The 43,251-nt window shown below is 70.2% G+C and carries 32 protein-coding genes and 3 pseudogenes (1 of these 35 cut by a window edge); 10 read left to right on the forward strand and 25 right to left on the reverse strand.

Going from position 1 to position 43,251, the window contains the following annotated elements:
- Window positions 1–272 carry the 3' portion of an SsgA family sporulation/cell division regulator gene (locus tag ACTWQR_RS17420; protein WP_443227992.1) on the forward strand. Its footprint begins 133 nt before the window's first position, so only the last 272 of its 405 coding nucleotides appear in the window; its start codon lies off the left edge, out of view; the stop codon is at window positions 270–272.
- Window positions 273–316: 44 nt separating this feature from the next.
- Window positions 317–619 (forward strand): WhiB family transcriptional regulator, encoded by a 303-nt coding sequence (locus ACTWQR_RS17425; protein ID WP_443227993.1) that lies wholly within the window; start codon window positions 317–319, stop codon window positions 617–619.
- A gap of 393 nt (window positions 620–1,012) precedes the next feature.
- On the opposite strand, the gene ACTWQR_RS17430 is transcribed toward ACTWQR_RS17425, so the two are convergent.
- From ACTWQR_RS17430 to ACTWQR_RS17440, 3 genes and pseudogenes are all read right to left on the reverse strand, one after another.
- Entirely contained in the window at window positions 1,013–2,410 is a 1,398-nt protein-coding gene (locus ACTWQR_RS17430; RefSeq protein WP_443227994.1) for a CHASE3 domain-containing protein, read from the reverse strand.
- Window positions 2,411–2,862: 452 nt separating this feature from the next.
- Window positions 2,863–2,982, reverse strand: a pseudogene (locus ACTWQR_RS17435) (IS21-like element helper ATPase IstB); the annotation flags it as partial.
- Between the two features lie 298 nt (window positions 2,983–3,280).
- Entirely contained in the window at window positions 3,281–3,997 is a 717-nt protein-coding gene (locus ACTWQR_RS17440) for a methyltransferase domain-containing protein (RefSeq protein ID WP_443227995.1), read from the reverse strand.
- A gap of 1,234 nt (window positions 3,998–5,231) precedes the next feature.
- Between ACTWQR_RS17440 and ACTWQR_RS17445 the strand changes: the two genes are divergently transcribed.
- Complete coding sequence (locus ACTWQR_RS17445) at window positions 5,232–5,918, forward strand: phosphatase PAP2 family protein (protein ID WP_443227996.1); 687 nt, start codon at window positions 5,232–5,234, stop codon at window positions 5,916–5,918.
- Window positions 5,919–5,945: 27 nt separating this feature from the next.
- On the opposite strand, the gene ACTWQR_RS17450 is transcribed toward ACTWQR_RS17445, so the two are convergent.
- The 22 genes from ACTWQR_RS17450 to ACTWQR_RS17555 all read right to left on the reverse strand — a co-directional run bounded on the left by ACTWQR_RS17450 (window position 5,946) and on the right by ACTWQR_RS17555 (window position 35,865).
- Complete coding sequence (locus ACTWQR_RS17450) at window positions 5,946–7,289, reverse strand: glutamate-1-semialdehyde 2,1-aminomutase (RefSeq protein WP_443227997.1); 1,344 nt, start codon at window positions 7,287–7,289, stop codon at window positions 5,946–5,948.
- 7 nt (window positions 7,290–7,296) lie between these two features.
- Entirely contained in the window at window positions 7,297–7,848 is a 552-nt protein-coding gene (gene rfbC, locus ACTWQR_RS17455) for a dTDP-4-dehydrorhamnose 3,5-epimerase (protein WP_443228025.1), read from the reverse strand.
- 11 nt (window positions 7,849–7,859) lie between these two features.
- Window positions 7,860–9,107 (reverse strand): polysaccharide pyruvyl transferase family protein, encoded by a 1,248-nt coding sequence (locus ACTWQR_RS17460; RefSeq protein WP_443227998.1) that lies wholly within the window; start codon window positions 9,105–9,107, stop codon window positions 7,860–7,862.
- Complete coding sequence (locus ACTWQR_RS17465; RefSeq protein WP_443227999.1) at window positions 9,104–10,060, reverse strand: glycosyltransferase family 2 protein; 957 nt, start codon at window positions 10,058–10,060, stop codon at window positions 9,104–9,106. The genes ACTWQR_RS17460 and ACTWQR_RS17465 overlap by 4 nt, the downstream gene beginning before the upstream one ends.
- On the reverse strand, window positions 10,057–11,367 hold the full coding sequence (locus ACTWQR_RS17470; protein WP_443228000.1) for a hypothetical protein: 1,311 nt from the start codon (window positions 11,365–11,367) through the stop codon (window positions 10,057–10,059). The genes ACTWQR_RS17465 and ACTWQR_RS17470 overlap by 4 nt, the downstream gene beginning before the upstream one ends.
- A gap of 5 nt (window positions 11,368–11,372) precedes the next feature.
- On the reverse strand, window positions 11,373–12,647 hold the full coding sequence (locus ACTWQR_RS17475) for a DUF4910 domain-containing protein (RefSeq protein ID WP_443228026.1): 1,275 nt from the start codon (window positions 12,645–12,647) through the stop codon (window positions 11,373–11,375).
- A 20-nt stretch (window positions 12,648–12,667) separates the two neighbouring features.
- A complete protein-coding gene (locus ACTWQR_RS17480) occupies window positions 12,668–13,693 on the reverse strand; it encodes an NAD-dependent epimerase/dehydratase family protein (RefSeq protein WP_443228001.1) in 1,026 nt (341 codons plus the stop codon).
- A 3-nt stretch (window positions 13,694–13,696) separates the two neighbouring features.
- Window positions 13,697–14,344, reverse strand: a complete 648-nt coding sequence (locus ACTWQR_RS17485; protein ID WP_443228002.1) for a PIG-L deacetylase family protein — start codon at window positions 14,342–14,344, stop codon at window positions 13,697–13,699.
- The gene (locus ACTWQR_RS17490) at window positions 14,341–15,174 is read right to left on the reverse strand and encodes a glucose-1-phosphate cytidylyltransferase (protein WP_443228003.1); all 834 of its coding nucleotides are present in this window, start codon (window positions 15,172–15,174) and stop codon (window positions 14,341–14,343) included. Before ACTWQR_RS17490 ends, ACTWQR_RS17485 begins: the two co-directional genes overlap by 4 nt.
- Complete coding sequence (locus ACTWQR_RS17495; protein WP_443228004.1) at window positions 15,171–16,421, reverse strand: methyltransferase domain-containing protein; 1,251 nt, start codon at window positions 16,419–16,421, stop codon at window positions 15,171–15,173. The genes ACTWQR_RS17490 and ACTWQR_RS17495 overlap by 4 nt, the downstream gene beginning before the upstream one ends.
- The gene (locus tag ACTWQR_RS17500; RefSeq protein ID WP_443228005.1) at window positions 16,422–17,699 is read right to left on the reverse strand and encodes a glycosyltransferase; all 1,278 of its coding nucleotides are present in this window, start codon (window positions 17,697–17,699) and stop codon (window positions 16,422–16,424) included.
- A 2-nt stretch (window positions 17,700–17,701) separates the two neighbouring features.
- A complete protein-coding gene (locus tag ACTWQR_RS17505) occupies window positions 17,702–19,006 on the reverse strand; it encodes an O-antigen ligase domain-containing protein (protein WP_443228027.1) in 1,305 nt (434 codons plus the stop codon).
- A 1-nt stretch (window position 19,007) separates the two neighbouring features.
- Window positions 19,008–20,528, reverse strand: coding sequence for a right-handed parallel beta-helix repeat-containing protein (locus tag ACTWQR_RS17510; protein ID WP_443228006.1), 1,521 nt, complete (start codon window positions 20,526–20,528; stop codon window positions 19,008–19,010).
- Window positions 20,529–20,536: 8 nt separating this feature from the next.
- Window positions 20,537–22,504 (reverse strand): alginate lyase family protein, encoded by a 1,968-nt coding sequence (locus tag ACTWQR_RS17515; RefSeq protein ID WP_443228007.1) that lies wholly within the window; start codon window positions 22,502–22,504, stop codon window positions 20,537–20,539.
- The gene (locus ACTWQR_RS17520) at window positions 22,501–24,696 is read right to left on the reverse strand and encodes a bi-domain-containing oxidoreductase (RefSeq protein WP_443228008.1); all 2,196 of its coding nucleotides are present in this window, start codon (window positions 24,694–24,696) and stop codon (window positions 22,501–22,503) included. The genes ACTWQR_RS17515 and ACTWQR_RS17520 overlap by 4 nt, the downstream gene beginning before the upstream one ends.
- A gap of 17 nt (window positions 24,697–24,713) precedes the next feature.
- Entirely contained in the window at window positions 24,714–26,648 is a 1,935-nt protein-coding gene (gene asnB, locus ACTWQR_RS17525) for an asparagine synthase (glutamine-hydrolyzing) (protein ID WP_443228009.1), read from the reverse strand.
- Window positions 26,649–26,651: 3 nt separating this feature from the next.
- On the reverse strand, window positions 26,652–28,172 hold the full coding sequence (locus ACTWQR_RS17530) for a Wzz/FepE/Etk N-terminal domain-containing protein (protein ID WP_443228010.1): 1,521 nt from the start codon (window positions 28,170–28,172) through the stop codon (window positions 26,652–26,654).
- Complete coding sequence (locus ACTWQR_RS17535; protein ID WP_443228011.1) at window positions 28,169–29,536, reverse strand: Wzz/FepE/Etk N-terminal domain-containing protein; 1,368 nt, start codon at window positions 29,534–29,536, stop codon at window positions 28,169–28,171. Before ACTWQR_RS17535 ends, ACTWQR_RS17530 begins: the two co-directional genes overlap by 4 nt.
- Entirely contained in the window at window positions 29,533–30,813 is a 1,281-nt protein-coding gene (locus tag ACTWQR_RS17540; protein ID WP_443228012.1) for a glycosyltransferase family 4 protein, read from the reverse strand. The genes ACTWQR_RS17535 and ACTWQR_RS17540 overlap by 4 nt, the downstream gene beginning before the upstream one ends.
- Window positions 30,803–32,119, reverse strand: coding sequence for a nucleotide sugar dehydrogenase (locus tag ACTWQR_RS17545; protein WP_443228013.1), 1,317 nt, complete (start codon window positions 32,117–32,119; stop codon window positions 30,803–30,805). The genes ACTWQR_RS17540 and ACTWQR_RS17545 overlap by 11 nt, the downstream gene beginning before the upstream one ends.
- An 82-nt stretch (window positions 32,120–32,201) precedes the next feature.
- Complete coding sequence (locus ACTWQR_RS17550) at window positions 32,202–33,680, reverse strand: sugar transferase (protein ID WP_443228014.1); 1,479 nt, start codon at window positions 33,678–33,680, stop codon at window positions 32,202–32,204.
- A gap of 1,147 nt (window positions 33,681–34,827) precedes the next feature.
- Window positions 34,828–35,865 (reverse strand): LacI family DNA-binding transcriptional regulator, encoded by a 1,038-nt coding sequence (locus ACTWQR_RS17555; protein ID WP_443228015.1) that lies wholly within the window; start codon window positions 35,863–35,865, stop codon window positions 34,828–34,830.
- Between the two features lie 370 nt (window positions 35,866–36,235).
- Between ACTWQR_RS17555 and ACTWQR_RS17560 the strand changes: the two genes are divergently transcribed.
- From ACTWQR_RS17560 to ACTWQR_RS17590, 7 genes and pseudogenes are all read left to right on the forward strand, one after another.
- Complete coding sequence (locus ACTWQR_RS17560) at window positions 36,236–37,183, forward strand: carbohydrate ABC transporter permease (RefSeq protein WP_443228016.1); 948 nt, start codon at window positions 36,236–36,238, stop codon at window positions 37,181–37,183.
- Complete coding sequence (locus tag ACTWQR_RS17565) at window positions 37,180–38,001, forward strand: carbohydrate ABC transporter permease (protein ID WP_443228017.1); 822 nt, start codon at window positions 37,180–37,182, stop codon at window positions 37,999–38,001. The genes ACTWQR_RS17560 and ACTWQR_RS17565 overlap by 4 nt, the downstream gene beginning before the upstream one ends.
- Window positions 38,002–38,056: 55 nt before the next feature.
- Window positions 38,057–39,325, forward strand: coding sequence for an ABC transporter substrate-binding protein (locus ACTWQR_RS17570; RefSeq protein ID WP_443228018.1), 1,269 nt, complete (start codon window positions 38,057–38,059; stop codon window positions 39,323–39,325).
- A 49-nt stretch (window positions 39,326–39,374) separates the two neighbouring features.
- Window positions 39,375–39,905 (forward strand): annotated as a pseudogene (locus ACTWQR_RS17575) (glycoside hydrolase family 78 protein); the annotation flags it as partial.
- Window positions 39,906–40,023: 118 nt separating this feature from the next.
- Window positions 40,024–40,983, forward strand: a pseudogene (locus tag ACTWQR_RS17580) (alpha-L-rhamnosidase-related protein); the annotation flags it as partial.
- 388 nt (window positions 40,984–41,371) lie between these two features.
- Entirely contained in the window at window positions 41,372–42,799 is a 1,428-nt protein-coding gene (locus tag ACTWQR_RS17585) for an ammonium transporter (RefSeq protein ID WP_443228019.1), read from the forward strand.
- A 268-nt stretch (window positions 42,800–43,067) separates the two neighbouring features.
- On the forward strand, window positions 43,068–43,251 hold a 184-nt coding region (locus tag ACTWQR_RS17590; protein ID WP_443228020.1), incomplete at its 3' end, for a glutamine synthetase beta-grasp domain-containing protein.

The following is a 43,251-nucleotide window of genomic DNA, read 5'->3' on the forward strand; positions in this document are numbered from 1 at the left end:
AGCGGCCGGTGCGCTGGATCTTCGCCCGAGAGCTGCTGGCCGAGGGCATGGCCGCCCGTGCGGGCGAGGGCGACGTGGTGCTCTGGCCGGGGCACGACCAAGACGGAGAGCCGTCCTCCTTCTACGTACGCGTGGGGGGCACCCGCACGGCACTGTTCGAGATCCCGGCCGAGCCGGTCGCGAAGTGGCTGGCCAGGACCTATGACTTGGTTTCGCAGGGGACCGAGCTGAACGGAGTGGACTGGGACGAGCTGGTCCAGCTGGCGGAGTGACATCACTGGGTTCGGCCGTCGTAGGTTTCAGAGGAAGGAAGACCATGCAAAACGCACTGCGCCCCCTACTGAGCGACTGGCAGTGGCAGCAACGCGCCGCCTGCCGTGGAATGAGCAGCTCCACCTTTTTCTCGCCGCCGGGGGAGCGGGGCCGGGCGCGCCGCGACCGCGAGGAGCGGGCGCGCTCCATCTGCGGCCGATGCGAGGTCCTCGACATCTGCGGGGCCACGGCCCTGAATCACGGGGAGAGCTACGGCGTCTGGGGCGGGCTGTCCGACGACGAGCGCCGGCGGCTCGGCACGGGGATTGCCGGCAAGCCCGAGACGCACGACCCGGCCTCGCGGTGACGGGCTGGCGTGGCAACTGGCGCAGACCGCGCCCTCCCGGACCTGACGCCGCCCGCCCTTCCTGATCCGCCGTCACCATCGCGCTGACGGCGGATCAGCCGCGTGGCGCGGGAGCCGCCGCGGTTGCTGCCGGCAAGGAGAGCAACCCCATGCACGGCGACGGCACCACGTCCATCGACTACACGGCCTTCACCGCGCGGTTGGACGTCGCCAATGGTTAGGGCGCCCACTCCCAGGGCCCCAGAGTCAGGGCACGTTGCGCTGACCGTGAGTCACACACCTGGCACGGGCGCCGCGGTACGGCGGTCGTCCCGCTCTGGCCATGCGACCGCGCCATGGCGCCGCTGCCAGGCTCCGCGTTCCCCTGCGTGTGTCAGCCGCTGCCGGGTCGGTTCAGGCCGGCACCGGGATCCGGATCAGGATGGTCGTGCCGCCGCCGGGCGGGGAATCGATGGTCAGCTTGCCGTCGAACGCCGCCACCCGGTCCGTCAGCCCGGTCATGCCGCTGCCGGCGGTGCTCTTGCCCACGCCGCCGATACCGTCGTCGGTGACCTTGATCCGCAGTACGTCCCCGAATTCGATGGAGACGTCGATCCGGGATGCCTGAGCGTGCTTGACCGCGTTCGTCACAGCCTCGGCCACGACGAAGTACGCGTTCGACTCGACGGTGGAGGAGATCCTCCGCTCGTCCTTGCTCTCGACAACGGTGGGTACCGGGCACCGGGACGCCAGGTCCTTCACCGCCGCCACCAGTCCCTTCACCGTCAGTACGAGCGGGTAGATCCCCGACGCCAGTTCCCGCAGTTCGTTGATCGCCGTCTGCGCGTTGTCGATGGACTGGTCCAGCAGGTCGGTTGCCGATGTCTTCGTCTCGGGGACCATCTCCCGTGCGAGCCGCAGCCCGATCATCAGGCTGACCAGACGTTGCTGCGCCCCGTCGTGCAGGTCCCGGGCCGTACGCCGGTGCACGGCCTCGGTGTTCTCCATGATGCGGCGGCGGCTGTCCTGGAGTGAGGCCGCCATGGTGTTGAAGGAGGTGCCCAGCGCTCCGATCTCCGCCACCCTGCTGGGCGGGATCCGCATGGTCAGGTTGCCGCCCGCCAACTCCTCCGCCGCGGCCGCTGCCCCGCGCACCGGCCGTACCACCGCACGGTGCTGGAGCACCGTGAAGACGGCAACGAGCGCGGTCGACGCCGCGAGCCCCACGGCCGCCGCGAGCACCGCCTGGCGGCTGTTGGTCCCGGCGGCGTCCGTGCGCGCCGCGAGCTGCTCGCGTTCGTCCGCCGTGTACCGGTCGAACTGGGCCCGCATGGTGTCGACGCGCTGTTTGCCCTCCATGGTCTGCTGCAGGCTGGACGCGGCGGGATTGTCCCGCCGGACCATCTCGACCAGCGGAACCGAGTAGTCGTTCAGGAAGGATTCGACGCCGCGCGTGATCTGTTCAGCGGTGCGCCGTTGTTCCGCTGATGTCGCGCTCTCGGTGAACCGCCGCGCCTCCGCGGGGAGATCGGCGCGCGCCTTGTGCCACGGCTGGAGAAACGTTTCCCGGTTCGTTATCACGAAGCCGCGCTGTCCTGTTTCGAGATCGAGCAGCAGCTGTTCCATGGCGCCGGCCTCGACGAGAGCTGTACGGGAGGCTCGTCTGGCCGAGGTGGAGCTGTTCGCGTCGGAGATCGCCCACAGCAGGACGGCGAACGCGACACCGATCAACAAGGCCAGCAGGCCGCTCGCCGCGACCGTGAGGCTTGTCAGCCCCAGTCGCCGACCTCTGTACTTCTGCGACGCGCTCATACTCCGCCTACCGATGGAAAGGATCGAGACACCTAGAGTGTGCAATGTATCTGCATGCTGACAGAAGACGTCCCCACAAAAACCCGCCTGGCGCACACCCGCCGTGCATGTGCTGTCTCCCGTGTCGCCAGCCGATGTCCCACCCGGACCGGCCGTCCTGCGATGTACGGCGCCCTGTCCTGCGGGAGCCCCGCGAGCACAGCGTTCTTCCCGCGCTGACTGGCCCGCCGCCGTGCGCGCGAGCACACGTAGACCGCGACAGCCGGCCCCGCCGCGAGACCCGCCCGGCGGACGCCATCCGTGCCGACCCGCGCATCGAAGGTCGGGTCGTCATCAGTCTCTCCCACACCTTCTCGAGGATACGTGTGTGGCGACGAGCGCACACTCGAGCTGGCTCTCTTCCCTTGAAACGGGAGCGCCGCCGGATGCGTTCCACTGCTCAGTGCGGGGGCCGTGGCCAGCACGTAGTGGGCGTGGAAGCCGTCCAGTGCCGGCCTGGTGCCGAGCGTGATCAGCAGGTGGGACTTGCCGGTTCCGGAGTCACCGATCAGGCATAGCGCCTCACCTGAGCGAGTCCTTGTCGTAGGCGTCGTAGGCGTCGTAGGCGAATTTGGCGCGATCTGCCGGTCGCGTCGGGGCTCTCGGTGACCCGGGCCACCGAGGACCCCGACGACTACGCCAGCAGGACCACCGACGACCTGAACCCCGCAGCCGCAGAGCCGCAGCGGGGCTCGGTGGTGGGCTCGCCGGTGCCGGACCGGACCGACGGCATGGCGGCGCCAGTCCCCGCGCCGATCACCCGATCAGGAACCCTGTTCGACCGGACCAACCCCGTGATCGACACGCGGATACGCGGATGGTGTCCAAGGGTCAAGCCCTCTTTCCAAAGACGAGCACCTCAGTGGAGGCGACGCCCATGGGGGCCAGAAAGCTTGCCTCCAGGCCGCAGCCGAGGGTCGCGAAGAGGTCCACGCATGTCCGGCGCGGCATGGCGGCAGGGTAGGAGCCGTGGCCCGCGCCGCCCTGCGTCGCCCAGGCACGCACCGTGGCCGGGTCCAGGCAGGTCTCTGTCATTACGTCAAAGACGATCCGACCACCGGGTCGCGTGACACGTGCCATCTCGAAGAAGTACCGGGAGGCGCCGAGGAAGGTCACGGTGTTGAAGACCTTATGGGCCTGAACGAGGTCGATGCTGCCGTCCGGTGTCGAGGCGAGACTGTATCCCGCGGTCGGTTGGGCGACCACGCTGAATGTCTCCACCAGGTAGTTGGACCAGGGTGCTGCCGTCTCGTAGATCTCGTAGCGGCCTGGTGAACACTCCTTGAGCGTCTTCTCCAGGTACCGTCCGGACCCGGGGCCGATCTCCAGCACCGTGTCCGGGTTGGCGGTGAAGACGCCGAGATCGCGTAGTTCATCGATGGTGTGCTGGGTGGCGCCAGGTGTCCCGTTCATGACTTCGTCGATGTAGTCACCGACCGACAGACCGGCCGCCCGTGCGGCCCGCATCGTTGGTTCGAACGGGATGAAGTCGTCCACTCCACCCCGGTTGTTGTTGGTGCGCACGATGTCGAATCCCGCACGTCCCAAGAGCCGCTTGACCCCCGACTTCAATGCTGACGTTCCCCCACCTGCTGGGCTCACCAGGCATGCCCCCCCGCTAGTCCCCACCCTCGGTACCCGAAAGCATAGGACCGCGGACGCGGGCGCGCAGTGGGACGACGAACTTCGCTACGCGGCAGGGGAGGGCCGGTCCGCGGCGCCGGGATCTCACGCCCGATATTCGCCTTCCCAGTAAGGCTGATTGTCGATCCTTGGTGGTCGCCACGGGAATCTCGGCCTGGCACCTCGGCCTCCGTGCGCCGCCGCGCGGCCTCCTCGCGGACCTTCTTCTCCCGCGCCTCCACGTGCGTTCTCCGGTCGCGTCTGGGGGCCGTGACGCCGTGTGGCGACGGCCTCGGCAGGGCCGAGCGGTGCCAACAAGGTGCCCCGGGCCCAAGTCGAGGCTCGCAGGAGGGCTGTCCACGACGCGTCACGATCGCGGTTTCGTTGACACTCCGTGGCTCCGGCATGGAGAGGCGATCCAGCACCAGGATTCGCGGAGTGTTGACCCGCGGACTTTCCGACGGCGGTGTGCCGCGACCGCCTTGTTGGTTAGGGTGGCGAGCAGAGACTGATTCCGATGCCCGTGACCAGGGTGATGGACAGGCTGGCGAGTTCGGGGCCGCACAGGCTGATGGCTCCCGCGCGGGCCAGGTCAGACACGACGGGGGGGGGCTCGTTGGTGGGGAGTTGGCGTCGGCGGAGGCCGAAGGCCACGTCGATCAGCGTCAGTGGCGTTGGATCGCTTGGCCGGAGCGGGCCTGGAAGTCGGCCCAGTTCAGTTCGCACTTGACGTGTTTGCGATCTTGCTCGGCCCAGCCGTGCGCGGCCCGTATATCGGTCCAGCCGTGCGCGGCCCGTGTATCTGACGGTCCCGGCCATGTCGGCGGGCGGCCGCGGGCGGTTCTCGGGGCGCGGCATCGCGGTGGCGGCGAGTGACATGGCGTAGGCCTCGACGGGAGGGGGAGGTGCATCACATCTGTCGGACGGTCTGCGACGGTGTGCGGGATTTTCGGCGTCTCGGTCATGAGCGGGGTGGTCGGCTCGACCGCCATCAAATAGGGGGTCGCGGCGCGGTCGAGTTCGGCGATGAAGTGCGGGCTTCCGCTGGGGTTGTAGCGGCAGCCGCCGACCGGAGCCCGAAACGTGATGCGCGCGGCACATGCCCGGACCACCGGGTGGGCGGCCGATCGGCCGCAGGTCGACCGGACGCGGTGGGCGTGTGACCGGCCGGTCGGCGCCCACGGTGCTGCCCCCCTCGCTGCGCACGTGGCTCGGGCTGATCGCGGCCCTCGCCGCGCTGGTGGTCGTCGTGCTCGGAGCCCTGTACGCCGGCCACAGTGAGCCCGGCAGGGTGGACAGGTGGATCATCCAGCCGACGGCGGACAGTGTGCGGCCGCCGTGGCGGAACGTCGCTCTGGCCACGGACTTCCTGGGGGAGCCCGCCGGAGCGGCGATGCTGGTCGTGGCCACCGTGACAGGCTGCCTGCTGCTTCGGTGGCCTCGCGCGGCGGTGTTCATCGTTGCCGGTGCCGGCCTGACCGTGGCGACGACGACGCTGCTCAAGCCCCTGGTGGGACGCACCATCCACGGCGACGGCAACCTGTCCTACCCGAGCGGGCACACCGCATTCGTCACCGCGCTCGCCCTCATCGTGGCGCTGCTCGCGGCAGGCCGGCTCGGCCTCGGCAGGACGGCGGGCACGTTGCTCGTGCTCGCCGCTGCGGTGGTTGCCGGCACCGCGATGGGGTGGGCGCAGGTCGCTCTGGGCGCGCACTACCCGACCGACGTCCTCGGCGGCTGGTGCACCGCGCTGGCGGTGATACCGGCGACCGCGTGGCTGGTCGACCGGATGGCTGACCGGCTGGCCGACCGGATGGCCGACGTCGGTCGGCGGGAGCGCCGCTGACGTTACGTCACGTCATCTCGTGTCCCGTCACGCCAAGCGGCGGAACACAGGCTTCACCGGTCGCCCGCCCAGCCAGGGGGTGGGGTCAGCGGCGTCCAGTGCCTTCCGGTACACCGCACATGCCTGAGCCACCACGTCGACGGTGCGGTCGATGTCGGCGTCGCTGAGCGCGCTGCTCACCACGAACGACGGGGCCAGCACCCCGCCCGCGAGGAGCCGACGCAGGAACAGGGTGCGGTACTCCTGCGACGGCTGCCGGTTCTCGTCGAGGGTGGCGAAGACCAGGTTGCTGGCCCGGCCCCGGACGACGACGTGATCGCCGACGCCCATGCCGGCCGCGGCGTCGCGGACACCGGCGGCCAACCTCTCGCCGAGGGCGTGCAGCCGCGCGGTGACGCCCTCCTCGACGTAGGTGGTCTGCACTGCCATCGCGGCTGCCAGGGAGTGTGTTTCCGCGCCGTGCGTGGTGGACAGCAGGAACACCCGCTCGCCGGAGTGACGCAGCCCGCCCCGCTCCATCAGCTCGCGGCGCCCGGCCAGCGCGGACACGGCGAACCCGTTGCCCAGCGCCTTGCCGAACGTGGAGAGGTCCGGGACGACGCCGTACAGGCCCTGGGCGCCCGACTCGGACCAGCGGAAGCCGGTGATCATCTCGTCGAAGACCAGCACGCAGCCGTGCCGGTCGGCCAGCTCGCGCAGTCCGGCGAGGTACCCGGGCGGCGGCTCGGTGTGGCCGGCGGGTTCGAGGATCAGGCAGGCGACCTCGTCCTGGTACCGGGTGAGCAACTCCTCCGTGGCGGCCAGGTCGCCGTAAGGGAAGGACACGGTGAGTTCGGTGGTCGCGGCCGGAATACCGGCGGACATCGGCGTGGTGCCGATGAACCAGTCGTCGACGGAGAAGAACGGATGGTCGCCGCAGATGGCCACCCGCGGGCGCCCGGTGACGGCGCGGGCGAGGCGCACCGCGGCGGTGGTGGCGTCGGAGCCGTTCTTCGCGAACTTCACCATCTCGGCGGTCGGCACGGTGGCCAGGAAGCGTTCCGCGGCTTCGACCTCCACGATGGACGGCCGGACGAAGTTGCTGCCGCGGTCGAGTTCCCGCCGCACCGCCTCGATCACGCGTGGGTGGGCGTGGCCGAGGCTGACCGACCGCAGGCCGGAGCCGTACTCGATGTAGCGGTTGCCGTCGACGTCCCACACATGGGCACCGCGGCCGTGGCTGATGACCGGGGCCAGGTTCTCGGGGTACTGGTCGTCGCCCTTGGCGTAGGTGTGCGCACCCCCGGGGATCACGGCGTGCAGCCGCTCGTTCGCCGTCCGCGACCGGGGCAGTTGGAACTCTTCGGTGTCTACCGTGTCTTCGGTGGCCACGCCGACCTCAACTCTCTATCTGCTTCAGGACCTCGGCGAGGCTCGGCGCCTCCCGGTCCCGCTGGGACATCGATGTGACCGGCAGCGGCCAGGGAATGGCGAGCTCCGGGTCGTCGAAGGCGATCGTCACGTCCTCGGCCGGATCGTGCGGGCGGTCGATCCGGTACGAGGTGTCGGCGGTTTCGGTCAGCGCCTGGAAGCCGTGCGCGCACCCCGCCGGGATGTAAAGGGTCGCCTGCGTCTCGTCGGACAGCTCGAAGAAGGCCCGGTTGCGGTAGGTCGGCGAGTCCGTCCGCAGGTCCACGACGACGTCGAAGATCCTCCCGTACGAGCACCGCACCAGCTTGGCCTCGCCGGCGCCGGAGCGCAGGTGCAGGCCGCGCAGCACGCCCCGGACCGAGCGGGACAGGCTGTCCTGGACGAAGGCGTCCGGGGCGAGGCCCACCGAGCGGACCAGGTCGGCGTCGAAGGTGCGGCAGAAGAAGCCGCGCTCGTCGGCGTACGGCGTGGGCTCGAACAGGTACGCGCCTGCGATCTCCGGGACTTCGGTCGCTTTCATACCGGGCGCATTCATGGAGCCTCCTGCCGAGCGTGGGTGTGGTTGTGGTCGGTCGCCGGGAACAGGGCCGCGGTCAAGGAGGTGAACTGGCGCTCGAGTTGCCGGGTGGCGGCCAGGTTCCGCTCGGTGAGGGTCCGCCGCAGCTCCGCCGATCGCTTCTCCAGCGCCCGGAACTGATCGAGCAGCCGGTCGGCGTCGACCTCGCGAGCCGGGTGGCAGTAGGCGGCAAGGCCCATCCGATCCATGAGCGCGTCGCTCTTCGCCGCATAGCTGAGTGCGAGCGTCGGTGTGCCGACCTTCAGCGCGCAGATCAGGTTGTGGTAGCGGGTCGCCACCACGGTGTCGGCGGCCGCCATCTCCTTCATCAGGTCCGTCAGCGAGGACGCCTCGGCGGCGGTGACCAGCGGCGAGTCCACCGCGTCGAGGATCGCGGCGACCACCGACGCGTCACACTCGTCGCCGGTGAGCAGCCGGACCGGCCTGCCGTCCTCGACCAGCGCACGGACGAACCGGTTCGTCCCGTCGAGGTAGCGCCGGTGTATCTCCTCGGCCCGGGCGCGGTCGTCGTTGCCGCCGTGGAAGTCCATGACGCCGACGCACACTTGGCCCGGCGGGCTCAGGGCCTGTTCCGAGTTCGCGCTCGCCGGCGTCGGCAGGGCGAAGGCGAGGTCCGGGTAGACCTCGTCGCGCGCGGTGTCCACGCCCATGGCCCGCATCGCGTCGCGGGACAGGGCGTCCCGGTACGAGCGGTAGGTGGCCAGCCGCGCCGACCAGCGCACCAGAGCCCGGGTCGGCCGGTCGCTGATCGTGTCCGCGCCGACGCCGACCAGCGCGACCCGGGTGCGAAGCAGCCGGCCACTCGCGCAGAGCAGGAACAGCGAGTACGGGAAGCCCCAGGGCCGCAGCGGCAGCGTGGCCTCCAGGACACCCATGCCCGGCACGATCACCACGTCGTGCCGGCGCACCCAGGCAGCGGTACGGACGGCGTCGACGAGTTTGCCCAGACCCTTCGCCGCGATCGCGCCCGCGCGCGACGCGGTCCGGTACTCCCCGCGGTACCAGTGCAGCCGTGTCGCGGGGATCCGGTAGCGGGTCGTGACGACCTCGGGTCCGCCGCACAGCGCGTCCACAGCCGCCTCCGGGTGCTCGGCGCGGAGGTACCCGAGCACGGCCTCCAGCGACCCGTCGTTGCCGAGGTTGCCGGAGCCGAGCAGGCCGAACACCCCGACGCGCACCGGAGTTTCGTGTCCGGACGTCATGCCTGCCTCCCCTGACGACCTTCACGGCCCGCGACGAGGGCGTCGACGGAGACAGCGAGTCCGCCCGGGTCGACCGGGGCGCGGTCCTCGACCCGCTCGCCGGCGCCCGGCCGGACCCGGCTGGTCATCCACGCGGCCAGGTGGCGGTAGCACGCGCGCCGGTCGGCCCGGGACAGCGGCGCCCGCCGGATCGCCGAGGCGAAGCCCCAGACGTACTCGGCGAGCAGCCGGGGCGTCGGGTGGAGCGGACCCGCCCGGCGCGGGTCCAGGTTGACGCACCGGGCGCGCTTGCCGGGGTTCGCCCGCTCGGCGCGGGTGGGGTGGTCGCGCCGGAAGTACAGCAGTTCCGGGACCTGGTGGAAGGGCCCGTGCAGGGTGATCTCGGCGACGAACGTGCGGTCCGCGTGGTGGTAGCTGTCGTGCGGCTTCACCCGGCGCAGCACGTCGGCCCGCATCACCCCGTAGAAGTCGTCGCCACCGGGCTCGAACAGCAGGCTGCGGAAGCGCTCCGGCGCGTGCGGCGAGTCGGTGGCCAGCCCGTACTCGTACGGGACCTTCACCTGACCGTGGCCGTCGATGACCGCCTGGCCGCTGTGCGCGAGGATCACCTCCGGCCGCTCGTCCAGCGCCTCCACGCAGCGCCGCAGCAGGTCGCGGGCGTACAGGTCGTCGTGCGAGGCCCACTTGAACAGTTCGCCTCGGCACTCGGTGAACACGTAGTTGTGGTTCGGTGCGGCGCCGATGTTCCGGGGCAGCCGGATGTACCGGATGCGTGAGTCCTGGTCTGCGTACTTGCGGCAGATGTCCTCGGTCCCGTCGGTCGAGGCGTTGTCGGAGATGACCAGCTCGAAGTCCTCGTAGGTCTGGCCGAGCAGGGCGTCGAGCGCCTCGGCAAGGTACTCCTCGCCGTTGTACACGGGCAGGCCGATACTCAACCGGGGATGGGCGGTCATGACGTCCTCACTTGGGGGAGAAAGGTTTGATGGCTCTCGCGCAGGGCGGACCGCAGCTGCAGCCACCACACGGCCGCGCCGCTGACGGTCGCGGCGGCGACGCCCCAGGCCGAGCCGACCGTGCCGGCCACGGCCGCTCCGCCGAGCCCGCCGATGACATAACAGGCTGAGGCGAGGAGTTGGCTGCGCAGGCTCCGCCGGGCCGCGGCGAGGGCGCGGAGCCCGGCCGCCGCGCCGGTGCCGAGGCCCGCGCCGGCGACGCCGAGCGTGACCGGCACGATGAGCTCCGAGGCAGAGCCCCAGACGCCGCCGAGCACGAACTCGCCGACCCGGTCCGGCACCAGCAGCAGCGCCGCGCCCCAGAGCAGCGCGGCGGCGGCCTGCCCGGCACCGAGCAGGAGGCAGAACTTGGCCAGCCGGTGCGGGGCCTGCCGCAGCACCCGTGCCGCCTCCGCGACGGTGACCAGCGAAAGACCCATCAGCACCGCGAGGAACGGGCCGAGCAGGAGTTCGGCGCCCCGGACCACACCCACCGCGCTGACCCCGACGATCGCGCCGAGCCCGTACGCCCGCAGCTGGGCCGCGCCGCTGACGCCGACGTTCTCGACCAGGTACCGGTAGCCGAGGTCGCGCTGCTCGCGAAGCCACTCGCGCGCTCCGGTCATCCGGGGCCGGATGCCGGACTGGAGGCAGCCGTATCCCGCGGCCACCGTGGCGGACGCGCCCCAGGCGAGCACGAAAGCGGCCACGCTGTCCACGCGGGCCGCCACCACCATGGCGGGGACGAGCGCGACGCCCCACACGAGGTCGTTGACGAACGCCTTCCGCCCGGTGCCGGCGGCGAAGAACGAGTACCGCCAGGCGTCCTGCAGCAGCAGCCCCGGCAGCATGACGCCGAGGCAGGCGAACGCGGGCCCCACGCGGCCGCCGACAGCAAGGCCGACCGCCAGACAGACCGCGCCGACGGCGACGCCGACGCCGAGCGCGGTACCCGACGACCGGGCCACCGCCCCGCGCCAGGACGCGGCCGACACGCCGCTGAAGCGCACCACGAGAGGGTCGGTGGCCAACCCGCGGGAGACGCTGAGCACCACGCCGTAGGTCACCCAGGCCAGGCTGAACACGCCGAACGCGGCCAGCCCGAGCGAGCGTGCCACGTAGATGCCCACCGCGAAGTTGGTCATGCTGGAGGCCGCCTGGTCGGCCAGTCCCCAGGACAGCCGGCCGACCATGGCCCGCTTGGCGGTCCGCCGGACGGGTCCGGCCGGGGCCGCGGGTGTCGTCGTGTCCTCCCCCTCGGTGGTCATCGGCGTCATGCCTTGATCAGCCCGGCGCCGTGCAGGGCGCCGGCGGCAGCGGCGACGGTGTCGAACGGCAGCCCGGACCGCTCGGCGACGTCCAGCAGACTGTGCTCGCCGTCGGACAGGTTGAGCACCCAGAGCATGGCCATCTGGGCCTGCTTGGTGTCGCTGCGGCCGCCGAGCGCGTCGTACAACCCGCGTCGGCCCAGCTGTGGTTCGCCATAGGGGTTGAGGTTGAGGTACCGCCGGTTGCGGTCGAGGACGGCGGACGCCTCGCGGCAGACGGCGAGAGTGTCCGCCATCGCCTCCGGGGAGACGAAGTCCAGGTTGTCCGCCGAGGTGTGGTACTCGGGATAGCCGGCGTACGGGGTCCGGGTGAGCGAGCCCACGCCGAGATTGAACCCGGGCGAGCAGAACTGCCGCTCGTCGTAGCCGTACGGAGTGAACTCGGTGACGTGGTGCGGGCGTTCGGAGGCGGCCAGCACGTGCCGCATCACCCGGTCGATCTCCGCGTCGCCGCGTCTGCTCTGCTTGTACGTCAGTTGGCCCGGGTCGCCTGCGCAGGCCAGCACAAGACCGTGCTTGACCCGTTCCACCCGCTCCGCGTTGCGGGCCAGCCAGGTGATCGCGCCGATGGTGCCGGGCGCGAAAATGAACCGGTAGGTGTAGTACGGCGTACGCTCCACCAGGGCCCGGGCCAGAAACGTCGCCACCGCGATGCCGGCCAGGTTGTCGTTGGCCAACGACGGATGGCAGACGTGGCAGGAGACGATCACCTCGTCGGGGACCTGCCCGGGCACCACGTGCTCGGCGTAGGTGAGGTGGCCGTCCGCGAGCGTGGAGTCGATGCGTACCTCGTACTCGCCGTCCGGCATCGCGTCCAGGGTCTCCTGGGCCAGGCAGAATCCCCATTCCGGTTTGTAGTAGCTGGTGCGGTACGGCACCCAACTCGGGTGGTCCGGCAGGGTGTGCAGGTGTTCGCGCAGCTCGGCCAGCGGCATGGTCGTCGACACCGGCACGCTGTAGCCGAGCACGTGCAGGCTGGACGCGGCGAAGTCGACGACCCGGTGGCCGGCGGTGTCGGCGATGTAGGCGTCCCGGATGTTCCACTCCTGCGGCACCGTCCAGTCGAGCACCTGAGTCCCGGTCGGCACCTCGTGCACCTGCAGCGGGATGTACTCCCCGACGATGTCCAGGGTGGCGCGCACACCGTCGCCGGTGATGCTCCGGCACAGCGGATACAGCCGCTCCACCAGCGCGTACATCTCCTCGCCGGCGGTGGTCATCGGTTGTTCGCCGGCCGCGGTCATCGGCGCCACCGAAGGGTGTCGTCGACGGTGCCGGCGTCGGACGCCGCGCGCAGCACGGCAAGGCGGGTGAAGCGCCGCTCGAAGTCCTCCCGGGTCAGCCCGAACTTCCGGTAGGCGTCGGCGAGTTCGAGTGCGCCCTGCTTCACCGTCCACTCGCAGTCGAAGCCGGGTATCGCGGCGCGGAAGCGGGAGAAGTTCACCCGGTACGACCGCGGATCGGCACCGTTCTCCCCGGTGATCACCACCTGCGAGCCGGGCACCGCCTCGGCGACCTGCTCGGCGATCTCGGCGACCGTGACGTTGTTGATCTCGCTGCCGATGTTGAACGCCCGGTCGTGCACCGCTTCCCGCGGCGCCACCAGCGCGGCCGCGAAGGCGCGTGCGATGTCGGCGGCGTGCACCAGCGGGCGCCAGGGGGTGCCGTCGGAGAGCACGAGGACCTCGCCGGACAGGAGCGCGTGGCCCACCAGGTTGTTCAGCACGATGTCGGCACGCAGCCGGGGTGAGTAGCCGAAGGCGGTGGCGTTGCGCATGAACACCGGGCTGAAGTCGCCGTCGGCCAGCGCGTGCAGGTCGTCCTCCACCCGCACCTTGGATTCCGCGTACGGCGTCACCGGGCGCAGCGGGGCGTCCTCGCCCACCAGGGCGTCACCGCCGGCGGCGCCGTAGACCGAGCATGTCGACGCGTACAGGAAGCGCCGCACGCCGGCGTCGCGGGCCAGTCGGGCAAGGCGTACGGACGCGTGGTGGTTGATGTCGTAGGTGAGGTCCGGCGCCAGCGATCCCAACGGGTCGTTGGACAGCGCGGCCAGGTGGATCACGGCGTCCACCCCGGCTACCTGTTCGGCCGTGACGTCGCGCAGGTCCACCCGCGGCCCCGGCGGGTCCGCGGGCGGCGGGCCGAGGACGCAGTCGGCGAACAGGCCGGCGTCGAGGCCGACGACCTCGTGCCCGGCGGCCGCGAGGACCGGGGCCATCACGGTGCCCAGGTAGCCCTGATGTCCGGTCAGCAGTACGCGCAAGGTTCATTCCCCCAGGTTGAGAGTGAGTTTGGTGACGGCGAACGCCTCGGCGTAGCGCGCGTGGCATTCGATGCCGCGGATCCGCGCAAGGCCGAGGAAGGCCTCCCGGTCGTACCAGGGCCGGTGCCGCTGCGAGGGGTAGTGCTCCTGCAGCAGCCGTACCTTCTGTTCGGCGATCTCCGGCGACAGCGGCTGGTACGCCGCCATATGGCCGAGATCGCCGTCCCACTTGACGATCTCGTAGCCGAGCACCAGGTGGTCGCGGAACGCGGTGGTGACCAGCTTCGCCAGGCCGCGGTGATCCTGGTGCGCGTCCTCGGTGCGCGGGGCCAGCACGAGATCCGGCTCGGCCTGCTCGCGCAGTTCCTCGACCGCGGCCTTGGCTTCGGCCCAGTGTGCGGGCAGTCGGCCGTCCGGCAGCTTGTGCACGGTCAGCCGCAGGTCGGCGCCCGGGCAGAAGGCGGTGAGCGCGGCCTGCTCCTCCTGCTCGCGCTCGCTGCCACCGCCGGAGAGCACCAGCGCGTCGACGCGGATACCGGGGTGTGCGAGGCACAGCGTCAGCAGTGTGCCGCCGGCGCCGATGGCGATGTCGTCGCAGTGCGCGCCCACCGCGACGATCCGGTCCAGGCGCCCGGCGCTGAGCTGGATCATGCGGTCCTCGCCCCGGCGCCGTCCATGCCGCCGGTCGCGCTCGCCCCCGTGCCGTCGCCCCGTTCCCACACGGCCCATGGGCGGTCGCCCCGGGCGTAGGCGTCGTCGAGCGCGGCCCGCTCCTTCACCGTGTCGGTCGGCTTCCAGAAGCCACGGTGCTGGTGCGCCACCAACCGGCCGCGCTTGGCGAGTTGGGCGCATCCGTCGGCGACCAGGTCTCCGTTCTCCGGGATGTGGTCGAAGACCTCCTGGCGGAGCACGAAGTAGCCGCCGTTCTCCCACAGCGGCAGTTCGCTCACCGCGGTGATGCCCCCCACCAGGCCGTCCTCGCCCAACTCCACACAGTGGAACGACGATTGCGGCGGCACCACCATCATCGACGCACCGGCGTCGCGCCCGGCGAAGCGGTCGATCATCTCCGGCAGAGGGGCGTCGGTGAGGACATCGGCGTAGTTGGCGAGGAACATCTCGTCGCCGTCCAGGTGATGCCGCACCCGGCGCAGCCGCTCCCCGATCGGTGACTCGATGCCGGTCTGCGCGAAGGTGATGGTCCAGTCGGCGATGTCGGTGGACAGCAGCTCGGTCCGCCCGCCCCGCAGCACGAAGTCGTTGGACGTCGTCTCCTCGTAGTTGAGGAAGAAGTCCTTGATGTGGTGGGCCCCGTACCCGAGGCACAGGACGAACTCCGTGTGCCCGAAGTGCGCGTAGTAGCGCATGACATGCCAGATCAGCGGTCGCGGGCCGACCATCGCCATCGGCTTGGGCACGTCGTCGGAGCTTCCGTTGCGCATCCGCATCCCGTATCCGCCGCAGAACAGAACGACCTTCATGCTGTGACCTTTCGAGACGCGACCTCGACAATGCTCAGTTCCGGGATGGGAAAGACAAGCCGGCCGCCCCAGTCGTGCACGAAGGACAGCTGCTCGACCAGCTCGGCCCGCAGGTTCCACGGGAGGACGAGGACGTAGTCCGGTCTGTCGACGGCTATCCGCTCGGGCGACAGGATCGGGATGCGGGTGCCCGGGGTGAACCTGCCGTGCTTGTAGGGGTTGCGGTCGACCGTGTACGGGAGCAGGTCGGGCCGGATGCCGCAGTGGTTGAGCAGGGTGTTGCCCTTCCCCGGGGCGCCGTAGCCGACGACCGTCTCGCCGCGCTCGGCCGCCTCGATGAGGAACCGCAGGAGGTCCCGGCGCACCTTGGCCACCCGGGCGGAGAACTCGGTGTACCCGGACAGCTCCCGCAGCCCGGCGGCCTTCTCCCGGTCCAGCACCTCGGCCACCCGCTGGCTCGGCTCGCCGGCCACCTCGGCGGGCCGGGCCCACAGCCGGATGGAGCCGCCGTGCGTGGGCAGCAACTCGACGTCCACGAGCGTGAGTCCGCCGCTCGCCAGGGCCCGGATCGCGGACGCGACCGTGTAGTACTGGAAGTGCTCGTGGTAGATCGTGTCGTACTGGTTCTCCTCGATCAGGGTCAGCAGGTGCTGCACCTCGATGGAGACCCAGCCGTCGTCGGCGACCAGGGCGCGCAGCCCCTGGGTGAACCCGACCACGTCGGGGATGTGCGCGTACACGTTGTTGGCCACGACCAGGTCCGCCGGGCCGTGCTCGGCCCGGACGGCCGAGCCGGTGTCCGGGCTCAGGAACTCCGTGAGCGTGGGCACGCCCGCCTCCCGCGCCGCGGCGCCGACGTTCACCGACGGCTCGATGCCGAGGCAGCGGATCCCCCGGTCCACCATGTGCCTCAGCAGGTACCCGTCGTTGCTCGCGACCTCGACCACGAAGGCGTCGGAGCCGAGAGCGAGGCGCTGTACGGCGTCGGCGACGTATGTGCGCGCGTGCTCCACCCAGGAGGTCGAGTAGGAGGAGAAGTACGCGTACTGCGTGAACGTCTCCTCCGGCGTGATCAGCGGAGGAATCTGCGCGAGCCAGCAGTCGGTGCAGACCCGCAGGTGCAGCGGGTACGTCGGCTCCGCCTTGTCCAGTTGGTCCGCGGCGAGAAAGCTCTCACATGGTGGCGTCGCCCCGAGATCGACGACGCTCGCCATCGCTTCCGAGCCGCAGAGTCGGCATCGTGTCATCTACTGTCCCCATCCCCCCTGCTCGGGCGGGTGTCCCCGCCGCGAGCCGGTGCTTTTGTCCCCCACCGGTGGCGGGCTGTCCCCGCCGCCGAACCGACCCGCGATCGCGGTGCGGTACTCATCCACCAGGCGCTCAAGGCCGACGGCCGGGCTGAAACCCTCCTCGTAACGAAGCCGGGCCGCCTGGCCCATCTCCCGGTTGCGGGCCGGATCGGCCGCGATCCGGCGTATGCAGGACGCGAGCGAGGCGGGCTCGCCCGGCTGGTGCAGCAGCCCGGTCACCCCGTCCTCGACGAGTTCGACGAAGGCGCCGTGACCGGCGGCGACGGTCGGCACCCCCGCCGCCATCGCCTCCACGACCACCAGGCCGAACGCCTCCAGCCACGTCGAGGGAGCCACCACGGCGACCGACCGCGCGACGGCCTTACGGCTCTCCGCCGCGTCGTACAGGCCGACGTAGCGCACGTCGTCCCGGCCCGCCGCCCAGGCGGTCACCTCTCGCTCCAGTGGTCCCGCGCCCGCGATCACGAGCGGCACGCCCACACCGCCGCTCGCTGCGATCTCGTCCCACGCGGCCATGAGCAGCCGTACTCCCTTGGCCTCCGCGAGTCGGCCGAGATAGAGCAGATGCTCGCCGTCGCCCGCTCGGCGGGCGTCCGGCTCCGGCACGAAGTTGTGCTTCACCGCCAGCCGCTCGGCCGGCATGCCGGCTCGCACCAGGACGTCGCGCTGCGCCGCGGAGATGCAGAAGAACCGCTCCACGCCGGACCACCACCGCCGCCGGTTGACCGACAGGCTGACCGCGAGCGGCACCGTCGCCAGCCGGGAGCTCCGGTAACAGCCGTGCCGGACGGCGGGCAGTGGGGCGGCGGCCCCGACGCACTCGGTGCACGGCCGCCCGTCCCGTTGCAGCGTGCCGGGTGGGCAGACCTGGGTGTAGTTGTGCAGCGTGGCGACGGCGGGCACGTCGGCGTCGGCGCAGGCGGCAAGCACCGCGGGCGACAGGAGCGGGAAGACGTTGTGGATGTGCACCACGTCCGGTCGCTCGGCGCGCAGCCGGGCGGCGAGCTCCGCGCGGACCGCCGGGTTCCACGGCACGAGCAGCGGTATCGCGGCCTTGCCAAGCAGCGACCGGCCGGCGATGTCGTCGCTGCGCCGCTCGAACACCTCGACCCGGTGACCGGCCGCGCGCAGCAGCTCCACCTCCTGGTCGACGACCTTGTTCTCTCCGCTCGGCTGCGCCGAGGCGTAGCGGTTGTGCACCACGAGGACGTGCATGTTCAGATCACCTCCGATCTTTGGGCCCATCGCGGGACGCGACGTCGAGGGACTTGGGGCGTCGAGAGGGGAGTGGCCGCGGCAGGCGCCGCGAGGAGCGAGGCGGCCAGGGCCAGATGCAGCAGATACGGCGAGGCGTCGCCGAGCCCGGCCTCGGTGTACGACGCGATCGCGCAGTAGCTGATCAGGAAGATCGCGCAGGCCCTCGACAGCGACGGTGGCCGCAGCAACGCGACGCCGGCGAGCACGATGATGATCGCCGACACCAAGGCGACGCCGATCAGACCCTGTTCGTGGTAAACGGCCAGCCAGCTGTTGTCGATCGGCAGCCCGCCGAACGACTTGTCACCCAGGCCCACGCCGAACAACTTCTCCGCGGTCGTCCGGGGCGCCGCCAGCAGGGCGTCCCAGACCTTGGCACGGCCGGTGAGGTTGGAGAAGTTCTCCTGACTCTGTCCGCGCAGGAACCACGCCTGGAGCGCGGAGCTGAACCCCACCGCGGCCACCGTGGCGCACAGCACCGTCCAGGTGAAGAACCGGCGGGCCGCGGCGCTGGTCAGGACGAGCGAGCCGATCGCCAGCGCCAACCCGATGAGCAGGCCGAGCGTGGCAGTCCGGGTATGGGTCAACGCGAGCAGGACGAGTGACGGCACGATGACCACCGCCGCGCCGGCGCTGTCGGTCCGGCGGCCCAGTACGAGCAGCACGGTGAGCCCGATGATCACCGCGGCGTACTGTCCGATCTGCGGCGGGGTGAGCGGCCACAACGCGCCGACAAGGCGTCCGCCGTAGAGCTCGGGCATGGCCGCGCCCGGTGAGATGGCCAGGCCGGCGGCCACCGACCCGAGTACCGCGAAGTACATCCGGATGTGGTGCCGGACGAACGTCAGGCCGCCGTCCCACCAGCGGCTGAGGAGCCACAGCGTGCCGACGAAGAGAGTCAGCCGGGCGCAGCGGAACAGCGCGCCGAACCCGGACTCCAGTTGCAGGCTGGAGATGATGCTCGGCACCAGCAGCAGGGTGAGCAGGAGCACGAAGGCGCTGGGTCGGATGCGCAGCCGGAGGTTGAGCGCGAGCGCCAGCGTGAACGCGGCGACCAGCGCGCCCATGGTGGCTATCTGGATGAGGGAGCGGGGCAGCGGGATGATGGTCTTCGCCCCGGTGGAGCCGAGCGTGTTGAGGATCAGCAACCCCCAGACGACGCCGACCATCTTCGGTGTGCCGGCAGGGCGCGGTTCGGCGCCGGGCTGAGGGCCTGCCGTGTCCGCTCCGCCCGGCGGCCCACCGCGCCGCAGGTCGCCGCCCATCTCAACCACCGGCCCGTGGGTCGAGAGTGCTGCCCGCGTCCTGCTGGTAGGGCTTGCCCTGCCACTTCCCGAAGTTGAGCACCCGGCTCGGGTCGTGGGCGACGAACTTCCACGGTCCGAGGTAGACGTTGTCGTGCCAGCGGTTGTGCTGCTTGTGGGTGATCGCCTCAGCCACCGGCTCGCCCTTGTACGGAGACCAGTCCGGATAGGTGCCGTAGTTGGACAGCACCGCCATGCGGTCGCACTTCGTCGTGCACTTGACGACGGACTTGTCCAGCACGAAGCGGTTGTCGTGGATGTCCACCCGCTGGGTCTTCCACCGGCAGTCGGCGTAGAGCGGTGGCTTGGCGATCGCCGGCTGTGCGCAGCGGTCGGTGTTCTTCACCAGCGAGGTGCAGTCACCGGACGAGGTGTTGGCCGGGCTGTTGCAGAACCGGTCGGCGTTTTCCCACAGGGTGATCCCGGACCAGTTGTTCTCCAGCACGTTCCGGTAGATCTCGATCTTGTCCGTGCGGGCTCGGATCCGTGGTTCGCCGCCGGACTCGGACAGGTAGACGGTCGCGAACGGGAAGTTGTCGCCGCGCTTGGCTTCCCTGCGGCCCTCGACCCAGTTGTTCCGCCGGATCGTGTTCTTCCGGATGACCGCGTTGTAGCTGGTCTCGTAGATCAGCGCGGCACCGTCGTTGGCCTCGATCACGTTGTTCTCGATGCGGAAGTCGTTGTTGTTGGTGTCCGCCCACAACCCTGTTCCACGGTTGTCGTGCACCCAGTTGCCGCGTATGTCGGCGCCGTTGACGGCCCAGAACTTGATGCCTCCAGTGCAGCCGCAGCCTTCCCGCTGCCGCTCCCAGTCGTCGGTGTTGTTGCCCACGATCTCGTTGCCTTCGACCACCAGGCCGCGGATGGAGTCGCCGGCCTTGTACGCGTTCATTCCGTACTGTCCGTTGTCGCGCAGGCAGCTGGCGCGGACCTGTTGGCGGGCACCGGCCATCAGCCCGGCACCGGAGTTGTACTGGATCCTGGCGTGCTCGATCACCCATCCGTCGGCCGAGTCATGGTTGACCACGCCCTCGTCCGGCGGCGCCACGAAACGCTGCACGGTCAGGTGGCGGATGGTGACGTTGCGGGCGCTGCCGCCGAACGCGTACTGGTTCTTCTTCCCGCCGTCGAGCACCGCGCCCGGCGCACCGAGGTAGCGGTTCCCCTCCTTGGGGATGACCTGGGCATAGCGGTCCGGGTCGAGCCTGTGCTTGCCCGGTCGAAGCCAGAACGTGGTCTTCGGCGGGCTGCTCTTGGTCTTCGCTGCCAGGTCACCGACCACCGCGGGGTCGACCGTCACCGCGCCTTCCGGCGCCTTCGCCGGCCCGGCCGCGGTCTTGGCGCACACCCGGGCCACGGCCGTGGACGACGGCTCAGCGGTCGGCTTCGCCCCGGCGTCCGACGTGCTGTCACAGCCGGCCGCCAGCAGGGCCAGCGCCAGCGGTGCCACCGCCAACGCCCAGTGCCGCCTCTTGATCTCCACGCGCACCCCTAGCCGCCGAACCTGAGCACGGTGTTGAACCCCGCCGCGCCGTCGGTGAAACCGGTACCGACCAGCGTCGTCGAGGGTTCCTTGCGCCCGAAGCCGGGGGAGTACCAGCCCAGCGGCGGGTCGGTCTCGCCGCGATGCGCCCGCCAGGACAGTTGCCCGGGCAGGTCGAGCACCGCGGAGCGGTCCTCGCCGTCCCGGGTCCAGGTGAGCACGGCCCGGTTGTCCGCCAGGTCCGCGGCGATCGCGGGGCCGAGGTGGAACGTCAGCTGCACGGCCCGGCGCGGGCCGCGCACCTTGTCGACCACCCTCAACTCCTGCTTTGCGGCGGTCAGTTCCACCCGGCGGCGGTGCACGGAGTCCTGGTAGCCGTCGTGTTCGGCGCACCAGCGGGCTGTCCCCTCGTGGGAGGTGCCGGATGTGTCCGCGACCAGGACGCGGCTGCGGGCATGCCGGGTCCACAGGAACGGGCCGCCGGAGACGGACTGGTCACCGCCGTCCAGCTGCAGGGTGTTGTGGCCGAGGGTCGAGCGGAAGTACTGCCGCCACTCGGGCTGCCCGTGGTAGCAGAACGTCCCCGGGTCGGCGAGCACGTCGACCCCGTCGTGCCGGACCTCCACGGACAGCGCGTCCGCGTGGGCATGTGCGGCGATGGACAGGAAGCCGTGCGGACCACCGTCGCAGCGGCACCAGATCTCCGCCGGACCGCGCAGGATGGTCATGCCCGCGTCGGCGAAGTGGCCTGGTCGGCTTGGAGGGCGGGTCGCGGCCGGTGCGGTTCCGTCTTTCGCGTACGGCCGGATGAGCGCGGCCAGCAGCGGGGTGCGCACATCGGTGCCGGTCACTGCCGGCCACCAGTCGAGCCGGCCGAACACGGCGTCCCCGGTGGCCAGCAGCGAGGCCCAGCGGTCGGTGCCCGCGCCGTCCAGGACCAGACCGTGCCCGTCGTCCGCGTCCCCTTGGCGCGGCGGTCGTAGCCGGTTGTCCACGACGGCCGCGAGCGCGTCGGTCATCCGCAGCAGCACCAGCCGGATCGACGCGGGGACCGGCACGTCGGCGGCATCCGCCTCGGCCACCGCGGCCAGGCCGAGTTCCAGCACGAGCCCGTGATACTCGGTGGCCAGCTCGCGGTTGAGGCCGGAAAAGTACGTGTTGCTTCGCAGGTGCTGCTCCAGCGACCGCAGCGCGCCGGTCCGCCAGCGGGCCGAGGAGGGGAACCAGCCGAACGCGCAGGCCGCTGCGAACTGCCCGGCGGCCTCGGCGATGACGTGGTTGTTCGCCGAAGACCCCCGGCTGGGGAAGGCGGCCAGCCAGCGCTGGTGGTGCCAGATCTGGTTCAGCGCCACCGGGTTGCCCTCGAACAGCCCGGCCGCGCCCGGCCAGCCGTCGAGCAGCCGGCGGATCCACACCCAGGACAGCAGTCGGATGCCCAGTTCGATGCCGCTGATCCAGTGCACGCCGCGCAGCGGTGGGTTGGCCGTCCACCAGGACCGCAGGTGCTCGGCCACTCGCTCGGCGTACCGTTCGTTCCCGGTGATCGCGTAGGCGGCGGCGAGCACGGTGAGGTACTGATGCCGGGACAGCTCCCAGATCTGCTTGATGTCCCCGACCGCGTCCTCGTTCCGGTACGGCACGTCGAAGGCGTAGCCCCACGGAGCCCGGCGCCCGGTCTTCGGGTCGCACCACCAGTCCGGGTCGGTCAGGTCGTCGCGGACCACCCCGAAATACTCGACGTGCCCGTACAGCAGCCGGTCCGCCTCGGCGATGAGACGTTTCGCGGCGTCCGGTGGCACCGCGGCGATCGTCCCGGCGGGCAGTACCGCGGTGAACCGGGCGCCGGTCACCCTCGGGCAGTTGGGCCGCGCCGACCGCCACCGGCGCCTGCGCACCGCGTCGCCCACCCGGCCGCCGACCTCCCGCGGTCCCATCCGGGACAGCCGCCGCAGATACCAGCCCGCGCTCATGGTCATCGCGCCCCCGCCAATGTCACCGGCGCACCGCCGGCCAGGCCGGCCCGCACGGCGAGGGTGGCCGCCGTGGTGGCGACCAGCGACTCCAGCGGCACCGGCATCGGCCCGCCGGTCCGCACGGCCTTGATGAACGCGGCCAGCTCGGCGTTCTGGCCTTTGTCCCGGGCCTTGGGCAGCCGCGAACTGACCCACCGCTTGCGGTGGCTGTCGTACACAGTGGCCCGGACGAAGTCGTCGAGCCGCAGCACCTTGCCGTCCGCGACAAGGTCGAGCGTCTCCTTGGGGAAGCCGGGCGCGCCGGTGGTGACGTAGCTGATGGTGCCGGTGGACCCGTCCGGGTAGCGCAGCACGACCTGCAGGTCCTCGTTGCCGGACGTGGCGACCGCGTACACCGAGACCGGGTCGGCGCCGAGCAGCCAGCTCGCCGTGTCGATGAAGTGCCCGCCCTCGCCGGCGAACCGCGAGCCCTCGGTGCCCTGTTGGAGATACCAGCTGCCGTGCGCCAGCCGGCCCGCGTTGACCAGGTAGCGGAGGCTCGCCGGACCGGTCCGGGCGCCGAACCGCTTTCTGGCTTCCTGCAGCAGCGGCGCGAACCGGCGGTTGAAGCCCACCTGAAGCCGGTCGTTGCCGGACTCCTCCACCGCCGCGAGCACGCCGGCCAGCTCGTCCTCGGTGAGGGCCAGGGGCTTCTCCACGAACACCGTCTTGCCTGCCAGCAGTGCCCTTCGGGTCAGTTCGGCGTGTGAGCTGTGCCGGGTCACCACGAACACCGCGTCGATGGACGGGTCGCCGAGTACGGCGTCGAGGTCGGTGGTCGCCCCGGCGAAGCCGAACTTCCGCTTCGCGTTGGCCGCGGACAGCGCCGTCGTGGTGACGACTGTCGACAACTCGACGCCGTCGCGCTGTGCCAGGTGCGGCAGCAGCATCGAGGTCGCGTAGTTTCCCGCGCCGACGAACGCAAGCCGCACCGGCGCATTGGCAGCCCGGGCCGGGGCGGACACTCCGCCGTTGCGTCGCACCGCGGGCACGGTCACCGCCGGGGCCTCCGCTTCGGCTGTGTCTTCAGCGGGGCCGGGGTACCGGAACAGCACAGCCACGGCCTTGAGGTCGCCGTCCTTCAGGCGCTGGTACGTCTCGACGGCGTCATCGAAGTCGGCGATGTGGGAGACCAGCGGCTCCACGTCGACGCGGCCGAGGGCGAGGAGATCGAGGAAGCACGCCAGGTTACGGCGCTCGGTCCAGCGCACGTAGCCGATCGGGTAGTCCCGCCCCTCGAGCTCGTACTCCGGGTCGTAGCGCCCGGGGCCGTAACTGCGGGAGAACCGGACGTCGAGCTCCTTCTCGTAGTACGCGTTCCACGGCAGGTCCAGGCGGCACTTGCCGATGTCGACGACCCGGCCGCGGTCCCGGCAGAGCCGGGCGGCCAGCTCGACGGGCTGGTTGCTGCCGCCGCCGGCGGCCAGGTACACCTGGTCCACTCCGTGACCGCCGGTGAGCTCGGCGACGGCGGCTTCCACGGCCGCGGACGCGGGATCGCCGCAGGCCGTAGCGCCCAGGCGCTCGGCGAGCTCGCAACGCACCGGGTCGGGGTCGACCCCGACGACGCGGACTCCCGAGGCGGCGAGGAGCTGCACCACCAGCTGCCCGATCAGCCCGAGGCCGATGACCAGTGCCACTTCGCCGAGCTGTGACTCGCCTTGGCGGACGCCCTGCAACGCGATCGACCCGACGGTGCCGAAGGCCGCGTGCCGCGGCGCGAGGCCGTCCGGCACCGGGGCGTAGAGGTTCTTCGGCACCCAGTTCAGCTCGGCGTGCAACGCGTGCTCGTTGCCGGCGCAGGCCACGAGGTCGCCGACCTTCACGTCGTCGATGCCGGAGCCGACCTGCTCGACCACCCCGCACAGGGAGTAGCCCAGCGGAGTGTAGGAGTCCAGCTTGCCCATCACCTTGCGGTAGGTGGCGGGCACGCCGTTGGTGGCCACGCTCTGCATGACCTTGGCAACCTGGTCCGGCCGGGAGCGGGCCTTGCCCAGCATCGACATGCCGGCCTCGGACACCTTCATGAGCTCGGTCCCGGTGGATATCAGCGAGTAGGCGCTGCGGACCAGCACACCACCCGGCTTGCACCCCGGCACCGGCACGTCGAGCACCGCGAGCTCGCCGCTCTTGTAGTTCTGCACAACCTGTTTCACCCGAACTCCTCTGATTCCTAAGCCGACAACCGAGTGCTCTGGCCGGACCCAGAGGTCGCGCCGCGATACCAGTACTCGAGGGTCAGCACATGCCACAGATGCTTGGAGAAGTCCCGCTGCCCGGCGGCGTCCTCGGCGACCATCCGCGCCAGCGCGTCGCGCCGCAGGATCCCGGAACTGACGAGCACGCCGTCGTGCACCACCTCGCGCACCAGCGGTGCCAGATCCCGGCTCATCCAGGCGCGCAGCGGGGCGCTGAACAGGCCCTTGGGCCGGTACACGATCTCCCGGGGCAGGACCGAGGCGGCCGCCTCCTTGAGGACGGCCTTGCCCTGCCGTCCGACGATCTTGCGATCGCCGGGTACGGCGAACGCCGCCTTGACCACCTCGACGTCCACGTACGGCACCCGCACCTCCGTCGACGCGGCCATGCTCGACCGGTCCGTGTAGGCGAGGTTCAGGCCCGGCAGGAACATCCGGGCGTCGCCCAGGCACATGCGGTTGACGAAGTCGTCGAGGTCGTTGTCCTGGTAGATGTCCGCGTGCTCGGTCAGCACGTCATCGACCGTCCCGGCCAGGTCCGGATCGACCAGGGCGAGCAACTCGTCCTGGTCGTACATGGTGTAGCTGCGCCGGAACGCGGTCTCCTCCGGCAGGTCGGCGAAGGAGAGGAACCGCTTGGCGAAGCGCACCGACCGGTACCCCCGGCGGGCCGTGGCGACCGGCAGCCGGTCCACGGCCCTGGACACCCCGCGCCGCAGGGGCCGAGGGACGCGCTGGTAGCGCAGCGCGAGCAGGTTGGCCAGGTGCTTGCGGTAACCGGCGAACAGCTCGTCGGCGCCCATCCCCGAGAGCATCACCTTCACCCCGGCCTCCCGGGCGGCCTCGCAGATCAGGAACGTGTTGATCGCGGCGGGATCGCCGATCGGCTCGTCCAGGTGGTACGTCATCTGCGGCAGCAGGTCGAGCACGTTCGGCGCGATCTCGATCTCATGCAGGTCGACGCCGAACCGCTCGGCCACCTGCCGGGCATAGCGCAGGTCGTCCGGCATCGCCTCGAACTTGGCGTCCTCGGCGCGGAACCCGATCGTGTAAGCGGAGATCCCGGGTCGGTCGCGGGCCGCCAGTGCGGTCAGGTAGCTGGAGTCAAGACCGCCGGAGAGGAAGGTCGCCACGGGTACGTCGGAGAGCAGGTGGCGCCGGGTCGACTCCTCGACGATGGCCCCGACGTCCGGCTGCTCTCCGGCCCGGGCCCGCTCCTGGCCCTCGGCGGCGACGTCCCGGAGGTTCCAGAACTGGCCGCGCTCCACCCGGCCGTCGGGCCGGCACCGCAGCCAGCTCCCCGGCGGCAGCTTCTCCGCCTCGCGGAACGCGCAGCGTGAGTCCGGCACCCAGTAGTACAGCAGCGAGGCCACCAGCGCCCCATGGTCCACCTGCAGCGACCCGCCGGTCGCGGCGGCGAGCGCCTTGAGCTCGGAGGCGAACACCAGGCCCGCGCCGCGCTGCATCAGGAACAGTGGCTTGATGCCGAGCTGGTCGCGGGCGAGCACCAGTTCGCCGGTTCGCTCGTCGAAGATCCCGAACGCGAACATGCCGCGCAGCCGGGGCAGGCAGTCCGTGCCCCAGCGCCGCCAGGCCTCGAGGAGCACCTCGGTGTCGGAGGTACCGCGGAAGCGCACCCCAGCGGCCGCCAGCTCGGCACGCAGCTCGGGCGCGTTGTACAGCTCGCCGTTGTACGTGAGCGCCAGGCCGCCCGAGACCATCGGCTGGGCGCCGGTCTCGGACAGGTCGATGATGGCCAGCCGACGGTGCCCGAGGTGCACGTCGCCGTCACCGGCGGCGTGGCTGTACCGGCCCGCCCCGTCCGGACCGCGGTGGGCGAGGGTATCGGTGAGCCGGTCGGTCACGACCTTGCCGTCCGGCCATCGGTAAGTGCCTGCGATACCACACATGTCCTACCGCGCCTCCTGGTCGTTGTCCGGGCCCTGTGCGGCCCACACCGGCAGCCGCTCCGTCCGCCGCCAACCCGTCCCGTTCTGCCGGGCCAGCCGCTCGTTCTGGCCGCGCAGCGCGGTGTGCTGCCCGTCCCACAGCGTTCCGTCGGTCCGGTCACGCGGATCGGGGTCGATCAGCACCACACCGATCACCGGAATGTGCTGGTCCGCGAGCTGCCGCGCCACCGTGTGCAGCCATGCGGCGCTGCCGTGCCCGGCACGCACGACGAGCACGGTCTGACTGCCGAGGTACTGGAGGTCGGTCCACGCGGTGCCGGGCGCGACCGAGCCGACACCGATCCGGCGCTCCTGATGCGACACGGTCGCGGCATGCTCGCCGCTGACCACGGTGAGGTCTCCCGGCTTCTGGCGGCGGCGTGCGAGCTGCTGTCCGGGCAGACCATCGATGATCACCACTGGTCCCTCCGCCGCCAGCGCCCCGGCGAGGTTCAGTGCGATCACACTCGTGCTGCGCGCACAGCCCAGTTCCAGCAGCGACACCGGTTCCGCGGAGCCGCGCACGGTGCGGGCCAGGGTCGCCGTGAGCCGTTCGCGTGCCGCCCGGGTCCGTCGGCGCTGCCACAGGCGGCCCGACCGGCGGGGCAGCTCCGTGATGACCGAGGCGCCCAGGTTCGCCGCGATTTCCCGGCGCAGCACGGGGCGGTCCGCCACCACAGCGCCGACCGCGGCCAGCGCGAGCCCGAGGACGAGCCCGAGGACGAGCCCGATAGCGGTGTTGGTGGCGGCGGCCCTGGGCAGGGAGTGCTGGACCGCGCGCGGGGCGTCCACGATCTGCGTGCCGGCGAGGACCTTGGGCGTTCCGGTGCGCGCCTCCGCGGCGCGCTGGTCGAATTCGGCGATCCGCGAGTTGAGGGCGGCCCGGCGGGCGAAGAGCGACTCGATGCTCGCCGCCGCCTTCGGGTCGCTCTCCGGTGACCGGTCCCCGATCTCCTCATTGACCTCGGTGAGCTCGTCCCGCATGCGGTCACGCTGGTCGAAAAGCGCCTTGGCCTCGGCCTTCGCGGTCTCCTCCATCCTCTTCACATGGTCCGCGACGAACGCATCGGCCAGCGCCTTGGCCCGGGCCACCGCTTCCGCGTCGCTGTCACCCGTCACAGTGATCTGCAGCAGGTTGTTGGTCAGGCCGGTGCCCCGGTAGTCCCGGATGAAGTCCTCAGGTTTTTCCCGGGACTTGAGGGACTGCAGGGCCTTGTCGGCGATCCGCGTGGTCGCCAGTAGCTCGACATCGGTGCGGATGAGCGTTCCGGTGTCGTTCGGCTGGTCCTCCGCATGCGCGACCAGCACCTTGGTCACCGCGGTCGGCGGCGGCGGCCGCAGGACCGCCACCGCCGCGCCGATCAGCAGTCCGAGGAGTGCCAGGGAGCACCAGAGGCGGCGGCGCCTGCGTACTGCCACCACCAGCGCCTGCAGGTCGAGCAGCGGAGTGGATGCCGACGACTCCGAAGTCGTGTCTGTCGTCATGCCGAACCTCCCGTTGCGTGGCCGTGGACCGCCAGTGCCGGAGTGGCCTCCTCCGGTGGACGGCCCGCAGTCCGCGCCGGACGAGCCCAGGCCGTACCTGCGACGACGACGCCGACGACCTGATGCCTGCCCTCCGCACACGCCTCGGCGATGCCGCCGAGCTCCTCCGCGGTCCAGTGGCCCGCGCTGAGGACGACCAGAACACCGGACTCGGTGCCGCGGTCCGGCACCAGCGGCCCGGACACCGAAACGTTCACCACCCGCAGCAGTGGATCACTCCCGGCCTCGGTGACGAGCTGCCCGGCGGCCTGGCGGGCGATGCCGTCGCCGTCCGGTACGACAACCAGCAACTGCCGGGGGGCCGGCAGCTGGTCCCGGAGGCGAGCGCACACCCGCCCGTAGCGGATCCGCCGGTCGGCCTCGTCGCCGGACCTCTGCAGGGTCGGTACGTCCCACCGGGTGTCGACGCCGAGCATCCGGCGGATCCGGGCCCGCGGGCCATGGACTTCCGGCCGGTGCGCGCCCCGTTCACCAGGAACGTCGACGGTGCCGAGGAGCGTCGAGCCCAGCGCCGCGGCGATCTCCGGTTCGGTGCGCAGCCGACGGTTCGTCCGTGCGGCGGCGAGATGGCCGATGACGGAGAGCAGGAAGAACACCAGCGCCCCGGCGACGATGAGCTGCATCCTCGTCGGCGGCGCCTCGCCGGCCGGCCGGGCCGCCGGCCCCATGACGACCATGCCGGCCTTGCTGGCCAACGGGTCGGACTCGGCCAGCGTCTTCATGGCCTCCTCCAGCGAGGTGCGCAGCCTCTCCAGCGAGGTGCGGGCCTGCACGCCCTCCACGGTCTTGCCCGGATCGGCCGCTTCGGCCAGGTCGGTGATGCGCCCGTTGGTCTTCTCCACCTCCTGCCGCAGCGTCTCGAGCCCCGTAGTCGCCTCGGAGTCGGTGCCGCCGCCTGTGATCCGCGCGGCGAATGTGACGAATTCCTTGGCCATCCGGTCGGCGAGCTGCTGCGCACGCTCCGGGGTGTCGGCCGTACCCGAGATCTTGACGATGTTCCCGTCGGCGGTCTTGGCGCTCACCCGGTCCCGCAACTCGGTGCCGCTGACGCCGGACCGGTCGAGAGCGGCGGCCGCGCGGTCGACCACCGTCGAACTGGTCGCGATGTCCACCTGGGTCAGCAGCTCGCGCTCCTCCCACTGCCCCGGCAGCAGTACCGATGCCGACGTCGTGTAGCGCGGCGGAAACAGCACCGAGGTGCCGTAGCCGACGAGCGCGCCCACCACGGTGAGGACGGCGAGAAGCCGCCAACGCCGACGGAGAATCCGCCCGATAGTGACCAGGCGGATCGTGTCATCGCTCAACGGCGCTGCCTCTTCCCTGTTCTGACCGGGTCGTTCGCCGACACCGGAGTGTGGTCACGGCAGGCAGCGGCGTAGGCGGCGAGCAGCGACGCTTGCGAGTTCCGCCAGGAAAGCCGCCCGCTGATCCGCTCCTGGCCGATCTTGCCCATCCGGGCCCGCTTCTCCGGATCGTCGAGGAGCAGCGCGATGAGCTTGGCGAATTCGGCCTCGTCGTTGGCGGGCGCGTAGACGGCGGCGTCACCGGCGGAGACTCGCGCCTCCCGGAGGTCGAACGAGACGATCGGCCGGCCCATCGCCATGTACTCCAGGACCTTGTTCATGGTCGACACGTCGTTGAGCGGATTGCGCGGATCGGGGGAGAGGCACACATCCGCGGTGGAGAGGTAGCGCACCAGGTCGGCGTCCGGTATGCGCCCGGTGAACTGCACCTGCTCGGAGAGACCGAGCCGCCGGGACAGCTCCACCATCGCGTCGAAGGCGTCGCCGGAGCCGACGAACACCGCATGCCAGTCGGTCCGCCCGAACTCGTCGCGCAGCTTCGCGAGGGCACGCAGAGCGTAGTCGACGCCGTCCTGGGGGCCCATGACGCCCAGATAGCACAGCAGATGAGGCTTGCCGCGCTTCAACTCCGGCTCGGGCGGCACCGGTTGGAACCGGTCGATCTGGGGCGCGCTGCGCACCACGAAAACGTCCTCAGGGCGCTGACCTCCACGGCGCACCGCGACGTCGCGGTAGCTCTCGTTCGTGGCGAGGACGACGTCCGCGGCCCGGTAGGTCCGCCGTTCCAGCGCGCACACGGCGCGGTAGAGCAGATCCTCGCCGCGGTCGAACCGGGAGAGGTACAGCTCGGGCACCAGGTCGTGCTGGTCGAAGACGAACCGCGCACCGCGCCGCTTCATCCACAAGGCCGGCAGGAACAGCAGGTCGGGTGGGTTGCAGGCGTGGACCACGTCGACCGGGCCGACCTTGCGGGCCAGCCGGACCGTGTGCCACAACGCCGATCCGTACTCCCGCAGGTAGCCCGCCGGTCCTCCGGTGGCCGCGCGCAACGGGTAGCGGTGGATCCGCACCCCGTCGATCTCCGCCTCCGGCTCCGTGTCCCGTTTCTCCCCCCGGGGACAGATGACGTGCACTTCCCACCCCGCGTCGCGCAGTGTCGTGCACTCCTGCCACACCCGCCGGTCGAACGGCACCGACAGGTTCTCCACCAGGATCAGCGCGCGTCGGTTCGACCCGTCGCCGCCGGCTGTGTCATCAAACGATGTGTTACCAAGCAAGGCCCATGTACCCCGGTTCGGTTCGGCGCGTCTCGGCGTCGGGAAGGTGGATGAGGTCGACGATCATCGGGCCTTCGCCATGGGGCAGCGCCGACAGCACGGCCGGATCCCTGGTCCCGACCAGGCACACCTCGGCGTGCTCGAGCACCTCGTCGACGGAGTCCGCGAGCAGCTGCGCCAGGTGCGGCAGCCGGCTTTCGATGTACTCGCGGTTCGCGCCGACCAGCCGGGAGAGGCTCACGTTGGCGTCGTATATACGCAGGTCGTACCCCTTGCCGAAGAGCCGCTCCGCCAACTCGACGAGTGGGCTCTCGCGGAGGTCGTCGGTGCCGGGTTTGAAGGACAGCCCGAACAGGCCCACCCGGCGCTTGCCGGTGCGCTCGACCAGCTCCACCGCGCGTTGCAGATGTGCGGAGTTGGAAGGCAGCACGTGGGCGAGGATGGGCACCGAGATGTCGGCCCGCTGTGCCGCGTGGACCAGGCTGCGCAGGTCCTTGGGCAGACAGGAGCCACCGAAGGCGAAGCCGGGCCGCAGGTAGGCGGGGCTGATGTTCAGCTTGCGGTCGGCCAGGAACACGTCCATCACCTGGTGCGAGTCCACCCCGAGCGCCTGGCACACCGCGCCCAGCTCGTTCGCGAAGCCGATCTTGAGGCCGTGGAACGCGTTGTCCGCGTACTTGATCGCCTCGGCCGTCGGGACCGGCACCCGGAACACCTCGCCGGGCAAGCCGTCGTACAGTGCCATCACCGCGTCGCCGCTTGCCGGGTCGAGCTCGCCGATGACGGTCTTGGGCGGGTCGAAGAAGTCCCGCACGCTCGTGCCCTCGCGCAGGAACTCCGGGTTGACCGCGACCCCGATGTCCACCCCGGCCGTGCCGCCGACGTACTTCTCCAGGATCGGTACCAGCAGGTTCAGGCAGGTGCCCGGGAGCATGGTGCTGCGGAACACGACGGTGTGCCGCCCACCCCGCTCGGCCAGCGCGGCGCCGATCTGTTCGGTGACCCGCTCCAAGTACGTGGTGCACAGGCTGCCGTTGGGCTCCGACGGCGTGCCCACGCAGACCAGCGACACCTCGCTGCCCATGATCGCCTCGCGGACGTCATCGGTAGCGCGTAGTGCTCCGGTCCGCACGACCTCGGCGATGAGCTCGCCGATCCGTTCCTCGACCACCGGGGCCTTGCCGTCGTTGACCAGGTCGACCTTCACCTGGTTCACGTCCACCCCGATGACCTCGTGACCCATGCTGGCCAGGCACGCGGCCGACACACAGCCCACGTAGCCGAGCCCGAAAACGCTGACCTTCATGACCCGTCCCTCCCCCCAGGCAGGCCCTTGCGGCCTGCGGTCCGCGCGCGGGCGGGACCGTTGAATTGCAGCCCCCCGCGCATCAGTAGGCCCCCTGCCCTTGAAGCACCGCACGCAGCGTCTTCCACAAGATCACTGCGTCCAGGGCGAGCGACCAGTCCTCCACGTACCGCAGGTCGAGCCGGACCGCCTCCTCCCACGGCAGGTCGCTGCGTCCGCTGATCTGCCACAGACCGGTGAGCCCGGGCTTGACCAGCAGCCGTCGCCGGATGTCCGGGCCGTACGCGGCGGTCTCCTCCGGTAGCGGAGGCCGCGGACCGACGAGCGACATCGATCCGGTGAGCACGTTGAAAAGCTGCGGGAGCTCGTCGATCGAGTACCGGCGCAGCACCGCGCCCACCCGGGTCACCCGCGGATCCCGGCGGAGCTTGAACAGCAGCCCTGCACCCTCGTTGTGGTCGGCCAGCGCGGCGCGTACCCCGTGAGCCCCGGCGACCATGGTGCGGAACTTGAGAATGGTGAACTCGCGGCCGGACTTGCCGACCCTGCGCTGGCGGTAGAACGCCCCACCACGACTGTCCGCCATCACGATCAGCGCGACGAACGCCATCAGTGGCGCGAACAGCATCAGCAGGATCGCTGCGGCCATCCGGTCGACGACCCCTTTGATCGCCCGGCGGCCTCCGGTGAAGGTCGGCAGGCTGACCCGTAGCAGCGGTATCCCGAGCACCGCATCGACGTGCAGCCGCGGGCCGGCCACTTCCATCAGCACGGGGGCCACGACCATCTCGGCATCGCTGCCTTCGAGGTTCCAGGCCAGCCGCTGCAGCCGGTCCGGTGACCAGTGCGGGTCCGGTGTGACCGCGACGACACGGTAGCCGTCGTGGCGGACGTGCTTGGCGACGTCCGTCAGTCGGCCGACGACGGGCACTCCGTCCAGGTGGTCACCGTCGAGACCGCGGCCGTCCGTCGTGCACACCGCCTCCACCCGCCAGCCGAGGTGCGGGAACTTGCGGGTTCGGGCGATCAGGTCGCGCACGGTGGCCGGGCTCCCGGCAGCGAGTACCGGTCTCAGGCACCGTCCTTCCTTCCGCTGTTTGTGCAGCCGGAGGCGGAGCAGATACCGCGCGGTCATGGTGACGAGCGCGATCGCGGGTATCGCGACGAAGATCCAGAGTTTGATGTTGCGCGAGGTGAGGGCGATCCCGCCGAGTGCCAGTACGACGGTCGCCGTGAACAGTGAACGTCCGAGCCGGCGGAATTCCTCGGCGCCCTGGCCGAGCACGGCCGGAGCCCACGACCGGCTCACCGCGAGCGCTCCCAGCACCAGCAGCTCGGTGCCGAGTGCGAGAATTCCCCACTTCTCGTGCCAGTCGGCCGCGTCCCGGACCCCGAAGAAATTGCCGATCGCCGCCACCACCAAGGCGGTGGCCACGGTATCGCTGGTGATCACGGTACGGCGGTACCGCTGCTCCCATTCGATCGTGGGCTGGCTGATTGCCCCATTCGCCAGACGCCCGCGCGCCGGCGGAAAAGGGCCGACAAATCCCCCCTGCCGCACAGAACCCCCCCGGTCCCCAGTGGTACGACGTGGTCGACTAACACCGTTCCTCCCCCCAGGAGGCCCCAGCCCCCCGCACAGTCCCTCCCCTTGGGAGGCCCCCGCCCCCCGCGCGCATGACATCCCGGCTACTTCAGCGCTACTTGAACACCCCACCTGGCGGCAGCGGACTCCCCTGTCCTGCCACACTCTTGAGGCCCGCGGGAACCCGCCGAAACCTCGGGTGCTCCCCGCACCCAAAGCCCCCTCTCGGGCTCCGGATTGATCACCCCCACGACTGGCGCCGGGAACGCGACTGCTGGCTTTCCGTAGCGCCGGACCTATAGATCATTATCGGTCGCCTCGTGCCCGATCAGCTGAAGCACGGTCAATCTAGACCATCGGGGCCAGTCTGTAGAGGGGATGTGTGGAATTTGTGTTCAAGCCACGAGGCCGGATCCACCGATCGGTGACCGCCAACGGATGCATTGCGCCACCGTGCGCTCCAGCAGCCCGCCCGGCCCCCGGACGCGGCTTCTAGCGGTAGGGATCGGCGGGCTGCAGAGGGCCTTCTACGGCGCCCAGTTCGGCAACAACTTCCCGCTGTACGTGCACCACGGCGTGCCGCTGTGGGTGCCCCAGGCGGGCGGGGCCCGCCTTGAGGTCCGGGTGCACGCCGCGATGTCGGCCCAGACCGCCCGGTCCTTGAAACTTCCCTGGTCGGCCGAGGAGTTGGAGGGGTGGGAGCTCCGCGAGGGGGGATGGCGACTCGAGCCGTTCCCCGGCCCTCGCCGGCCTGGAGAGAGGACGAGTGGAAGGCGGTCCAAGAACTACGGGAGCGCGAGCGGGAGTTGGCGCAAAAGTTCACCCAGTGCTTCTGCATGCCCTCTACGCCACCGTGTCGTGGATCTGGCAGGCCGTCACGGCAGCGGCCCGCCCTGCGGTCACAGGTGGCGGCCGGTGGCGGTGGCGGTGGCGGTGGTGAGGGTGTAGGTCTGGCTCGGCCAGGGATGGTCCGGCCGGTGACGGTGTCTGTATCGGCTGAGCCTTCGCTCACGGCCCGGTCGTACGGAGCGATGAGGCCTGCCGTAGGTGGAAACGGTGTTCAGCCGAAGGGTTGACCGCCGCCGTTCCCGGACTCTGGAATGGTCGGAGTCCGGCATGGTCTCTACTCCGGGGGAGGGGCGGTGGTCCGGCGCGGCACCAGTGTGGGGGAGAGCTTGATCTGGACCGGCGCCTTGTGGCGGTCGGCGATCCGCTCCAGGAGGAGGCGCGCGGCGTTCTCGCCGATCTCGCGGCCCGCCTGGTCGACGCTGGTGAGTGAAATGGGACCGAAGGAGGCGAACGTCGTGTTGTCGTAGCCGGACACCGAAAGGTCACCGGGAACGGATACCCCGGCTTCGGTGAGCGCCTCCAGCACACCCATGGCAACGATGTCCGCACCGGCGAAGACAGCCGTGGGCCGGCGGGGACGCGCGAGCAGTTCCCTGGCGCCGTCGTACCCGCCCTGCTGGGTGTATGTGGTGGAGACGACGTCGATCTCCGCCGCGAGGCCGAGGGACCGCATGGCACGCCGGTACCCGTCGGCGCGCTGGGCGTTGGGCATCTCCGCGATGCGCGTCGGGTCGGTTTCGTGGTGCTCGATGTGGGCGATCCGGCGGTGTCCGAGGCCGGCGAGGTGACCGACGACCAAGGACGCGCCCGCCACGTCGTCGTCCGTCACGGTGTCGTACACCTGGGAATGCCCATGGCGGCCGATGACGACGGTCGGTACGACAGAGGCGATGTGCTCGAGATGAGCGCGCGACGACACGGGTGCGATCAGGACGATGCCGTCCATGCCGCGGTCGATCATGGCCTCGGTGACCCTCGCCTCCTCCGTCTCCCCATTGCAGCCCGGGCCCAGGAAGACCTGGTAGTCGGTGTCCGCGAGCCGGCCGGTGATCCCGTCGAGGATCTCGGGGAAGAAGGGGTTGCGGATGTCGGGGAGCATCACGCCGACGGTGTACGTCTGCCCGCGGAGACCCCTGGCCCCGGCGTGCGGCCGGTAGCCGAGCTCGTCGATCGACCGGCGCACCTTCGCGCGCATCTCGGGACTGGCTCCGTAGGCGTTGCGCAGCACCTTGGAAACAGCGGTGGTGGACACCCGGGCGTGACGCGCCACGTCGACGATCGTGACGCGGCGAGGCGGTGCTGGCGGCTCCATCCCGGTGCCCTCCGGTGAAGTGGGGAACGTTGCCGCAGAGTGTACGTACGGAGCCGCAGCTCAGTAAGGCACAGACGTCGGCCCGTCAGCCCTTTGAGTCACATCCCAGCAGGCCCCGAGTGCCGTGGCACCCGTTGCCGCCTTAACAGTTGCGCAGCTTGCGCGGCACCTTGACGTCACGCGAGGCGCTCTCTAGGGTCTGGCAGCACCCTTTGGGAAACGTTACCCACTGGACCACACACTGAACGCCCCTACCGGGTCGCGGACCACATCCCCAAGACGTAGAGCCGGCGGACGCCTCACGGTGTCCAGCCGACCGGAGCCCTGACCTCACAGCCTATTTTGAATCGTTTCAAGGAAGAGGTCGTTTGTGACCCTCGCCCCGAACGAGCAACTTCCGGACCACGACCAGTTCCCGCACGCGGCGCCGACGGCGTCCGCCCGCCGTCCGCGCACCGCCCCGCCCTGGTGGTTCGCGCTGCCGGCCCTGCTGCTGTTCGCCTTCGTCGTCCTGGTGCCGAGCGTCCGCGGTGTGTACTACGCCTTCACCGACTGGGACGGTCTGGATCCCGACTTCTCCTTCGTGGGCCTCGACAACTTCTCCGACATGCTCAGTGATCCCGACGCGAAGCAGGCCGTCGGGCACACGTTGTTGATCGCCGTGTCGATCACGGTCCTCCAGAACGGGCTGGGCCTGCTGCTGGCCCTGGGGGTCAACACGGCCATTAGGTCCCGGAACGTGCTCAGGGTCTTTCTGTTCGCTCCGGCCGTGATCACTCCGATCGTCACCGCCTACCTCTGGCGCAACCTGCTGGGCCCCGACGGCGGGATCAACAGCCTGCTGGGCGCGGTCGGCCTGGACGGCTCACGGCAGGACTGGCTGGGCGATCCGCAGCTCGCTCTGTGGTCGGTGGTCGGTGTGATCGTCTGGCAGTACGCGGGCTACTCGATGGTCATCTTCCTGGCCGGGCTCCAGTCGGTGCCCCAGGAGATTCATGAGGCGGCGGCCATCGACGGGGCGGGTCCCGTGCGGCGCTTCTGGTCGGTCACGCGGCCACTGCTGGCCCCGGCCTTCACGATCAATCTGATGCTGTCGATCATCGGTGGGATCAAACTCTTCGACCAGGTCTACGCGTTGACGGGCGGGGGACCGGGACACGCCACCGACACCATCTCCACGCTGATCTACAAGGACGCCTTCACACTCGGCGAGTTCGGCTACAGCATCGCGCTCGCGGTGGTCCTCACGATCATCGTGGCGGTCGCCTCCACGGGTCAGTACCTCGTGCTGTCCCGCAACGAGAGGGCCGCGTCATGATCCGATACCGTCGGCGCACCCTCGCTCTGGAGCTGGCGATGGTCGCCACCGCCCTGGTCGTGGGCTTCCCGGTGTACGTGCTGGTCAACCTGGCCGTGAGGCCGGCCTCGGACACCTCGTCGCCGATCAGCCCGACCACCTCTCCCACCCTGGACAACTTCACCCAGGCCTGGCAACAGGGCGCCCTCGGCGGGGCGTTGGCCAACAGCGTGCTGGTGACGGCCGTCAGCGTCGTCATCGTGCTGGCCGTCTCGTCGCTCGCGGCGTACCCGCTGGCCCGCATCACGGCTCGCTGGTCCCGGGGTACGTACCTGACCTTCCTCCTGGGTCTCGTACTGCCCTTCCAGCTCGCCTCGCTGCCGCTCTACCAGACCATGCGTGACATGGGCCTGCTCGGTACTCCGTGGGCACTGATCCTCTTCTACTCCGGCCTGCAGGTGCCGTTCACCGTCTTCCTCTACGTCGGCTTCCTGCGCGCCCTGCCCCGCGACTTCGAGGACGCGGCCCTGATCGACGGCTGCACGCCCTTGCAGGGCTTCCGGTATGTGGTGCTGCCGATGCTCAAACCGATCACTGTGACGGCCCTGGTGCTCAACGCCGTCGCCGTCTGGAACGACTTCTTCACGCCGCTGCTGTACCTGAGCGGCAGTGCCCAGCAGACCATGCCGGTCGCGATCGCCGGCTTCGTCGGTCAGTACGTCACCGACTGGAACCTCATCTTCGCCGCACTGGTGATCAGCATCCTGCCCGTCCTGCTCGTCTACTTCGTGCTGCAGCGCAGCATCATCAACGGTTTCGCGGGAGGGCTGAAGGGATGACACGCGACGCCCGCCCGTCCCTCATGCTCCGTGGCTCTTCCCCGAGGGAGACATCATGAAGACACGCGTACTTCCGGCCCTGGCCGCCGCGGTGACATCCATGGCCGTGCTCGCCGCATGCAGCGGCGGCACCAAGGCAGACTCCGGCGGAGGCGGCGGCTCCAAGACGCTGACCCTCGCCTCGGTCGACCAGGGCTCCATCGAGGACGTCGTCAAGGCGTTCGAGAAGGCCAACCCGGGCGTCAAGGTCCGCTACACCACCAGCGGCGCCGACCAGTACCAGCAGCAGATCCGCACCCAGCTGTCCTCGGGCACCGCACCCGACGTGATGTCGGTCTGGCCCGGCGACGGCAACCCCGGCGCCACCCACGTCCTGGCCGAACCCGGATATCTGCGGGATCTCTCGGACCAGCCCTGGGCCGACAAGATGCCCGACGCGATCAAGAGCGTCGCCCAGTACGAGGGGAAGACCTACAACGCGGTCTTCGGGCAGAACGGCATCGGCGCGGTCTACAACCAGCAGGCCATGGCGAAGGCCGGGCTGACTCCGCCGGACACGTGGACGAAGCTGCTGGACTTCTGCCGCGCCGCGAAGGCCAAGGGAACTCCCGCCTTCGCGTTGGGCAACCAGGACAACTGGGTGACGCAGCTCGTCCAGTACGCGCTGGTCGCCACGACCGTGTACGGCGAGGACCGTGACTTCGACCAGAAGATGCAGGCCGGCCAGGCCACTTTCGCGCGGTCGCCGTGGACCACCGCCCTGGACAAGTACCTGACGATGGAGAAGACCGGCTGCTTCCAGAAGAACCCGCTGGGCACCAACTACGAAGCCAGCCAAGGCCTCGCCGCCACCGGCAGGACGCTCGGCATCGTCCAGGGCAACTGGGTGATCGCTCTCCTGAAGCAGAAGAACCCGAAGGGCACGTTCACGTTCAAGGCCCTGCCGGCCACCGACGACCCGTCCGCAACGATCGTCCCGGCTGCGGCAGGCGCCGGTTACGGCGTCAATGCCAAGGCGAAGAACGAGGACCTCGCCCTGAAGTTCGTGAACTTCGTGATGTCTTCCGAGGGCATGAACCTGTTCGTCAAGAAGCAGGGCGGTCTGCCCTCGCTGCCCGACACGGGCTACACGGTGGACCCCTCGCTGGCCGAACTGTCCACGTTCATCAGGGCGGACCGCACCGTGCCGTTCATGGACCAGCTGTGGCCCAACGCCAAGGTCCAGCAGACCATGCTCAGCGGCCTCCAGGAGATCTTCAGCGGGCAGTCCACGCCCGAAGAACTCCTCGACGCGATGGACGCCGACTACAAGGCCGACTCCTGACCACTCTCGAACACCCGAAGGGATGACGGTGTGAGCAATGCACCCCACCATGCGGACGGTTCGGACCGCGACCTCGACGCAGACGGTTCGGACGGCGACCTCGACCGCGCCCTCGACAAGAGCGACGCTCCCGGCGGATGCCACGCGGGAATCCGCCGTAGAACCGTGTGGCGACGGCCGGCGCGGTGCCCGTAGTGGCCGGCGCCATGGGCGGCTCAGCCGCCGCGCAGGCGGCACCGTCGCGCCGTCCGGACGCCGCGGTGGCCGGACTGACGGTGAACACCGCACCGAGCCCTTGGGCGTGGACGCCGACCGGCCGCGATTAGGCTGGCGCATGCGGTCCACCGCGCGGGGGCGGAGCCAGGGGACATACCAGATCCTGGTGGCGAGCTCACCGGACAAGCTGACCGCCGGCCGCGCGGACGTCTGGAACAGCGGTCGTGTGCGGTCCGCCGATTCCGTGGCCGTCCGCTACGCGGGCAGGCCGCTCGGCGCCTCGACCCGCTACCACTGGACCGTCACCGTCTGGGACGCCGAAGGCCGTCCGGTCGGTACGGCGTCCCCCGCCTTCTTCGAGACCGGCCTCATGAGCACCGACGGTGTGGCCGGATGGGACGGCGCGCGGTGGATCGGGATGCGGGGGAAGGGTCCCGACTCCGCCGGCGCACCGATGCTGCGCAAGGAGGAGCCCCTCAGGGATGACGCGGATGGCCCGCGCGATCGGCCGGACGGCGGAGGGGGAGACGTACGAGCGGCTCTTCGCACGCATCAAGCAGGCGTTCATCACCAAGTACCTGACCACCGAGGCCGGGCAGGTCACAGTCAAGTCCAGTCTGGGCGAGGCCTCTCCGATCGAACCGGGCGCCGACCCCGATCAGAAGACGGAGGACAACAGCCAGTCGGCGCTGCTGTGGGTCCTCAAGCTCGGGTTCTACGAAACGGAGGCTCAACGCCGTACGCTCGTAGGTCTGTTGGCGGACAATATCGGCAATGACGAGGCCTACAAGGCCGCACACCCGAACAGCAGCCGGGTCAAGTACGCCGGGAACACGCTGTCCGTCGGCTTCCTCGGCGTCAACGTCCTCGCCCCCGTTCTCACCGATGAGGGCCGCGCGGACCTGGCCTACGAGCTGCTGCACCAGGACGCGCTGCCGTCCTGGTTGTACTCGGTGAGGAACGGCGCCACGACCGTCTGGGAACGCTGGAACTCCTACTCCGAGGACGACGGCTTCGGCCCGGTCAGCATGAATTCCTTCAACCACTACGCCTACGGCGCGATCATGGAGTGGATGTACGCCTACATGGCCGGTATCGCCCGCGACCCGGACAGCCCCGGCTTCAAGCACTTCGTCCTGCAACCCCACGTCGATCCCACCGGCAGGATCACGCATGTGTCGGGCTCGTACGAGTCGCCGTACGGCGAGATCCGGAGCGCGTGGGCGGTCGGTGACGGAGGCCGGACCCTCGTGTACGAGGCGGTCGTGCCCGCGAACAGTGATGCGACGCTGCGAATTCCGGCCGTCTCCGGCGATGCCGTCCGCGAGGGGCGGACTCCGCTGGGCCGAGTGGGCGGAGTACGTCTCCTCGGCCACAAGGACGGCGTGGCCTCGTACGGGTTGCCCTCCGGCCACTACCACCTGACCGCCCGGCTCCGCTGACAGGCAGACGTCGGCCCCGAGAAGGCAAGGCCGTCCAGCGGCTGGAGGCCCAATCACCCGTTTCGGGCTTTCGACCGGGGCCGGGCGGTGTCAGTCGTGGATAAACCCTTGTGGGCACACGTGGGCGCAGGTGGGCAGCGGTTGGCCTGGCGGTGAGCACGAGCCGGGCGACAAACTCCAACCCGTGGCTCAGGCCACGGACTGTTCGTACAGTTCCGGGACCAACCCGTCCGCCACGCTCATCGCGGCGGAACCGGACACCGTCGTTCCGTGCCACCACTCGGCGGACAGTCCGTTCGTCGGCCCTGAGCCACTTCTCACGCTCACGCAGTGGTACAGCCCTCACGGGGCCGTACCACATGCCGTACCACATTACGGGGAGACGCCAGTGACACCAGCCACCATCACTCTTGCCGCGGACGCGCCGACGCTGTCTGCGGCCAACACCGGGTTCATGCTTCTGGCATCGGCGTTGGTGCTGCTCATGACGCCGGGTCTGGCCTTCTTCTACGGAGGCATGGTCAGGGCCAAGAGCACCCTCAATATGCTGATGATGAGTTTCATCAGCATGGGCGTCATCACGGTCCTGTGGGTGCTGTTCGGCTTCTCCATGGCCTTCGGAACCGACCATGGCGGCCTCCTGGGCTGGGAGGGCGACTTCCTGGGTCTCAGTGGTGCCGGCAAGACCGAGCTGTGGCCGGGCTACACGATCCCGATCTACGTCTTCGCCGTCTTCCAGCTGATGTTCGCGATCATCACGCCCGCCCTGATCAGCGGTGCGCTCGCGGACCGGGTGAAGTTCCCGGCGTGGTCGCTGTTCATCGGTCTGTGGGCCATCGTGGTCTACTTCCCGGTCGCGCACTGGGTGTGGGGCACCGGTGGCTGGGCCTTCGACCTGGGCGTCATCGACTTCGCCGGTGGTACCGCGGTCCACATCAACGCGGGTGCCGCGGCACTCGGCGTGATCCTGGTCATCGGCAAGCGCGTCGGATTCCAGCAGGGCCTGATGCGTCCGCACAGCCTGCCGCTGGTCATGCTCGGCGCCGGTCTGCTGTGGTTCGGCTGGTTCGGATTCAACGCCGGCTCCTGGCTGGGCAACGATGACGGCGTGGGCGCGCTGATGTTCATCAACACGCAGATAGCCGCCGCCACCGCGATGCTCGCCTGGCTGCTGTACGAGAGGATCCGCCATGGCGCGTTCACCACGCTGGGTGCCGCCTCCGGTGCCGTCGCCGGTCTGGTCGCGATCACCCCGTCCGGTGGTGCGGTCTCTCCGCTCGGCGCGATCGCCGTCGGCGCCATCGCCGGTGTGCTCTGCGCCATGGCCGTGGGCCTGAAGTACAAGTTCGGTTACGACGACTCGCTCGACGTGGTGGGCGTGCACCTGGGCGGTGGTGTGGTGGGCTCCCTGCTGATCGGTCTGTTCGCCACCGGTGGCGGCCAGTCGGACGTGGCGGGTCTGTTCTACGGTGGTGGCCTGGACCAGTTCTGGAAGCAGTGCGCCGGTGTCTTCGCGGTCCTCGCCTACTCCCTGATCGCTTCCGCGGTCCTTGCCTTCCTGATCGACAAGACGATCGGGATGCGGGTCAGCGAGGATGATGAGATCGCCGGTGTCGACCAGGTCGAACACGCCGAGACCGCATACGACTTCAGTGACGTGAGTGCCGCCGGCCCGTCCCGTACGGCCGCCCCAACGCGGGGGCCGACCGCGACGGCGATCGCAGCCGACACAGGAATGGTCACCGCCGGACGCGCGCCGGACTCCGCGACCGGCACCATCCTTGGCGACCCGTGGTCGCGGGGAGACGGGGCCTGACGGATTTCACAGCCTTCCAGAAGAACCCTGGGAAGACGTCGGCAGCTTCGTCGTGGAACTGGTCAGCCCTTACGCCTTCCATGTGAACCACCTCCTTCAGCCCTCTGAGCGCGCCCCGGTCACCGCAACGGTCTCCCGGCCGGCGGGGCCGGGCCAACTACCGCGAGCCCGTGGCTTCGCCGCGGCCGCACGTCAGCGGTGACGGTGCACACGACCTCGTGTGCACTGCCACCCTTCACATCGCACGCACTGAAATGATGGGAAAGTCATGACCTTCAAGGCTGAGTACATCTGGATCGACGGCACCGAGCCGACGGCCAGGCTTCGTTCGAAGACGAAGATTATGGCCGACGACGCCAAGGGTGCCGAGCTGCCGATCTGGGGCTTCGACGGGTCCTCCACGAACCAGGCCGAGGGTCACGCCTCCGACCGCGTGCTCAAGCCGGTCGCCT

The sequence above is a fragment of the Streptomyces sp. 2A115 genome (genome assembly GCF_052245575.1).
GTDB lineage: Bacteria > Actinomycetota > Actinomycetes > Streptomycetales > Streptomycetaceae > Streptomyces.

Excerpts from the sequence above, each read along its gene's own strand:
- ACTWQR_RS17460 (WP_443227998.1), bottom strand. The coding sequence starts at position 9,107 with ATGACGTCCGGACACGAAACTCCGGTGCGCGTCGGGGTGTTCGGCCTG.
- ACTWQR_RS17425 (WP_443227993.1), top strand. The coding sequence starts at position 317 with ATGCAAAACGCACTGCGCCCCCTACTGAGCGACTGGCAGTGGCAGCAA.
- ACTWQR_RS17430 (WP_443227994.1), bottom strand. The coding sequence starts at position 2,410 with ATGAGCGCGTCGCAGAAGTACAGAGGTCGGCGACTGGGGCTGACAAGC.
- ACTWQR_RS17515 (WP_443228007.1), bottom strand. The coding sequence starts at position 22,504 with ATGACCATGAGCGCGGGCTGGTATCTGCGGCGGCTGTCCCGGATGGGA.
- ACTWQR_RS17485 (WP_443228002.1), bottom strand. The coding sequence starts at position 14,344 with ATGATCCAGCTCAGCGCCGGGCGCCTGGACCGGATCGTCGCGGTGGGC.
- ACTWQR_RS17470 (WP_443228000.1), bottom strand. The coding sequence starts at position 11,367 with ATGACCACCGAGGGGGAGGACACGACGACACCCGCGGCCCCGGCCGGA.
- ACTWQR_RS17565 (WP_443228017.1), top strand. The coding sequence starts at position 37,180 with ATGATCCGATACCGTCGGCGCACCCTCGCTCTGGAGCTGGCGATGGTC.
- ACTWQR_RS17465 (WP_443227999.1), bottom strand. The coding sequence starts at position 10,060 with ATGACCGCCCATCCCCGGTTGAGTATCGGCCTGCCCGTGTACAACGGC.
- ACTWQR_RS17500 (WP_443228005.1), bottom strand. The coding sequence starts at position 17,699 with ATGCACGTCCTCGTGGTGCACAACCGCTACGCCTCGGCGCAGCCGAGC.
- ACTWQR_RS17505 (WP_443228027.1), bottom strand. The coding sequence starts at position 19,006 with ATGGGCGGCGACCTGCGGCGCGGTGGGCCGCCGGGCGGAGCGGACACG.
- ACTWQR_RS17555 (WP_443228015.1), bottom strand. The coding sequence starts at position 35,865 with ATGGAGCCGCCAGCACCGCCTCGCCGCGTCACGATCGTCGACGTGGCG.
- asnB (WP_443228009.1), bottom strand. The coding sequence starts at position 26,648 with ATGTGTGGTATCGCAGGCACTTACCGATGGCCGGACGGCAAGGTCGTG.
- ACTWQR_RS17570 (WP_443228018.1), top strand. The coding sequence starts at position 38,057 with ATGAAGACACGCGTACTTCCGGCCCTGGCCGCCGCGGTGACATCCATG.
- ACTWQR_RS17495 (WP_443228004.1), bottom strand. The coding sequence starts at position 16,421 with ATGACACGATGCCGACTCTGCGGCTCGGAAGCGATGGCGAGCGTCGTC.
- ACTWQR_RS17530 (WP_443228010.1), bottom strand. The coding sequence starts at position 28,172 with ATGACGACAGACACGACTTCGGAGTCGTCGGCATCCACTCCGCTGCTC.
- rfbC (WP_443228025.1), bottom strand. The coding sequence starts at position 7,848 with ATGAAAGCGACCGAAGTCCCGGAGATCGCAGGCGCGTACCTGTTCGAG.
- ACTWQR_RS17475 (WP_443228026.1), bottom strand. The coding sequence starts at position 12,647 with ATGACCACCGCCGGCGAGGAGATGTACGCGCTGGTGGAGCGGCTGTAT.
- ACTWQR_RS17545 (WP_443228013.1), bottom strand. The coding sequence starts at position 32,119 with ATGAAGGTCAGCGTTTTCGGGCTCGGCTACGTGGGCTGTGTGTCGGCC.
- ACTWQR_RS17490 (WP_443228003.1), bottom strand. The coding sequence starts at position 15,174 with ATGAAGGTCGTTCTGTTCTGCGGCGGATACGGGATGCGGATGCGCAAC.